The organism is Hominibacterium faecale, from assembly GCF_020734085.1.
Classification (GTDB): Bacteria; Bacillota; Clostridia; order Peptostreptococcales; family Anaerovoracaceae; genus Hominibacterium; species Hominibacterium faecale.
Map to the genome: position 1 here is coordinate 115,344 of NZ_JAJAGH010000006.1, position 57,671 is coordinate 173,014.

The 57,671-nt window shown below is 46.4% G+C and carries 58 protein-coding genes, 1 tRNA gene and 1 pseudogene (2 of these 60 cut by a window edge); 28 read left to right on the top strand and 32 right to left on the bottom strand.

The window, feature by feature from the left end; genetic code table 11:
* The 25 genes from LG211_RS08385 to LG211_RS08515 all read right to left on the bottom strand — a co-directional run.
* A protein-coding gene (locus LG211_RS08385; protein WP_002304391.1) for an LPD11 domain-containing protein crosses the window boundary here: on the bottom strand, positions 1 to 1,104 show its beginning. The gene continues 7,227 nt to the left of window position 1, outside the view; only the first 1,104 of its 8,331 coding nucleotides appear in the window; the start codon lies at positions 1,102 to 1,104; its stop codon lies off the left edge, out of view.
* 18 nt (positions 1,105 to 1,122) lie between these two features.
* Positions 1,123 to 1,329, bottom strand: a complete 207-nt coding sequence (locus LG211_RS08400; protein WP_002578948.1) for a transposon-transfer assisting family protein — start codon at positions 1,327 to 1,329, stop codon at positions 1,123 to 1,125.
* The gene (locus LG211_RS08405; protein ID WP_002304389.1) at positions 1,326 to 1,922 is read right to left on the bottom strand and encodes a YodL domain-containing protein; all 597 of its coding nucleotides are present in this window, start codon (positions 1,920 to 1,922) and stop codon (positions 1,326 to 1,328) included. The genes LG211_RS08400 and LG211_RS08405 overlap by 4 nt, the downstream gene beginning before the upstream one ends.
* Positions 1,923 to 1,935: 13 nt before the next feature.
* Positions 1,936 to 2,781, bottom strand: a complete 846-nt coding sequence (locus tag LG211_RS08410) for an LPD16 domain-containing protein (RefSeq protein WP_002304387.1) — start codon at positions 2,779 to 2,781, stop codon at positions 1,936 to 1,938.
* On the bottom strand, positions 2,778 to 4,853 hold the full coding sequence (locus LG211_RS08415; RefSeq protein ID WP_002578949.1) for a DNA topoisomerase 3: 2,076 nt from the start codon (positions 4,851 to 4,853) through the stop codon (positions 2,778 to 2,780). The genes LG211_RS08410 and LG211_RS08415 overlap by 4 nt, the downstream gene beginning before the upstream one ends.
* A gap of 177 nt (positions 4,854 to 5,030) precedes the next feature.
* Positions 5,031 to 6,227, bottom strand: a complete 1,197-nt coding sequence (locus LG211_RS08420; protein ID WP_021386785.1) for an ATP-binding protein — start codon at positions 6,225 to 6,227, stop codon at positions 5,031 to 5,033.
* Positions 6,228 to 6,414: 187 nt separating this feature from the next.
* Positions 6,415 to 7,098 carry a DUF4366 domain-containing protein gene (locus tag LG211_RS08425; RefSeq protein WP_002578950.1) on the bottom strand — a complete coding sequence of 228 codons (684 nt, stop codon included), beginning with the start codon at positions 7,096 to 7,098 and terminating at the stop codon, positions 6,415 to 6,417.
* Positions 7,088 to 7,345: a DUF4315 family protein gene (locus tag LG211_RS08430; RefSeq protein WP_002304378.1), complete on the bottom strand. Its 258-nt coding sequence runs from the start codon at positions 7,343 to 7,345 to the stop codon at positions 7,088 to 7,090. Before LG211_RS08430 ends, LG211_RS08425 begins: the two co-directional genes overlap by 11 nt.
* 14 nt (positions 7,346 to 7,359) lie before the next feature.
* Positions 7,360 to 9,096, bottom strand: a complete 1,737-nt coding sequence (locus LG211_RS08435; RefSeq protein ID WP_002304377.1) for a C40 family peptidase — start codon at positions 9,094 to 9,096, stop codon at positions 7,360 to 7,362.
* Between the two features lie 3 nt (positions 9,097 to 9,099).
* Positions 9,100 to 11,487: a VirB4-like conjugal transfer ATPase, CD1110 family gene (locus tag LG211_RS08440; RefSeq protein WP_002588967.1), complete on the bottom strand. Its 2,388-nt coding sequence runs from the start codon at positions 11,485 to 11,487 to the stop codon at positions 9,100 to 9,102.
* A complete protein-coding gene (locus tag LG211_RS08445; RefSeq protein WP_002304375.1) occupies positions 11,447 to 11,881 on the bottom strand; it encodes a PrgI family protein in 435 nt (144 codons plus the stop codon). Before LG211_RS08445 ends, LG211_RS08440 begins: the two co-directional genes overlap by 41 nt.
* 17 nt (positions 11,882 to 11,898) lie before the next feature.
* Entirely contained in the window at positions 11,899 to 12,765 is an 867-nt protein-coding gene (locus LG211_RS08450) for a VirB6/TrbL-like conjugal transfer protein, CD1112 family (RefSeq protein ID WP_002304374.1), read from the bottom strand.
* 25 nt (positions 12,766 to 12,790) lie between these two features.
* Positions 12,791 to 13,006 (bottom strand): Maff2 family mobile element protein, encoded by a 216-nt coding sequence (locus tag LG211_RS08455; protein WP_002576404.1) that lies wholly within the window; start codon positions 13,004 to 13,006, stop codon positions 12,791 to 12,793.
* An 83-nt stretch (positions 13,007 to 13,089) separates the two neighbouring features.
* Complete coding sequence (locus tag LG211_RS08460; protein ID WP_002304334.1) at positions 13,090 to 13,482, bottom strand: helix-turn-helix domain-containing protein; 393 nt, start codon at positions 13,480 to 13,482, stop codon at positions 13,090 to 13,092.
* 5 nt (positions 13,483 to 13,487) lie between these two features.
* On the bottom strand, positions 13,488 to 13,808 hold the full coding sequence (locus LG211_RS08465; RefSeq protein WP_002304332.1) for a hypothetical protein: 321 nt from the start codon (positions 13,806 to 13,808) through the stop codon (positions 13,488 to 13,490).
* A 12-nt stretch (positions 13,809 to 13,820) separates the two neighbouring features.
* Positions 13,821 to 15,572, bottom strand: a complete 1,752-nt coding sequence (locus LG211_RS08470; protein ID WP_002588968.1) for a VirD4-like conjugal transfer protein, CD1115 family — start codon at positions 15,570 to 15,572, stop codon at positions 13,821 to 13,823.
* Positions 15,572 to 16,054, bottom strand: coding sequence for a PcfB family protein (locus tag LG211_RS08475; RefSeq protein WP_002304320.1), 483 nt, complete (start codon positions 16,052 to 16,054; stop codon positions 15,572 to 15,574). Before LG211_RS08475 ends, LG211_RS08470 begins: the two co-directional genes overlap by 1 nt.
* A 36-nt stretch (positions 16,055 to 16,090) precedes the next feature.
* Positions 16,091 to 16,402, bottom strand: coding sequence for a DUF5720 family protein (locus LG211_RS08480; RefSeq protein ID WP_002304317.1), 312 nt, complete (start codon positions 16,400 to 16,402; stop codon positions 16,091 to 16,093).
* A 10-nt stretch (positions 16,403 to 16,412) separates the two neighbouring features.
* Positions 16,413 to 17,054 carry a DUF3846 domain-containing protein gene (locus tag LG211_RS08485; RefSeq protein WP_002588969.1) on the bottom strand — a complete coding sequence of 214 codons (642 nt, stop codon included), beginning with the start codon at positions 17,052 to 17,054 and terminating at the stop codon, positions 16,413 to 16,415.
* Between the two features lie 54 nt (positions 17,055 to 17,108).
* Positions 17,109 to 17,636 (bottom strand): hypothetical protein, encoded by a 528-nt coding sequence (locus LG211_RS08490; RefSeq protein ID WP_002304315.1) that lies wholly within the window; start codon positions 17,634 to 17,636, stop codon positions 17,109 to 17,111.
* 8 nt (positions 17,637 to 17,644) lie between these two features.
* Positions 17,645 to 18,571 carry a ParB/RepB/Spo0J family partition protein gene (locus LG211_RS08495; protein WP_002304314.1) on the bottom strand — a complete coding sequence of 309 codons (927 nt, stop codon included), beginning with the start codon at positions 18,569 to 18,571 and terminating at the stop codon, positions 17,645 to 17,647.
* The gene (locus tag LG211_RS08500; protein ID WP_002304313.1) at positions 18,528 to 19,355 is read right to left on the bottom strand and encodes a ParA family protein; all 828 of its coding nucleotides are present in this window, start codon (positions 19,353 to 19,355) and stop codon (positions 18,528 to 18,530) included. Before LG211_RS08500 ends, LG211_RS08495 begins: the two co-directional genes overlap by 44 nt.
* Before the next feature lie 6 nt (positions 19,356 to 19,361).
* Entirely contained in the window at positions 19,362 to 20,291 is a 930-nt protein-coding gene (locus LG211_RS08505) for a DUF6017 domain-containing protein (RefSeq protein ID WP_002304312.1), read from the bottom strand.
* Positions 20,288 to 20,491, bottom strand: a complete 204-nt coding sequence (locus LG211_RS08510) for a hypothetical protein (protein WP_223385014.1) — start codon at positions 20,489 to 20,491, stop codon at positions 20,288 to 20,290. Before LG211_RS08510 ends, LG211_RS08505 begins: the two co-directional genes overlap by 4 nt.
* Before the next feature lie 569 nt (positions 20,492 to 21,060).
* Positions 21,061 to 21,137: transfer RNA gene (locus LG211_RS08515), tRNA-Arg, on the bottom strand.
* 100 nt (positions 21,138 to 21,237) lie between these two features.
* Here LG211_RS08515 and LG211_RS08520 point away from each other — a divergent pair.
* The 4 genes from LG211_RS08520 to LG211_RS08535 all read left to right on the top strand — a co-directional run bounded on the left by LG211_RS08520 (position 21,238) and on the right by LG211_RS08535 (position 25,313).
* Positions 21,238 to 22,143: a DMT family transporter gene (locus LG211_RS08520; protein ID WP_253019714.1), complete on the top strand. Its 906-nt coding sequence runs from the start codon at positions 21,238 to 21,240 to the stop codon at positions 22,141 to 22,143.
* Between the two features lie 34 nt (positions 22,144 to 22,177).
* The gene (locus LG211_RS08525; RefSeq protein ID WP_269477343.1) at positions 22,178 to 22,756 is read left to right on the top strand and encodes a methyltransferase family protein; all 579 of its coding nucleotides are present in this window, start codon (positions 22,178 to 22,180) and stop codon (positions 22,754 to 22,756) included.
* A gap of 41 nt (positions 22,757 to 22,797) precedes the next feature.
* Positions 22,798 to 23,793, top strand: a complete 996-nt coding sequence (locus LG211_RS08530; protein ID WP_227755121.1) for a DUF4003 family protein — start codon at positions 22,798 to 22,800, stop codon at positions 23,791 to 23,793.
* Positions 23,794 to 24,104: 311 nt separating this feature from the next.
* Positions 24,105 to 25,313: an MFS transporter gene (locus LG211_RS08535; RefSeq protein ID WP_148395287.1), complete on the top strand. Its 1,209-nt coding sequence runs from the start codon at positions 24,105 to 24,107 to the stop codon at positions 25,311 to 25,313.
* Between the two features lie 83 nt (positions 25,314 to 25,396).
* Here LG211_RS08535 and ilvD read toward each other — a convergent pair.
* A pseudogene (ilvD, locus tag LG211_RS08540) lies at positions 25,397 to 27,013 on the bottom strand (dihydroxy-acid dehydratase); the annotation flags it as partial.
* 323 nt (positions 27,014 to 27,336) lie between these two features.
* Here ilvD and LG211_RS08545 point away from each other — a divergent pair.
* The 5 genes from LG211_RS08545 to LG211_RS08565 all read left to right on the top strand — a co-directional run bounded on the left by LG211_RS08545 (position 27,337) and on the right by LG211_RS08565 (position 32,869).
* Entirely contained in the window at positions 27,337 to 28,305 is a 969-nt protein-coding gene (locus LG211_RS08545; protein ID WP_269477344.1) for an ABC transporter ATP-binding protein, read from the top strand.
* Complete coding sequence (locus LG211_RS08550) at positions 28,277 to 29,143, top strand: ABC transporter permease subunit (protein WP_148395284.1); 867 nt, start codon at positions 28,277 to 28,279, stop codon at positions 29,141 to 29,143. The genes LG211_RS08545 and LG211_RS08550 overlap by 29 nt, the downstream gene beginning before the upstream one ends.
* A gap of 12 nt (positions 29,144 to 29,155) precedes the next feature.
* On the top strand, positions 29,156 to 30,622 hold the full coding sequence (locus LG211_RS08555; RefSeq protein WP_269477345.1) for a GldG family protein: 1,467 nt from the start codon (positions 29,156 to 29,158) through the stop codon (positions 30,620 to 30,622).
* Between the two features lie 16 nt (positions 30,623 to 30,638).
* Entirely contained in the window at positions 30,639 to 31,544 is a 906-nt protein-coding gene (locus LG211_RS08560; protein WP_269477346.1) for a DUF4340 domain-containing protein, read from the top strand.
* Positions 31,545 to 31,621: 77 nt separating this feature from the next.
* The gene (locus tag LG211_RS08565; protein ID WP_269477347.1) at positions 31,622 to 32,869 is read left to right on the top strand and encodes an ATP-binding protein; all 1,248 of its coding nucleotides are present in this window, start codon (positions 31,622 to 31,624) and stop codon (positions 32,867 to 32,869) included.
* Here LG211_RS08565 and LG211_RS08570 read toward each other — a convergent pair.
* Complete coding sequence (locus tag LG211_RS08570) at positions 32,866 to 33,414, bottom strand: flavodoxin family protein (protein WP_227755127.1); 549 nt, start codon at positions 33,412 to 33,414, stop codon at positions 32,866 to 32,868. The genes LG211_RS08565 and LG211_RS08570 overlap by 4 nt on opposite strands.
* Before the next feature lie 199 nt (positions 33,415 to 33,613).
* Between LG211_RS08570 and LG211_RS08575 the strand changes: the two genes are divergently transcribed.
* On the top strand, positions 33,614 to 35,035 hold the full coding sequence (locus tag LG211_RS08575) for an MATE family efflux transporter (protein WP_227755128.1): 1,422 nt from the start codon (positions 33,614 to 33,616) through the stop codon (positions 35,033 to 35,035).
* A gap of 1 nt (position 35,036) precedes the next feature.
* Here the strand turns inward: LG211_RS08575 and LG211_RS08580 are convergent, their stop codons facing one another.
* From LG211_RS08580 to LG211_RS08595, 4 genes are all read right to left on the bottom strand, one after another.
* On the bottom strand, positions 35,037 to 35,918 hold the full coding sequence (locus LG211_RS08580; RefSeq protein WP_148395279.1) for a hypothetical protein: 882 nt from the start codon (positions 35,916 to 35,918) through the stop codon (positions 35,037 to 35,039).
* Entirely contained in the window at positions 35,915 to 37,243 is a 1,329-nt protein-coding gene (locus LG211_RS20045; RefSeq protein ID WP_148395278.1) for a sensor histidine kinase, read from the bottom strand. Before LG211_RS20045 ends, LG211_RS08580 begins: the two co-directional genes overlap by 4 nt.
* Positions 37,244 to 37,282: 39 nt before the next feature.
* Complete coding sequence (locus LG211_RS08590) at positions 37,283 to 38,011, bottom strand: LytR/AlgR family response regulator transcription factor (RefSeq protein WP_148395277.1); 729 nt, start codon at positions 38,009 to 38,011, stop codon at positions 37,283 to 37,285.
* A gap of 228 nt (positions 38,012 to 38,239) precedes the next feature.
* Complete coding sequence (locus LG211_RS08595) at positions 38,240 to 39,631, bottom strand: zinc-binding metallopeptidase family protein (protein ID WP_269477348.1); 1,392 nt, start codon at positions 39,629 to 39,631, stop codon at positions 38,240 to 38,242.
* Between the two features lie 125 nt (positions 39,632 to 39,756).
* Between LG211_RS08595 and LG211_RS08600 the strand changes: the two genes are divergently transcribed.
* From LG211_RS08600 to rpmB, 5 genes are all read left to right on the top strand, one after another.
* Positions 39,757 to 40,305, top strand: coding sequence for a GNAT family N-acetyltransferase (locus LG211_RS08600; protein ID WP_148395275.1), 549 nt, complete (start codon positions 39,757 to 39,759; stop codon positions 40,303 to 40,305).
* 232 nt (positions 40,306 to 40,537) lie between these two features.
* Positions 40,538 to 42,886: an anaerobic ribonucleoside triphosphate reductase gene (locus tag LG211_RS08605; RefSeq protein ID WP_227755129.1), complete on the top strand. Its 2,349-nt coding sequence runs from the start codon at positions 40,538 to 40,540 to the stop codon at positions 42,884 to 42,886.
* Positions 42,883 to 43,407, top strand: coding sequence for an anaerobic ribonucleoside-triphosphate reductase activating protein (gene nrdG / locus LG211_RS08610; RefSeq protein ID WP_269477349.1), 525 nt, complete (start codon positions 42,883 to 42,885; stop codon positions 43,405 to 43,407). The genes LG211_RS08605 and nrdG overlap by 4 nt, the downstream gene beginning before the upstream one ends.
* Before the next feature lie 164 nt (positions 43,408 to 43,571).
* Positions 43,572 to 44,915 (top strand): butyryl-CoA:acetate CoA-transferase, encoded by a 1,344-nt coding sequence (locus LG211_RS08615; RefSeq protein ID WP_148395272.1) that lies wholly within the window; start codon positions 43,572 to 43,574, stop codon positions 44,913 to 44,915.
* Between the two features lie 115 nt (positions 44,916 to 45,030).
* Complete coding sequence (gene rpmB, locus LG211_RS08620; RefSeq protein WP_148395271.1) at positions 45,031 to 45,222, top strand: 50S ribosomal protein L28; 192 nt, start codon at positions 45,031 to 45,033, stop codon at positions 45,220 to 45,222.
* A gap of 121 nt (positions 45,223 to 45,343) precedes the next feature.
* Here the strand turns inward: rpmB and LG211_RS08625 are convergent, their stop codons facing one another.
* Positions 45,344 to 45,538: a hypothetical protein gene (locus tag LG211_RS08625; RefSeq protein WP_148395270.1), complete on the bottom strand. Its 195-nt coding sequence runs from the start codon at positions 45,536 to 45,538 to the stop codon at positions 45,344 to 45,346.
* Between the two features lie 94 nt (positions 45,539 to 45,632).
* On the opposite strand from LG211_RS08625, the gene LG211_RS08630 reads away from it, so the two are divergent.
* From LG211_RS08630 to LG211_RS08690, 13 genes are all read left to right on the top strand, one after another.
* Positions 45,633 to 46,019 carry an Asp23/Gls24 family envelope stress response protein gene (locus LG211_RS08630; RefSeq protein WP_227755130.1) on the top strand — a complete coding sequence of 129 codons (387 nt, stop codon included), beginning with the start codon at positions 45,633 to 45,635 and terminating at the stop codon, positions 46,017 to 46,019.
* Positions 46,020 to 48,062 (top strand): ATP-dependent DNA helicase RecG, encoded by a 2,043-nt coding sequence (gene recG, locus LG211_RS08635; protein WP_148395268.1) that lies wholly within the window; start codon positions 46,020 to 46,022, stop codon positions 48,060 to 48,062.
* 90 nt (positions 48,063 to 48,152) lie between these two features.
* Positions 48,153 to 48,353, top strand: a complete 201-nt coding sequence (locus tag LG211_RS08640) for an alpha/beta-type small acid-soluble spore protein (protein WP_148395267.1) — start codon at positions 48,153 to 48,155, stop codon at positions 48,351 to 48,353.
* Between the two features lie 195 nt (positions 48,354 to 48,548).
* Positions 48,549 to 48,749: an alpha/beta-type small acid-soluble spore protein gene (locus tag LG211_RS08645; RefSeq protein ID WP_148395266.1), complete on the top strand. Its 201-nt coding sequence runs from the start codon at positions 48,549 to 48,551 to the stop codon at positions 48,747 to 48,749.
* Positions 48,750 to 48,925: 176 nt separating this feature from the next.
* On the top strand, positions 48,926 to 49,702 hold the full coding sequence (locus LG211_RS08650) for a hypothetical protein (RefSeq protein ID WP_269477350.1): 777 nt from the start codon (positions 48,926 to 48,928) through the stop codon (positions 49,700 to 49,702).
* A gap of 82 nt (positions 49,703 to 49,784) precedes the next feature.
* Positions 49,785 to 50,327, top strand: a complete 543-nt coding sequence (gene rsmD / locus LG211_RS08655) for a 16S rRNA (guanine(966)-N(2))-methyltransferase RsmD (RefSeq protein WP_148395264.1) — start codon at positions 49,785 to 49,787, stop codon at positions 50,325 to 50,327.
* Positions 50,328 to 50,381: 54 nt separating this feature from the next.
* On the top strand, positions 50,382 to 50,867 hold the full coding sequence (coaD, locus tag LG211_RS08660) for a pantetheine-phosphate adenylyltransferase (RefSeq protein ID WP_227755133.1): 486 nt from the start codon (positions 50,382 to 50,384) through the stop codon (positions 50,865 to 50,867).
* Between the two features lie 12 nt (positions 50,868 to 50,879).
* The gene (locus LG211_RS08665; protein WP_148395262.1) at positions 50,880 to 51,455 is read left to right on the top strand and encodes a hypothetical protein; all 576 of its coding nucleotides are present in this window, start codon (positions 50,880 to 50,882) and stop codon (positions 51,453 to 51,455) included.
* 555 nt (positions 51,456 to 52,010) lie between these two features.
* Positions 52,011 to 52,676 carry a hypothetical protein gene (locus LG211_RS08670; protein WP_269477351.1) on the top strand — a complete coding sequence of 222 codons (666 nt, stop codon included), beginning with the start codon at positions 52,011 to 52,013 and terminating at the stop codon, positions 52,674 to 52,676.
* 7 nt (positions 52,677 to 52,683) lie between these two features.
* Positions 52,684 to 53,862, top strand: a complete 1,179-nt coding sequence (locus tag LG211_RS08675; protein ID WP_148395260.1) for a nucleotidyltransferase — start codon at positions 52,684 to 52,686, stop codon at positions 53,860 to 53,862.
* A 69-nt stretch (positions 53,863 to 53,931) separates the two neighbouring features.
* Positions 53,932 to 55,134 carry an acetate/propionate family kinase gene (locus tag LG211_RS08680; RefSeq protein ID WP_148395259.1) on the top strand — a complete coding sequence of 401 codons (1,203 nt, stop codon included), beginning with the start codon at positions 53,932 to 53,934 and terminating at the stop codon, positions 55,132 to 55,134.
* Positions 55,135 to 55,275: 141 nt separating this feature from the next.
* Positions 55,276 to 55,458: a 50S ribosomal protein L32 gene (gene rpmF, locus LG211_RS08685; RefSeq protein WP_148395258.1), complete on the top strand. Its 183-nt coding sequence runs from the start codon at positions 55,276 to 55,278 to the stop codon at positions 55,456 to 55,458.
* 368 nt (positions 55,459 to 55,826) lie between these two features.
* Positions 55,827 to 57,671, top strand: the 5' portion of a protein-coding gene (locus LG211_RS08690) for an N-acetylmuramoyl-L-alanine amidase (RefSeq protein WP_227755135.1). The gene runs 135 nt beyond the window's last position; 1,845 of the gene's 1,980 nt are visible here — the first part of the coding sequence; its start codon is at positions 55,827 to 55,829; its stop codon lies beyond the right edge, outside the window.

Here is a 57,671-nt window from a genome sequence, read left to right on the forward strand (position 1 = left end):
ATCACGACTTCCTCCGCCTGTGCTTTCAGGCTGTTCATGTGCTGCACCCACGCCATCTGCTGCGTTTCCTTGTCCGGTGCGGGGCTGTCCTTCAGGTACTGCTCCATCAGAAACTCCACTCTGGCTTTCGCTGTTTCCTCGATCTCCCACAGGTGCGGGAACAGGCTCTCCGTCAGAATCATGTCGTTCAGGAGCATCGGATTGTTCTGTTCCAAAAATGCTCGACGCATCCTGCCGTACTTGCCCAGAGGTTTCTCTCCCTCGTTCTCCAACTGAAGGTTCGGAATCTGATAATCTCCGGCCTGTCTGTAAGTCATCTCGCTCATAATCTGTACTCCTTTCGGTAGCTTTAATCTGCTCATGTTCTCCAATCGCTTTTTCGATTTCCTGAAACATCCTTGTGCTGATGGCATTCACCGCAGTACCAAGGGCATTTACCGTCTGTCTGGTGTTAAAATCAAACACCTTCTGGAAATCCTCATGCTCGAAGTAGTTGTCGGGACTTTCCACGAACCGGCAATACATCGTATAGGATACGCTGTTTGCCACCGCATTTTTGAAAGCTACTTCGATGTTGAGTTCATCATACTCCTCAAGGAAGCTGTTGGCAACGATGTCGAGGAACTGCTTTTTGTAATCGTCCCAATACTCAGCCGCCAGTGCGGATGCAATATCTTCAAGCTGTGCTTCCAGTACCCCGTCAGCGGCAACACCGAAGGTACGCTCCATCGCTTCCATGACATAGGAGCGGTTTTCAGGCGTCACCTCCCACGGTTTCAGTTCCGGGGAAGAACGGCGAACGCCGGTATCCGCCACATCAAACACATAGCGCAGATACGGTTTATCCCTGTTCATCACAAACAGAGCAATGCCGGTAGAGCCACGCTTTACATATCTGCGGTAATTTTCAGCGTTCCAGTCCTCATAGGGCTTGCAAAAGGTCGCATTGGGGCGCTGAGCATAAATCATCACCTGTTCCGGATAGGTGAACTCATAGTTGCGGGACATCGTTCTCAAAAACGAAGTCCAGTTATCTGTGTTCGAGGTGATTTTCCCAATCGTTTCTTTTGCTAATCCGGAATAAAATCGCTCTTTTGCGTTCATTGTATCCCTCCAATCCTATCAATCCGGATAAAGGTTCAGCTTCTCAAAGGCGGCATCGTCCATGGCTGAAACTTTACGGAGAACCGAGTCTGCCAAAGCAAAAAGCTCTGACTCGTCCTCCGAAAGCTGTTCCTTCATCAGTGTCAGTGCTTCACACAGCCCTGACCTTGTGCCAGGGCTGTAAAGCATCATCATGTTCCGCTCATCCTGTGTGAAATCCATCATTCAATCTCCCTTTCCGGGTGGCTCTTGGGCGGCTTATGGGAAACATCCGGCACGGGCTTTTCCTTTAACTGCTCCAACACCGAAGGACGTTCCTCTAATCCGGACGCTTTTCCGTTATTGATGATACCGTCAATCATCCCATAATCATCTTCCATTGCCATCTCTGCGTTTTTCAGGTAGTTTTCGGACTTCATAAAGTTTTCCAGCTTCTGAAACCCAACAGAATCTACATAGTGAAAGGATACCTCACCGACTACCTTTAAGGCTACGATGTCGCTGACCGACATACTGTGACCACGGAAATCATCCGGGTGGTCAATATTGAACTTTACATACAAATCTTCCAGCTGCCGATTCACATCCTCGGACATAGAAATGGAGCCATGATAGACCACCTCGTAACGGTCAATCTCAGGCTCCATTTCTTTCTTCTGAAGGTAGCTGTAATTTGCAAACATGAGCGGGATATTATCGTCTACATCTTCCCGCAGCTGAAGAATCGCATAGGAATCCGTGGGGCTTTCCAGAAAAGCAACCATTCTGTCATCCGGGGTGGTATTTCCGTGAACATCATCCCATTTTTCGTTTTTCATATCCGTGTCCTCCTTATCGTTCAGGCTCTTTGCGTTTGGGAGAGGGACTGGCAGGCGCAGCTTTTTCTGCGGCCTGTGCCAGTTTTTCCATGACCGACTCACGCTTCGGAGAGTCGAGCTTATCCAGCTGACTTTTCAGCACTTTGGCAACCTCAACCGCAGTTTCCTCACGGGCTTCTTCAATGGCTGTATTCAGGAACTCACGATACGGAGCCGTATTACCAGCGGCAAGATCTGCCTTGATTTCTTGGATATGCGCCTGCACATCATCGACCTGATCCATATATTCATAGGGGTCGAAGTTCTCTGCAAAACGGTCGAGCTTAAAAGCAAGCTCAGCGATAGGGTCATTGACCACCACCGCCTGTCTGCCGACTTCAAAAGCCTGCTCCATGACATCCTCATAGAACATTGCCCGCAGTTCCCGGCGCTCCAGCCCGAAGGATTCCAGAATATCCCGGCGGACTTCGAGCATGGACAGTTCAGGGTTATCAACCTGACCGCCATCAATCTCGTTGTAGTTTTCATCCAACAGGGTGTAGTCGTAACCATCTTCGCAGGTCTGCACCGCAAGGATTCTATCCTTTCCGACCTTCCATGCGGCTTCATCGCCCATAATCTCAGGCTCCGGCATATAGCTTGCGCCGTTGCGCTCCATAATTTCTGCAAACTGGCAGATATGAAACACATTGTATCCGATCTGCGTATGATACTCGTCAATGAAGGTGCAGGGCTTCACAACCATTTCATCCGGGTAGTGAATCTGCACACAGCTGCCATCGGGGATATGAAACAAATCCTTATAATGGCTGTCGATAAATCGGATTTCCTTACCATCCGGGTTGTACTCATTTGTCATTTGCGCTTTCCTCCATTTTCAAATTCCATACTGAACTTCGTTTTGCCATCATCTGATACCTCCATAAAGACGGTGGCATCAAAGGTGTTGCCCGTTCTTTCGGACTTGCAATTCTTGAGCTTTACCTTGCCGGAACCAAGCAATTTCTGCGCCGTGGCAGAAGTCATGCTCTTGCCGATGCTCGCAAAGTAGCGATTGTTTTTCCAGAGGGCAAATTTGCAAGCTCTGTTGGAACAGAAAAATGCCTTGGCTTTGTCCTCTACAGCACTGCCGCAGAGCGGGCATTTGCCGATAGAATTGGCTTCTTTCGACATCATAACCTCGGAATCACGGATTACTTCATAGTTCTGAATCAGACCGGCAATCACATCTTTGATCTCGTCCATAAAGTCCTCGCTGGCATATTCGCCTTTCTCAATGAGCAACAATTTTTCTTCCCAATCCGCCGTCATGGATGGGGACTGAATCTGTTCCGGCATGACTGTTACCAGAGCCGTACCCTTGTGGGTCGGAATCAGGTGTTTGGTTTTCTTATCACCCTTACGCTCCAGAAAACCGATGCGAACCAGCTTCTCAATGATACCGGCACGGGTCGCAGGCGTTCCCAAACCTTTGCGCTCCACCTCATCAGGCATTTCGTCCGCACCGGCAGTTTCCATAGCAGAAAGCAGAGTATCCTCGGTAAAGTGTTTAGGGGGAGATGTTTTCCCTTCCTTGATTTCCGTGCCGCTGACGGTCATTTCGTCACCAACGGAAACAGAAGGGAGTGTCTGCACGTTTTCGTCGGATTTTGTCGAATCATTTTTCTGAACCAGAGCTTTCCATCCATCCTGCACAACAGTTTTGCCTTTGGTGGAAAACACGGTACCGCCACAGTCCAGCTCAATAACTGTCTCTGCGTATCGGTGCGGATCGCCAACAGCTACGCACAACCGATTCGAGATCAGTTGCAAAATTGCAAGTTCACCCTTGGGAAGTTCGCTCAGATTGCATTTCTGCAATTCTCTGGTCGGAATGATGGCATGGTGATCTGTGACCTTTTTGTTATTCACAACCTGCTCTGCATGAACTGGTATGTTATCCACATCCTCCACGGGGAATGTGTGGAAAGCCAGCTTTACGAGGTCGGTCAGGCTATGTGCCATATCTTCCGTCAGAAACCTGCTGTCGGTACGGGGATAAGTGACCAGTTTCTTTTCATAGAGGTTCTGCGTGTAGTCCAAGGTCTGCTGTGCCGTGTAGCCAAGCACACGGTTGGCTTCTCTCTGTAAACTGGTCAGGTCATAGAGCGCAGGCGGCTTTTCTGTTTTCTCCTTACATTCAGCTTTCTGAACGATTGCCACCGAACAGCTTTGTTTGACAGCTTCGGCTGCTGCCTTGGTTTTGAAGCGTTCGCTTGCAGCCGTAAAACCATCCAATCCAATCTGAACTGTGTAGAACAGTTCAGGCTTGAATGCGGAAATGGCAGCTTCTCGCATAACAGCCATAGCAAGGGTAGGGGTCATAACACGACCAACATTCAGGGTCTGCCCGTAAAGGGTCGAAAAAAGTCGAGTAGCGTTAATACCAACAATCCAGTCGGCTCGTTCTCGACACAGTGCTGCTTCATACAAAGCATCATATTCCGTTCCAGACCTGAGATTTTCAAAGCCCTCCTTGATTGCTACATCTTCCATCGAGGAAATCCAAAGCCGCTCAAACGGCTTTCTGCACCCGGCTTTGTGGTACACCAACCGAAAGATCAGCTCGCCCTCACGACCGGCATCTGTTGCACACACAAGACTCGCAACATCTTCTCTGGCCATGAGCTTTTTCAGAATCCCAAACTGTTTTTTCGTACCGGCAGAAACCTCATACTGCCAGTCCATCGGGAAGATAGGAAGGTCTGCATAAGCCCATTTGCTGTACTTCGCATCATAGACTTCCGGCTGTGCCAGCTCCACCAAATGCCCTACACACCAGCTGACCACATATCCGTTTCCCTCTAAGTAGCCATCCTCACGCTTGGCAGCACCTAACACTTTGGCAATACTCTGTGCAACCGAAGGCTTTTCAGCCAAAACTAATTTCATTTGCATCTGCTCCTTTCACAAAAAAATAAGCAGCCACACACCGTAGTGCATGACTGCTATGTAAAAAGTTCGGAAAGGATTTTTGCAACCTGATACAATTTTCTGTTCTACAATCTCCGTCATAATAAAAATATCTCCATCATTTCAAAAGAGAATGACGGAGATATTTCACCTTGCTTATTCTTGTAGCAACCAATCGGCTATATCGTGAATTTCGATTCCTTCATAGCTATATTGGGGATGTTTGGTTCTGGCAATAATCATTTTCGGATAAGCGTCTCGAATCTGAAGCAGAGGAGAGCATTCTCTCTCAAATGTTTCCTGCCCGGAAATGTTGTCGCTGACCTGAATATAAATCTTTTCGCTACCTCTCTGAGCAACAAAGTCGATTTCCTTTTGATAGAGCTTGCCGACATAGACATCATATCCACGGCGAAGAAGCTCGATACAAACAACGTTTTCATATACTCTGCCATAGTCTATATTTCTGCTTCCCAGTATTGCATATCGAATACCGCTGTCACACAAATAGAACTTTTCAGAGCTTTCAAGGTATTTCTTACCTCGGATGTCATATCTCTTAATATCATAAAATACAAAAGCATTGCACAAATACTTAATGTACTTGCCGACGGTTACATGATTGGTTGGAGTCTCATTTGCTGTCAGTAGCTGACTGACCTTATTCGGAGAAGTCAGGTTGCTGATATTATCCATAAGGAACTCGCTCAGACGTTGTAAAACCAAAGTGTCCGGGAGAGTATATTTCTGTACCAAATCCCTTGTAACAATCGTTTCGTAGACCTCTTTGATATAGTTTGTTCTGTCTTTTTCGGTTCTATAAGCATAGGAACCTGCTAAACCGCCCTTGATAGCGTACTCATCAAAGAGCTTATCTTTGTCACTAATATCATCATAATACTGGCAATATTCCTGGAAGCTGAAAGGAAACACATGAATTTCAATATAGCGTCCGGTAAACAGAGTTGCCAGATCTGCACTCAACAGGAAAGCATTAGAGCCTGTTACATAGATGTCGTATTTTCCCTTAGAGTACAGGCTATTGATTGCCAACTCAAACTTGGGACACATCTGAACCTCGTCTACAAACAGGTAGTTCGTTTTTCCTTCCTGATAATGTTCTTCCACATAGGCGTGTAAGGCATGGTATTCCTTGATTTCTTCATACGCCAAATCCATGAAGTCGATGAAGATAATATTGATGTTTTCAAAATTGCTTTTCAGATACGCAATATACGCCTGCATCAATTTGGACTTACCAGATCGACGAATGCCCGTGATGATCTTGATGTCAGGAGTACCATTCAGTTCAATGATTCTATCGAGATATTTTGCTCTCGTGATTGTTTTCATATAGTCACCCGCTTTCAAAAATTGAAGTTTTTTCATTTCTCGAAACCGCTTCGCTGTACTTATTATACTGTCTGCTAATAGTATATGCAAGATGTCACTTTCAAAAACGCAAATTTTTTTATTTTTTGAAAGCGGAAACTATGTAAAGGCAACCCGAAGGCTGCCCCAGGCATCAAGCCTATCCTGTTTACACAGGTTCATTATCATCTTCATCGACGGAGCTATCTTCATCGTCGTCCTCAAACTCCGGATCGTACCCATAGTCCTCGTCATCGTCCACATAATCAGCATCTGGGTCAGGCTTTGCCGCTTCCTGTGCCTTCTTCTTTTCCTGGACTTTCTTAAATACGAAGAATCCACCACCACAGGCAAGCACAATCAGAGTAAGAATCGCCGGGAGCATATTTGTGGATTTCGGCTTTTCCTCCGGTGTCGGTTCTGTAATTTCAGGAACTGTTTCAACTACTTCCGGCTTTGTTTCCTCAACCGGCTTGGTGAACTCTGCAACTTCTTCCTCGTCCATCAGCTTGAGCAGGTCGGCTTCATCCACCTGATTCAGAAAATGCACGGTTTCCTCGCCCTTATCATCACGGTCAATGATGATATAGAAGTAGTTTCCGTTTTTGGTTACAGCGGTAATGAACTGCTTTCCGCTTTTCGTAGGCGAGCCAGCGTCATCAACCAAAGTCAGATTGCCGTCGGGAGTAAGCGGTAGCATCGGCTCCTCCGGCTCTGTTTCGGGAACTTTTTCTTCGACCGCAGGTTCTTCAGTCGCTACGCTTTCATCTACATAGGCAAATGCCGTTGTAGAAAACACGCCAAAACACATTGCACACGCCAGCAATGCGGCTCCAATTTTCTTAAATCTCATTCTGCGTTTCCTCCTCATTCATAGTATTGATCGTATCAGGCTTCGGAGCCATATCCGCAGCAAACATACGGAGCAGCTCGGAAAGCTGTTCGGGATTCAGGTTCGCAGCATGAACCATCTCATGGATTTCGGAATTTTCCTCCTCACGGTATCTGCGTTCCAGGTCTTTCACCTTAGCATCCCATTCTGCCCGTTTCTTACGGGCTTTTTCAAGGTCTGCACCTATTCTGTCTAACTTGGCACTCAATCGCCATCCCTCCTTTAGTTTCTGATTCTGCCGAAGCAGTAAAAATGCTGTTGCCAGTAATTCGATTCGATAGAAGCGTAGGAAATGGGGTTTCCGCAGTGGATCATCATACCATTGCCAACATAGATACCAACGTGTGATGCACCGGAGGTATCATAAGTGCCTTGGAAGAAAATCAAATCTCCCGGTTTGGCAGAGCTTTTCGGGATAATGTCGCATACGCCCATCAAACCGTTTGCGGTCAAACGACCAACACTCCAACCGTTTCCGCAGTGATTGATTACATAGGAAACAAATCCGGAGCAGTCAAAGGAGGTAGACGGGCTGCTGCCGCCCCACACATACGGGTATCCCAGATATTTTTCAGCTTCCCGAATCATATTGGCAAATCTTGTGTCTGTCAGCGCTTCGCCCGGAATATCATAATCGGTGTACTCGCCGCCAGGGGTGGCGTAAATGTCATTTCCGAAAATATCCGGTCTGTTGCCCCTTGTCTGAAGCAAAATTCTATATCGCTCCATATCATCTTCCGACAAGCCGGAATTTGAAATCACACTGTTCAAGCCCTTATTTCTGAGCTTCACATTCAGAATATAATATTCGTAATCTTCTTCCTCTGTTGTTGTCTCTCCCGTTTCGGGATCAGTAGAAGATGTTGTTCGTGTACGAATCTCTACTACTTCCGTCAGGGTCAGCTCATATTGTTGCTCAAATAGCCATTGCAGGGTAGCCTGCACCTCATCTCTGGTGTAATCCTCAAACTTCACCGTCAAATACGCCGCCAGCTCATAAGGATTGTGGTTGATTTCATCAAGGTCATACCGGTACTCGTCATATCCGCTATGAGTACGCTCGATATTATTGATTTTATTGCGGAGCGCAGCTTCCAAAGCCTTGTAATCATTGTCCGCACCAATAATATCTTCCTCTTTTGCAGTAAAAGAAGTTCCCAGAATGATCTGTGTGCCGCCTTGGAACATAGCCGAACAAGACGAGAACATCCCTGAGAGTATCATAAAAAGCAGTCCGGCAATCAAAACAAACAGAATCGTTTTAGAGTGTGTGGTGCAGAACTCCGTTACTCTTTCTGTGATGTTCTTGGCTCCCTGAGCTGCTTTGCCCGTTGCCTTGCCTGCACCCTTAGATGCAGAAGCCGTTGTCGAAGCGGTATTCTTACCGGCTTTGGCGGCAGCATATTCTTTCTTGATTGCCCTTTTCTGTTGCCAACGGGAAAAGGGATTGGAACCGGCATCGGGGTTGTCCTTTTTGAACTTCTCATACAGGGCATTTACATTTGCTTTATCTGACTTCTCAACCAGCTTTTCCGCCTTGTCGTAGGCTTTCAGCTTGTGACTGTAAACGGCATGATCGACGGTATAGACAGTGGATTCAACAGCCTTGGTCGTTTCCTGCACAGCCTGAACGCCGATATTATCATCCTCATATTCTGACACCGCCCGATGTGCTTTGGATGTGAGCGTGACTGCGGCACCACGGCTTGCCATGTGCTTTGCCACAGATGGGCGCTCGATTTCCGTAAACTCCGCTTTTTCAAAACGGAGCTTTGCTTTACGGGAACCGGCTGCATCTGTTTCCAGCTTTAGCTTCGGCTTTGCCTTTTTAGAAGCCAATTTGTCTGCCGCTTTTTCAGCCCTATCAACCGCCTTATCTGCACGGTCGGCAGCTTTCTTCACATGAGAATCTGCAAGGTCATCTTCGGTAAAACGGAGTCGTGTAGGTCTTTTCGCCATACATTACGCCTCCTTTTCCTGTGCCACCTCGTTTAACTTCGTGGTCATAATGCGATACAGTTCCAGATCTGTCGGGAATCGGTCAATGAACGGCAGAATCACATTGCCATAGAACAGAAGTCCTTCGCCCTCACCGGAGTTGGTTACATAGGACAGCTGATGCGGCGAAATGTTCAACCGCTGTGCCAGAATACTTCGGTCATCGCTTGCCTGATTCAGCATATAGATGAAATCAGAGTTTTCGAGGATGTTGGCAATCTCCGGGGAACGAAGCAGGTCTTTGACATTCTGAGTAATACCGGTCGGCAAGCCGCCCCATTTACGGAATCGCTTCCAGATTTCTACGGAATAGGTTGCCGTCTGTTCTTCCTTCAGAAGCAGATGGAACTCGTCAATATAATATCTGGTCGATTTACCGGCAGAACGGTTGGCAGTTACACGCCCCCAGACCTGATCCTGAACGATCAGCATACCGATTTTTTTCAGCTGATTGCCCAGCTCCTTAATGTCGAAGCACACCAGACGATTCTGAATATCCACATTGGTTCTGTTGTTAAACAGTTTCAGAGAACCCTTAACATAGATTTCCAAGGCGGTCGCTACATGGTGGGCTTCCTTTTCGTCCTGTTTCAGAAGGGCATCATACAAATCCTCAAGGATCGGCATATTCTCAGGGGCAGGATTGTCGAAATATCTCTGGTAAATCTGATGCACACAACGGTCGATAACCGTCTTTTCGATAGGCTGCAAGCCATCCTTACTGCCCATAATCAACTCACAGAGGGACAGGATAAAATCAGCTTTCAGTGCTACCGGGTTGTCATCCTCAGAGTAGTTCAGGTTGATGTCCATAGGGTTGATATAGTTGGTACTGGAGGAGCTGATTTTTACCACCTGACCATTGAACTTGTGAACCAGAGCCGCATATTCCGCTTCGGGGTCGCAGATGATAATATCGTCATCCGTAACCAGGAACGCATTGGTGATTTCACGCTTTGCGGAAAAGGATTTACCGGAACCGGGAGTACCCAGAATCAGTCCGTTGGGGTTCTTGAGCTTCTTTCTGTCCACCATGATAAGGTTGTTCGACAGAGCATTCAGCCCGTAATAGAGCGTTTCTCCACCATTCTGGAACAGCTCCTGCGTGGTGAAAGGCACAAAAATAGCCGTGGAACTGGTAGTCAGGCCACGACGAATCTCAATCAGGTTTTGTGCCAAAGGCAGGCTGCTCATCAGTCCGGATTCCTGCTGAAAATCCAAACGACGCAGATTGCAGTTATGCTTCTGGGCGATGCTCTGTGCCTGGAACACATTGTTCTCCAGTTCCTGCTCGGTGCGCCCGGTGTTCAGCACCAGAAATGTCACCATGAACATTCGCTCATTCTGGCTCTGCAATTCTTTCAGAAGTGACTTCGCATCTTTACCATAGGTAGCAAGGTCAGATGGGATAATGTCCATGTCATAGCCAGAACGCACAGCCTTTTTCTGTTCCTCGATTTTGGAACGGTCAAGCTCGGTGATGATTCTCTTGATGGTCTTAATCGCCGCAGTCTGGTCAACCGACTGGATGTGCATGGTCACGATCTGCGTGGATTCCATATCCAGAAAATCCGCCAGCATACGATCAGACAGGTCTGATGCCGTAATTGCCAGATAAGACATCGAACCGAAGATACTGCCCATCTGGAAGGTGCGGTTGGTCTTAAAGGCAAACGCCGTCGGAGCAATGAAGTCCTTTACGGACAGCCCGGATTCCACAAGATACTTCCAATCGAAGAAGAACTTATCATTATCACCCATGTGGAACATAGAGTGCATCAGATGCAGCCGCTCTTTGCCGTTCATGGTAGTGGCAATGACACCCAAACGCCGAAAGTTATTGAGCAGATCGTTTTCGATATGGTTGAGTCTCGGCTTTGCCTGCCGCATGGATTCGGCTTCAATGCCGAATGTCAGGTACTTGGTTTTGGTCAAGCCGTTGTTGCCCTGCGCCAACTGCTTTTTCAGCATCTGGCTATACTCGGCACGGACGGGATTGAAGCTGTCCTTCTTGAACGGGATACGGATACTCTTTTCAAAGCTTTCAGCATCGGTACTCAGGTTCATAAAGGAAAGCTCAAAGTGAATGGAGCTGTCAAAGAAATTCAGGAAACTGCACCACTCATCGAAGATGGCAGTCTTATCTTCCTGCTGTGCCAGCTGATAGTTGATGTCCTGAAACTGAATGGTCTTGGTGTAATAACTGTCAGTGACACGGCAGATGCCATCCGGGAACATTCTCTGAAAGGGAATGGACTGCTGTGCAGTCTGCGGAATACCGTTGTCCTTCTTTGCCCGTTCCACAACAGCTTTAATTTCTCGCTGCTGCTTCCGATTCAGATTTGCAGGCATTTTGATGTTTCTTGCCTGTGGCTTCTTTTTGAAAAACAATTCGTTCAACCTCCTTTTCCAGTTTGTACTGACGCATCAAAGCGTCATAATAGTTGTCCGTCTGATAAGGGCGAACCTTGGGACGAACGAATTTGGTCTGAATGAAGTGTTCTACAACCACTTCCAACGGCTGACTATCCTTTTCATACATTGCCAGAAAGAACAACGGTAACATGACGATCATCATGGACAGTGCTGCAAGGCTCACATTTCCGGTTGCTTTGACCAGAAAGAAAATCGGCACTCCGATGAGCGCCGCCGCACCAAAGCAAAGTAACTGCCGTTTCGTCAGATTGAAGAACACTTTTGTTTTTACCCTCGTCAGGTCACGAGGTACGGGAATATACGCTGCCAAACAATTTCCTCCTTCCCTTAGTGAGCGCTGAATACACCCTTCGCAAGCGAACCAGTCTTAAACAGGGTGAAGCACAAAAGGACGGTGTAGCCCATAACACCCCAGATAGAACCGATGATGTCATCACTGAATGCGATAGACTGAATCAGCACCGCATAAATGCCCACGCAGATCATAATCAGGAATCCCTGGAATCCGATTGCAAACAGCGAACGCAGATAATTCTGTCCGATATTGCTCTGTTCTCTGTTTCCAAAAGTGGAAAGCGGAATCGGGGCAAGGCTGACCATCAGATAAATTTCAATCATTCGACCGTAGACGATCACAAAGATGATGATTGCCAAAGCGGACATCGTGACCTGCACGATAAAGGATTGCAGGAACAAGCCGAGCAAAGGACCCAAATCCATTGCCATCAGCGTTTCTTCCATTGTTTCCAATGCCGAAGCATCTATGGCAGTATTTCCGGATATGATACCGGCGCTTGCGTTTATAACGTGCTGTGTCACATCAAACACAGCCATCGTGATATTGAATGTGTTTGTGATTAACATGACCGCAACAAAAGTCTTGAACACCCATTTGAAGAAGATCCAGGTTTCAAAATTTGCCAGATTGTTGTGGTCAATAATCATCTGAATTAGCTCATAACAGGCAATGAAGGTCAGAATCAAGCCTGCGATTGGGATAATCACTGACTCGGAGATGTTTCGTACCATGGCAAAGACACCCGGCGAAAAATTCGCCGGGGTCATGCCAACGGAGGTTGCTATCTCGCCAACCTGGTTGTTGACGGACTCAAACATCCCCGACAGATTTCCCATAATAGCTGAAACGAGCATTTCTTTCAGCCAGTCTGTGATCTGTTGGAGTATGCTGTCCAAAGGCGATTACCTCCTTGTTTTGTGATTAACCGAACAGTCCGGAGAGCAGAGGTACAAGGGTGGTGCCGATGAGGGCAACACCGCCGCCAGCCATGAGCTGCTTCATGCCCTGGGACTTTGCGCCGGGGTTATCGTTGCCGTAGCCCTCAAGCAGATTGATTGCACCCCAGATGCCAAGACCTGCGCCCAGAGCGATAACGAGAGTCTGAAGAACGGTTACTGCGCTATTGAAAAATGCCATAATATTTTCCTCCTAAAATTTGAAATTGTTTTGAGAATAGAAAAAGCCCTCCGTACTACCGGCATCAAAACCGGACGGAAGGCTTAGTTTACGAGAATCTTTTCAAGGAACTCCTCGACGGTTATCACGCCAAGTTTCTGTTCCATTCTGCTTCTTGCATATTCAGTTTCACAATCATATATATCACCACCACCTTTCATAAGAAACAGCCAATACATTGACTGCAACAAATCTTCACGAGAAGCACAGATTGTCGGTGAAAAAACGACAGGTGAAACCTTCAGAACCTCTGCGAGTTTCGCTGTGGTTTCTGCATTAGGGGTTCGAGCGTTTTTCTCATACTGAGCAATACGGACATCCGCTGTTTTCTCGGAATACCCCATCAGGAGTCCAAGCTCTTTCTGGGTAAGGCGGCGAAATCGTCTAACGAACTTCAATCGCTGCCCAATAGAGGTATCCGTGATCCACCAAGTCATTTTTTTTACACCTCGCTTTCTGCAAATTCTCGATATACAACCTCATTTTTTGCTCTGCGCTTGCCTACGGCTTCACTGGGAGCAAGGTCAGGGTAGGTTGCCTGCACTTTCTGTCTGCTTCTGCGGACAGTTTCAAACCCCGGAAAGCTGCGTCTATCCAGTTCCTTCAAAAACACAGGAACCGTCATGGCATGAATGTCGATGCCACGCAGACCGGAATAGTGTTCCAGTACCATCAGGTACAAATGATTGTCGGTATTTCTTGCCTTGTGGTCGTGTTCCAAGATGTTCTTAACCAGGGCAGATACCGTTTTCAGATTTTCCAAACAGAAACCTCCTTAATCCGCATCGACTACCACAAACTCATCACCTGCCTTGAGCTTCAACCTTCGACTCAGAAACTGCTCAATGTTGAACTCATTTCTCTTATCAAAGTCTGATGTGTACTTATAATTGGGGTGCTGCGTCAGATCGTACTTGTCAGAAAGAAACGGTCTGACACCACGCAACTGCAAAATACACTTGCTGCCATCCAGAACCGCAAGCTCATCTACGCTCGCAAGGTCTTTGCCTAACTTCTGATAATTCAAGCCGTAAGACGGGCTGTTACCTCTGGTGTTGGAGGTGTTGTAGGTGTCGATAGTTTCTTTTCCCAATGCCTGATTCAGTTCTTTGAGCGTGGTTGGCTCAGAACCACCCAGGAAAATTCGGGAATCCATGTTGCCGATGATGGTATCGGCATTGTCTTTATAAATGGCTTTCAGCTGTGATTGTGCCTGGAGAACAAGGCAAGCCGATATTTCACGGCTTCGGATTGTCGCTACCAGTTTTTCCAGATTGGGAATCTGACCGATGTTTGCCATCTCATCAATCAAGCAGCGCACATGAACCGGCAGTCTGCCGCCGTACACATCATCTGCTTTCTCGCACAACAAGTTGAACAGCTGTGTGTAAATCATGGAGATCAAAAAATTAAACGTCGCATCCGTATCTGACATAATCAGAAAGAGCGCCGTTTTCTTATCTCCGAGAGTATCCAACTGCAACTCGTCATAGGCAGTCACATCTCTGACCTCCTGAATATCAAAAGGAGCCAGACGAGCGCCGCAGGAAATCAAAATCGACTTAGCGGTCTTGCCGGCAGCCAGCTTGTATTTTTTATACTGACGGACTGCAAAGTGATTCGGCTTTTTCTTTTCCAGGGCTTCAAACATCAGATCCACCGGGTTCTGGAACTCCTCATCATCTTCCCGCACCTCCATTGCGTTCAGGAACTCAATCAGGGTGGAGAAATTCTGTTCCTCAACCGGAGCTTCATAGTGGATATATCCGATCAAGGCACAGTAGAGCAGCGTTTCCGCCTTCGTCCAGAACTCATCACCGGCTTTTCCATCACCCTTTGTGTTGGCAATCAGCGTTGTCACCAGTTTCAGAATGTCTTTTTCTGAATGGATATAGGCAAATGGGTTATAGTGCATCGACTTCTGAAAGTTGATGGTGTTGAAAATCTTGATGGTGTAGCCATGCTTCAAAAGGGCGTTGCCGCACTCAATCACGATGCTGCCTTTCGGGTCAGTGACCACATAGGAACTGTGCATCTGGAGAAGGTTTGGCTTCAACCAAAAGCGAGTTTTACCGGAACCCGAACCGCCGATAATCAGAACATTCTTATTTCGGGCATTGGCAGGATTCTTCGGGCGATTGCTCATCATCAGCCGCTCCGTTTTCGTCAGGATCACATTGTCCTCGAACTTTGGTGCAATAAACGGCTCAATATCTTTTGCCGTTCCCCAACGAGCAGAACCGTACTCAACATTGTGTCGGTACTTCTTTGCGTTTTTGCCTTTTAGATAGACAGCCAGCCGAAGTCCTGCGCCGCAGAGAATACCAATCAGCAAATCCAACGGGTGAAAGCTGGGAAACGGATTGTTCAGGGCTATCGGAAGGGCATGAAAAAAGCTGAGGATTTTCGCAGATGAATCTGCCCCCTCAGCCAATCTCCATGCTTCTCCTAAATTCGTAGCGAACAACCCTACCAGAAAATACGGTAAATTCAGAATCAGGAGCTTTTTCATTTTTCTCTTATCCATCACAGATCACGCTCCTGTTTCTTCTCTCGAACCTTCTTCGGAATCGCTGCGACAATTTCCTTGAACTTCTTCAGCTGCGCCAGAACGCTCGGCTTTTCATTCTTGGTTAATGCCCTTGCCTGATGTTCCTTGCAGATTGCATCCAAAGCATCTGCATCTTTAGAACGGACAAAAACAAGAAACCGGGGAGGATCAACGGACTTATCTTTTCTTACGGCAAAGTCCACGCCATACTTCTTGGCGAGCTTTTCAAAATCACGGATACTCTCTTTGTCGATCTCAACATTCGTAGCACCCTGATTCTGTCCCAAAAGCTGTTTCACGGATTGCTTTCCATGAACGGCAGGGTCTCGTGCCTTTTTCATCTTCACTTTTTCCCGGTGCTGCAAATACTTGCGGATACCGGCAATGATAGTGCGCCCCGTCAGCTTGGTTGTGCTGATCGCCAGGTTTACTGTTCTGTTTTCAACTTCTTCCTGCATGATTCATCACCTCCTGCAAGCAGTAGAGTGAACAGATTATCGTGCCATATCTCTGTGGTCGTAATACAGATTGCCCTTGGCAACTGCGGCATGGCTGATAATCTTGATATTGCCAGCTTTCTGGTTATCCAGAGCCTTCTGATAACCCACATCGCTCAAATACAGGCGATTTCTTTCGCCTTTCCAACCGACAGGCGATTCATCGGTCAGCACATCGAAAATAATCATGTGCTTGGTGGCGTCATCAAATCGTGCCAAGTCCATATAGGTATGTCCCTGGTACTCCTTGGCACCATCCTGAATCCGCTTTCGCTCCATCAGCTCTCCAATCGTCGAATTTCTTTGCATAAGAACCTCCTTACAGAACATCTCGGTCAGGGTTACTTTTGTGGGGAACCGAATCAGCTTTGACAGGTGCATCTTCTTTCTTCACCATGTCATCCGGCAGGGGAAGCGCCATAATGCTGCGCCCCATGCGTACAAAAGTCTCAGGCTGATGAAAGTGTTCCTCAAACTGCTTCATCAGTTCCGGGGACAGAGAACAAAAATCATCCTCGCCCAATCCCACAACCAGAAAATCACCGGCGATAATGTCATAAATATCGCCGTCATCATCACGCAGCGCACGGTTCAGTTCTTTGCCTACGAGTTTACCTTCGTCGTGCATCACCAGTGCAACCGGCTCATTGAACGGATAAGTTGCCTCAATATCGCCACCTACGGCTTTCTGCAAATCCTCCAGCTCACAGCCGATCTGCACAGCCTGCGGATACATGAACGGCTTTACCAGCAACACATTCATGGTATCTGCCTGTTCTTTCTGAACCTCCCGTTCCTCGGTCGTGCCGAACGCAACACCGGTAAAGTTTTCGGAGTCCAGAATGTACTCCGAATTGTAATAAGCGGCTCTAACCTGTTCCTCTGCCGCATCGTGAGATTCTGCTTGCACCGTAACCGTTTTCTCCAAGGTTTCGGTGATCTTCACATCGTATTCTTTCAAGTTTCGATACCTCCGTTTCTTTGGAAATAAGAAAAGCGACCATCCATGAACCTGTTACAGTTCATAAATAGTCGCATCCACATCGGCTAAAAGCTCGAACAAGCAAATATCGTCCAGTTCGCAAATCAGGGAACCCATGTCGAAGAAAATATCGTCCTCGCATTCCACCGTAGTAACCACGCTGCGGTGTTCGTTAAGACAAATGGCTTCTTCCTTGTCCATCGTGATCGTAGACATACAGGACACCACATAGAATGTCATATCTTCTGCTAACCACAGCTCCTTGCTCTGAATCGTGCGAACTTTTTCATCGCCGCTCATATCTTCTACATAGGACAGAAGCCGCACGGCTCTGCTGTTCAGAAGTACCTTTCCCTGATAGTCGATACCCTCACCAGCAGAGGACAATACTCGATACTCGCTAATCATCTCGGCATTTTTCTGAAACGACTTTGCCAGAAGCGCAGGAGAAATATCATCGAACTCCTCACTGTAGTTTACGAGCATATCTACCATATAATCAGGATCGCAAAGGTCGTAGAGTTCTTCCAAAGCGCCCTGAATGTTTTTGGGTGTAAACATTTTTTACCTTACCTTTCCATTGATTTTTCTCTTTTTTTCTGCCATTGCTCCAAAAGCTGAATGATTTTATCCTCCATCTGCTTGTTGGTATAGGACTTCGGGAAGTATTTTCGCAACGAATCCGTTTTGAAGGTTACTCTGTCCAGCTCTCCCTTCTTGATTTCATTCATAATCTCGCACATCGCATCCAGCGTACACTCGCCCTCCTGTGCGAGCTTTTTAATTCGCTGTGCTTGCGAAAGGGAAGGAGCTGCTTGAGCATAATCCATTGCAGAAAGAAAATCCTTCTGTTCTTCACTTGCCAGATAGGAAAGCTCCACCGCAGGATTGAATTTGATCTGACCCGTATCTACCATATCCAGCAGTTCCGGAATCAGTTCGGTCAGACGGATATAACGGTGTACCTGATTTCTGCTTTCTCCTGCCTCCTGACCGACTATATCCATTGCCTGCAACTTCATCCCAACTTGGGATGAAGTTAAATCGGTGCGTTGACCTTGATGTTTAATCGCATCCAGCTTCATCTTATAAGCAAATGCTCTTTCACTCGGCAGGATACTCTCCCTCTGCAAATTCGCATCAACCATCAAAATAATGGCTGCATCATCGTCCAGGTCACGAACAATCGCAGGCATGGTTTCCTTACCCGCAAGCTCCGATGCCCGGTGCCGCCTGTGACCAGAAACGATTTCATAACCACCGTCGGGGTCAGGACGGACAATCGCAGGAGTGAGAACTCCGAAATCTCGGACGCTCTCTGCCGTTTTCATCATTTCTTCATCATCAACCACACGGAAGGGGTGTCCCTCAAAGGGGTGTAGCTCAGAAAGCGGAATTTCCTGCACACGCTCCTGCTGGGCTTCAGCTCTGGATTGATCGGTGGAGAAAATATCATCGTACCCCTTCAAGCTGATGTTTGCGCCTTTTTTCTGCATTGTTTAACACCTCCTTCGTCAGAATTTTATAGGCTTCGGCAACTTTGCCTTTGGGATCATGCTTGAAGATACTGGTTCCCTCTGCGCTGATTTCCTCTGCACGGACAGAGCGGGGAATGTCGGTCTTGTAAACCTTCAGCTTTCCGCCGTAGCTCTCCCGAATCAGATTGCTGATGTCTTTGGAGTAGTTGGTGCGGCTGTCCACCATCGTCAGAAGAATCCCTTCAATCCTCAGTTTCGGGTTGATTTGCCTCTTGACCTTGTTGATGGTTCCAAGCAGCTGTTCCAGACCCTTTGCAGGAAGGTATGCTGCCTGAACCGGTATCAGCACATTGTCGGCAGCTGCCAACGCATTGACGGTCAGCATACCCAAAGACGGCATACAGTCAAGAAGAATGTAATCATAATTCTGTTTGACTGTATCCAGGTATTGCCGGAGAATGGTTTCCCGGCTCATGGCATTGACCAGTGCTACCTCCATACCTGAGAGTTCGATGTTGGACGGCACCAAATCAACGCCCTCCGGATGATGAAGAATCCCTTCATCGGGAGTAATAGGGTTTTCCATCATAATCTTTCCCATCAGATCGGAAAGTGTCGGAGACAGATCATCCGGGCAGGGATTGCCCAAACTGACCGTCAGGGAAGCCTGGGGATCGGTGTCTACCAGAAGCACCTTTTTTCCTTCAAGAGCCAAGCCAACGCCCAGATTCTCGGTGGTGGTGGTCTTTCCAGTGCCTCCTTTCTGATTGACCACCGCAATGATGGTTGCTTTTTTCGACATTTATCGTCACTCTCCTTCCTCTCGCTTCATTTTCAATTTCTTAAATCCTCCTTCCAAATATCCGTGTGACATATCGTGCCGAACAAGAGCATCGTAGTAGGTGTCTATTGTCGTCGGCGCATTGTATATCGTAGTCAGCATATACTGACGGATATTTCTAATCTTTGTGGTGTTCTCCTTGAAGCAGTCCATAACATATCGAATGTGTTCGGCATTCAGTTTCATAAACCGACTGCGGACAATTTCTGCCGGACGCTCCTCTGCACCAATGCGAATCAACGGTCGCTTCGTGCAAACTGTTTCAACGATCAACTCCAGAATGTTATCCAGCATTTCGGAATCGTAAGGGTAATCCTTCTTCAACAAATCCATACTGAGCTGATCCGAGAAATAATCAAAGTATTCTTGATACCGGTCATTCTCGTCCATCATTCCACCATTTCCGGAAGGAAAGATAGAATCAGTATCACTAAATTCAGTATTTTTAATATCAGTATTATTACATTGTGATTTCGGAAGTTCTTGAGTTGTGATTTCCATTGTTCCAGAATTGTGATTTTCACAATTCAAGAGTTGTGAATCCACAGCAGAGATAAAGTTCTTCACATAGATCAGGTTGGGCTTTCCCAAACCCTGGCGCTTACGTTCAATCAATCCTGCTTTCTTCTCAAGTTCACTGAGCAGCTTGATAGCCTTTTGTTCAGCACAGTTCAGAGCCATCTTCGCTTCGTCGATTGTAAAAATGATATACACTCTACCGTTTTTATCTATCCAACCATTCTTGGCAGACAGGCTCATGCGGTCAAGCAAAATGCCATACAGCATCTTGGCATCGGCAGAAATATTCCAGAACCTCTCGTTCGTGAACAACACCTTCGGAACTCGATAGAATGTGAATAGATCGGATTGCTGACCGTAAAAATAATCAAAACTCACACGGCTTCACCACCTTCTTTCTGCGGAAAACTTTCTGTTGTCAGCGGAATGCTGCGGAAAGTCGTATCCGTCTTTTCGTAAGGACATCGGGCAAAATAGTAGAAGCGGTATTCCTGTTCATACACATCCATATCAACGAAGCCCCACTTCACGCATAACCTTCTTCGTACACCAACCAATGCACGGGTGATCTCGCCCATAGGGACAGCCATCACATTCCGACTTGGGTTTCGGCGGCAAAGAGATTAAGTAGTAGCAATTATTTCTACCCAGACGGCAGCCCTTTCTGCCATTCGTCCAGAAGTAGCAGTAATGACAGTCGCTCGGCTTGTCTGCGGTATAAACAGGCTTGCTCAAATAAAACACCTCCAATCTCTTGTATTTGCCCATGGGTTTGGGCATAAAAAAAGAGCGCCTATCCATCCCCAATGCGGGGCAAATAGACGCTCTATGTACATAACGATATTTAATTTTATCTGCTATAACTGCATGGTATTCAAAACATCCGCCTTTTTTGATTAGCTGGATTTTTGGCACGATTTTGGGGCTGATTAGCAGGAAGGGCATTTTCATTAGCAAGAACAGCCCGTTTTCTGCTAAAAATTAGCTGGCGATTTTGTCTTATAACAACCGTTCGATTCTGGAGGGGTTGTCAAAAATCAAATTTTGGAGTAGAATTTTATCTCATACAGTGAAAGAGCTTTTTCGTAGCTTTTTATATAAGAAAAGCCGAAAACCCTTGAAAACAAAGGCTTTCGGCGTTGTTCACTGGCGTCCATAAGAGGATTTGAACCTCCGACCCCACGCTTAGGAGGCGTGTGCTCTATCCAGCTGAGCTATATGGACGTGTCTGATATATGATTATAGCCCGATCAAAGTCGAACTGCAATCCCTTATTTAGTTTTTTTTGAGGTGGCCGTTGTAACGCAACCTTAGGAGGCAAGCGATGACAGTTGATCCAGCGATGAAAGGCCATGGAGCAGCTTTGTTTACAATCCTTGTATGGGGAACGACCTTTATCTCGACAAAGATACTTTTAACGGATTTTACGCCCATCGAAATCTTGTTCTTCCGTTTTCTTCTGGGACTGGCCGCGTTGATCCTGGTGTATCCACGCAGACTTCGACTGACAGAACGGAAACAGGAAGTTACCTTTGCCCTTGCCGGACTATGCGGCGTCTGCCTGTATTATCTGCTGGAGAATATTGCGCTGACCTATACGATGGCCTCCAACGTAGGTGTCATATTGTCCGTGGCTCCCTTCTTCACAGGGATATTGACCCACCTCTTCATGAAAGGAGAGGAAAAGCTGAAAACCAGCTTTTTTATTGGCTTTGCGGCGGCGATGGCCGGAATCTGCCTCATCAGCTTTAATGGAAGCGCGCTTAAGCTCAATCCAATGGGAGATTTGCTGGCCGTGACCGCGGCGCTGGTGTGGGCGTTTTACTCCCTGCTGACCAAGAAAATCAGCAGCTACGGGTATCCCACCGTTCAGACCACCAGAAGAACCTTTATCTACGGACTGTTATTTATGGTGCCGGCCCTGTTGCTCTTTGATTTTCATGGAGAACTGTCCCGGCTTGCAAGCCCGGTATACCTGTTCAATATTCTCTTTCTGGGGCTGGGCGCTTCAGCAGTCTGTTTCGTAACCTGGAACTTTGCGGTCAAGACTGTGGGAGCTGTCAAAACCAGCATTTACATTTATATCTGTCCGGTTATCACGGTGGTTACCTCTGTGGTGGTGCTCCATGAAAAGATAACGGGATTAATGATACTGGGAATTCTTCTGACCCTGGCAGGACTGCTGATTTCAGAAGGGCGCATTGATATTAAGAAACATTCGGCGAGGTGAGAGCAAGACGCGGAGGAAAGGCGGATAAAAATCTATGATGGAACAATTACTGGCGGTTTTCGCATTGCTTTCCTTTTATGGAGTTTATTTTGGAAAGCTGTTTGCACAGAAAAAACAGGGCATTAAAACGAATCAGATCGCTAAAGGAAAAAAGGAAAAAAAACAATACCGAATAGAACGAATCATGGGGATTGCGACTTACGGCATTTTGTTCGTGCAGCTGCTTTCCATTGCCTTCGATTATAGCTGGCTGCCGCGGAACGCCAGGTTTACAGGATTTTTGTTGGCAATGCTGGGGGTTCTGCTCTTTGCCGTATCGGTTTGGTCGATGAAAGACAGCTGGAGAGCCGGCATTCCAGAAAAGGATAAAACCGAACTGATTACCGAAGGCGTTTATCAATACAGCCGCAACCCGGCTTTTTTAGGGTTCGACTTTATGTATACCGGAATTTTGCTAATGTTTTTTAATCCAGTGTTGCTGGTTTTTACCATATTTGCAGCGATTATGCTGCATTTGCAGATTTTACAGGAAGAACGATTTCTTGAGGGTGCCTTTGGCATCCCATATATGGAATACAAACAAAAAGTATTTCGTTATTTGGGAAGGCGATAGGTCTGGGAAATCGGATTATGAAACGAACAAAGGAGAAAACAATGAGAACGGAACTGAAAACATCCATCGACCAATTTGCCGAATACAGCAAAATCTACAAATCGGTTACCAAGTGGGACAGCACCATGATGGATAAGCTGTGCGCGCTCCAGTGCGTCTGCAGCGGCAGACAGGCGGATACGGAAAGGTACAAGGCATGCAGAACTTATATCAAGGAAAATGCAGGTTTTTTATCGACCATTAAAGGAGAAATGCTGCCTGTGGTCGCATGGCAGATGGCTGCCGAGGAGGAGCCGGAAGCCTTTTTCGCCAACATGCAGGAATGCTACCATACGCTTCGTGAAGCGGGATTTTCTGCGTGCAATCATTTAGTGGCGGCGGCTCTGCATATGGCGAGGACAACGGATGATTTTCCGGCTGCCGCGGCAAAAATGAAAATGCTGTATCGGGCGATGAAACAAATCCATCCCTTTGCTACTGGTCAAGACGATTATGTGACGGCGGCTATGCTGGCGGCTTCCGGGATTTCAGTGCCCGAATTCCAGCAGCGGATCAGCAGAATCGAAGAACTACTCCGCAATTGGATCGCCAGGGGAAACCAGCTTCAATCCATTGCCAATATTATCCTGCTTTTTAATGTGGATGATATTTCTTTGTGCGAACGGGCAATCAATATTCATCAGGCCTTTCGGGAAAAGGGATACAACTTCAAATCCCACGATATGACGGCTCTGCTGGCGCTGCTTTCCGTGTCCAGGCAGCCTGCCGATCTCCTGGCCGATGAGATCGTGGAAGCTTCTGATTATTTAAAGACGAAGAAGGGTTTCGGCTCTCTGTCTATGGAAAAATGTCAGCGGGCCATGATGGCTGCGGGCATCTATATTACAAATGAACTGGGAGACGGCGAAGAAAGCCGCATCAGCGGCACTGCACTTCAATCCATGGTGGTGGATTATCTGGTGGCCCTTCAGACTATGTGCATATGCTGCATCGTCACCGTAACGGCAGCGGCGTCCGCCAGCAGCGCCAGCTCCTAAAATTATGCTTGACAAATGGACATGACAATAGTATAGTTTTCTAAGCTAAAACAAAGGGAGGTGTATTGATGATTTATTCCATTCGTATTAAATAAGAAGCAATAAAAAATGAGAGACTCACGCCGGTGAGCTGATTTGCTGTACTTATTTTCGAATGGAACGATATCAATGCGATTCTTTTGCCCATAAATGTGCATCTATGGGTTCATATCGTCTATTCTTGTGCAGACAAAGTCCCGGTGGGAACTGTCTGCATTTTTTCTTGCCCAGCCGCTTTTTAAAAGCAATACAAGAAACAGACAGGAGGATATATGAACGAAATACAACCAATAAAATGGAAGAAGAAATTTTTTACGATCGCCATTGGACAGACTGTTTCACTGATTGGCAGCTCTGCTGTGCAGTTTGCCATGATCTGGTGGATGGCGATTGAAACGGACTCGCCGTTGATGATGTCATTGGCAGGCCTGGTGGCATTTTTGCCCCAGCTGATTTTGGGACCCTTTGCAGGTGTCTGGATTGACCGGCGCAAACGAAAAACAGTCGTAATTGCCGCCGATCTCTTTGTGGGACTGGTAGCTGCAGCATTTGCAATCGTATTTTTCATCGGCAGTCCGCCAATATGGTCGGTTTGCCTGGTGCTGGGTATCAGGGCGGTGGGCGGCGTTTTCCATACTCCGGCCATTCAGGCGCTGATCCCCATGCTGGTACCTTCGCAAGAGCTGATGAAGGCCAACGGCTGGAGCCAGTTCATGCAGTCGGGAGCATTCATGCTGGGGCCGGTATTCGGAGCATTTCTCTTCGGAGCATTTTCCATGCCGGTGATCCTGCTGACCGACCTTTTGGGGGCAGTGGTGGCATGTACAACTGTAGCCGTGATTAAAATCACCGAACCAAAATCAAACAGCTCGGAATATCCCAACTTCAAACGGGAATTTCAGGAAGGAATCGCGGTTTTTCGAGCAGACGCAAAACTGCTTCATCTGTTGATCAATGCAGCGATCAGTATGATCTTCTTTATGCCGCTTTCATCTCTTTATCCGCTTATGAGCAGCAGTTATTTCAAGGTAAATGCATTTCATGCGGGAATTGTGGAATTCCTCTATGCGGCGGGGATGATGGTATCGGCACTGGTCATTGGACAGTTCTTCCAAAAGACCAATCGGCTGCGGCTGGCGAGAATGGGGATTTTCTGGCTGGGAGCAGTAACCCTGCTTTGCGGCATTCTGCCGGCAAGCTACGGCTTCTTTTGGATTTTCGCGGGACTTTGCCTGATCATGGGCGCCTGTGGAAATGTCTATGGCCTTCCGGTCATGACCTATATGCAGGAAACTATAGACCCCAAATCTCTGGGGCGGGCCTTTTCTCTACTGGGAAGCGTCATGTCGCTGGCCATGCCCCTTGGGCTTCTCATCGCCGGGCCCTGCGCGGAAAAGCTGGGCGTCGCCTTTTGGTTTCTAGTCTCTGGGGTTGCGATCGTGGCAGTGACGGCAGTGATGGCACTCTATGACAGAAAATGAACAACAAGAAGCAAAGAAAAGACGGGGCACCGCATTCATACGGCATCCCCGTCTTTTGCTGTCAATCAAACCTGCGCCGTAAACTACCCAATAATCGCGCCTTCTGCAGCGGAAGAAACCATGCGGGCATAGCTGGACAGATATCCTTTCTTGAATTTGGGCTTTTTTGGAACCCAGGTCTTCAGGCGTTGCTTGATTTCCTCTTCACTGACCTTCAGTTCCAGCTTTCCACTGATACAGTCGATTTCAATGATATCTCCGTCCTGTACGATAGCCAGGGGTCCGCCGCTGGCGGCCTCCGGTGAAATATGTCCGACAAAACAGCCGTTGTTGGTTCCGGAAAAACGACCGTCGGTTATGAGAGCGGCGGTTTTAGCCAGCCCCATCCCATTGAGATATTTCATAGACTTATACATTTCCCGCATCCCCGGACCGCCTTTCGGGCCTTCGTAGCGGATTACGATAACCGTGCCTTCTTTAATGAAGCCGCTGAGGATTGCTCGATTGGCATCCTCTTCACAATCAAAGCATAGGGCCGTACCTGTGAATCTGCGGGCGGACGGATCGATGGCCCCTGGTTTTGTGACCGCGGTCATTGGCGCCAGATTTCCGCGCATAATCTGCAGGCCGCCTTGTTTTTCAAAGGGAGCATCCAAGGTCGTGATGCAGTCGGGATTTTTTTCATAGCGGTAAACATAAGCATTCAGATTTTCTGACAGCGGCCTGCCGGTTACGGTCATTGCTTGGCCATGGAGCAGAGGCAGGAGATTTTGCTGAATTCGCGGAACGCCGCCGGCAAGAAACAAATCGTTCATATCCGCATTACAGGCCGGATATACGCGGGCAATAACGGGTGTTTCCTTATTGTAGGCTTCAAAGGTTTCAAGGACATTCATGTCAAGCTCTGCTTCATAGGCGATGGCGGATAAATGCATGACTGCATTGGTTGATCCGCTGGTAGCCAGGCAAATCCGGACTGCATTTTCAACAGCATCGCGGGTAATGATGTTTCTCGCTGTGATCTCGTTTATCACCAGATTACAAATCGCCTCGCCCGTTTTCTGCGCCAGCCTCAGACGGTCGGGATGCACAGCCGGCGTCATAGCGCCGCCGGACAGGGCCATGCCAAGAGCCTCGCTCAGCGTACACATGGTATTGGCTGTTCCGTAAAAAGAACAGGAACCGCAGGAAGAACAATAGCCTTCTTCCAGTTTTTCAAAGGTTTCCCGGCTGATTTTTCCTGCGCGCAGAGCGCCCAGCCCCTCATCAATGGCAGTCATATCGGATTTGCGGCCGTGGAAGGTTACTTCGCCGCCCAGCATCGGTCCGCCAGGAAGATGGATGCAGGGAATATCCAGGCGAGCTGCCGCCATTAACATGCCCGGAACTATTTTGTCGCAGGAACCGAGGAGGACCAGCCCGGCCAAATTATGAGCCTGAGCCATTACTTCGATGCTGCCGGCGATCAGCTCCCGGGAGGGGAGAATGTAATGCATGCCTTCATGTCCTTGCCCCAACGCGTCGCAGCAGCCAATGGTTCCAAACTCAACAGCAGTCCCGCCGCCCCGATAGATTCCCTGCTTCACATAGTCAGAGACTTGCCGCAGGTTAAAGTGTCCTGGAACCAGCGTGCTCCAGGCATTGGCGATGCCGATAACCGGACGCTGCAAATCCTCGTCGCTGTACCCCATAGCCTTATAAACGCTGCGGTTAAGTGAAAATTATTCCCGATTGTTTAAGATGTTTTTTCGATCCATAAATAAAGTCATCTCCTTTTAACAGTTCATATCGTGATTCGCATAAAAAAGCCCTGATGCCGATCCTTTACAGGTTTAGACTGCAATGTCTGATGCAAAGACTGGTTTTGATGCGCAAGTACATCAAAATGGGACTTTTTCCACCGAGTGAATAAGGAGATCCATTCACAAAAACAACAACAAATCAACGGATCATCTTTATCAGGAGTTTACATAAAAGCGCTATCCTTAGGCAGATGCAATCTAAGGAAGGAGAATATGAAAACGTGATAGTAGTGAAAAACCTTGTAAAAAAGTATGGCAGCCACATAGCCGTAGACAACCTGAACTTTTCGATTGATAAGGGCAGGATTTACGGCTTTTTAGGTCCCAATGGAGCAGGTAAGAGTACAACCATGAATATTATGACCGGTTATCTGGCAGCCACAGAAGGGGAGGTGACGATCAACGGCTTTGATATACTCAAAAACCCGGAGGCATTCAAAAAATCCGTGGGATATCTGCCGGAGATGCCGCCTGTTTATATGGATATGACCGTGGGGGAATATCTGAACTTTGCAGCGGAATTAAAGGGCCTTTCCAAAGAAGAGCGCAAGATACAGACCGAGGTCATCATGGGCAGGATCAAACTGAACCAGACCGCGGACCGGCTGATTGCCAATTTATCCAAAGGCTATAGGCAGAGAGTAGGGCTGGCCCAGGCCATGTTGGGATTTCCGGAAACTATTATTTTGGATGAACCCATGGTAGGGCTGGATCCCCAGCAGATTATTGAGATTCGCCAGCTGATCCGCAGCCTGGCCAAAAATCATACGGTTATTCTCAGCTCCCACATTCTAGCGGAAGTCCAGGAGCTATGCGACTATATCCTTATCATCGCAAAGGGAAAGCTGGTGGCCCAGGATACGCCGGAAAATCTGGAACGACTGTTCTTAGGTACCGGCCTCATTAAGCTGGAAGCCAGGGGATCGGTGGAAAAAATTAAAGAGATTCTGTCCCGGGTACGGTTTGTCAAAGACTATACGCTTACGAAAAAAGACGAGCAGCTTTATCAGGCGGCTGTAACTGCACAAAAGGGAGCTGACATCCGGGAAGCCTTATTCTTTGCTTTTGCCGGGGAAGGTTACCCGCTCCTTTCCCTTTATGAGGAAAAAGGCACATTGGAAGATGTCTATCTCAAGCTGACTCAGGAAGGGGGCGGAGCAATTGAAAGCCGTATACAAAAAAGAGCTTAGTTCTTTTTTTCGTTCCATGACCGGATATGCACTGATCGCGTTCCTCGTCACTTTTACAGGGGTTTATTTTATGCTCTATAACCTCAACCAGGGCTATCCCTACTTTTCTTATACCTTATCGGCGATCATGCTGGTACTGCTGGTGTTGATTCCAGTGCTGACGATGCGCTCCTTTGCAGAGGAGAGAAAGAGCAGGACCGATCAGCTGCTGCTTACCTCACCTGTGAAAATCCGCCAGGTGGTAGCCGGCAAATATTTAGCTATGTGTACCGTATACCTGATTCCTAATCTGATTTTCTGCTTATTTCCATTGATTATCAAGGCGCAGGGAAATGCCTATCTGCTGGCGGACTATTGTTCCATTCTGCAATTTTTCCTGCTGGGATGCTCCTTTATTTCCATTGGCATGTTCTTCTCCAGCTTGACCGAAAGCCCGATCATCGCTGCGGTCAGCACCTTTGCGGCAACGCTCATCCTCTATATCTGGGAATACCTGACTGATTATTTGCCCGACGGAGCAGCGGCCAACTTTATCTTTGTGCTGGCCATCGGCCTCGGACTTGCGGCTGTCATCGTTCACGTGACGAAAAACCGCTTTCTCGGCTCTGCCATTGCATTTCTTATTGCTGCAGCAGCCATAATCACTTGCATTTTCAACTCATCACTCTTTGAGGGCTTGATTAAGAACCTGCTGGGCAGCCTGAACCTGGCCCAGGGTTTTAACAATGCGGCTTTTAATCAAATTTTTGATGTTACTGGCGTGATTTTGCAGCTAACTGTCATCTTTGTATTCGGGTTCCTGACGGTACAGAGCATTGAAAAAAGGCGTTGGAGTTAGGGGGTGCAGCAAATGAAACATATGAAGATCATAAAAAAATTAAAGCCAAAGAAACATCTTTTGAGCAAAGATGCTGTAAAAGCTTCGTTCTCTACCTTAACATCCAGACACGGAGCCTACAGTGTGGCTGCAATCATCCTGGTCCTGGTAATCGCCATCATCATCAATCTCATGGCAGGTCAGCTGCCTTCTTCCGTCCGCAATCTGGATATCAGCACCAACAGGATTTATGAAATATCCAAGACCAGCAAGACCTTTTTAAAGAACCTGAATCACGATATCAAGATCACCGTGATCGCCGAAGAGGATTCCATCGATGACCGGCTCAAAACCTTTTTGGAGAAATACAAGTCTTTATCCAAACATATTGAAATGACTACCATTGATCCGGTTCTTCATCCGTCGGTTCTCACCCAATATGATACTCAGGCACAGACGATTGTCGTGGAATGTGAAGATACGGGACTTTCAGAGGCCATCAGCTTTTCCGATATTTTGGTGCAAGATACGTCTTATTATTATACCGGCAGCAGCGACAGCTCTTTATTATCCTTTGATGGGGAAGGTCAGCTGACCGGGGCCATCAATCAGGTAACAGGCCGGGAAACCAAGAAAATCTATACTACTTCCGGCCATGGAGAAGCGGAGCTTTCCTCGGCGATCACAAATCTGATGAACAAATCCGGTATGACGACAGAAGCGCTCAATCTGTTGATGGACGATTCAATTCCAGAGGACTGCGACTTGCTTCTGCTCAACGGACCTTCGTCGGATTTGACGGAAGGGGAAAGCAGCAAGCTGGATCAATATATCAAAAAGGGCGGCAAAGTGATGGTGCTCATGGCAGAGCAGGGGCCGGAAACCGGGAATTTGATCAACCTTCTGGCTGACTATAAAATCATCATGGAGGAGGGATATATCGCAGATATGCAGCGGTGCTATCAGGGAAACTATTATTACATTTTCCCCAATGTGACCGGCAGCGGCGATATGATCAGCGGCCTCAGTACGGGAATGGTCCTTATGGCCAATAGCCGGGGCTTCGAATTGGGCGAGGATAGTGAAGAAATCTCTGTTTCCTCCTTCCTCCAGACTTCGGAAGACGGGTATGCCGTATCCGAGGATCGTGAAACACAAGGGACCTTTCAAATCGGAGCCGTGGCAGCCTATACTGCACAGGCAGAGAACGACGATGACCAAGTCGTTACTGGAAGCTTGACCGTATTTGGATCCAATTCGATCATCGATGAAACCATCACGCAAGCCTTTGCAAGCCTGGAAAATAAAACCTTATTTATGAATGCGATTACATCTGCCATTGGTGATGTGGATAATCTGTCCATCGACGCCAAGAGCATGCAGGTCCAGTACAATACAGTACAGTACGGAGGCTATATCAGCGTGGTTCTGATTTTCATCATTCCAATTATCGTGCTGATCATCGGTTTTGTATTGTGGATGAAGCGCAGGAAAGCATAGGAAAGAGGGGATCAATATGACAAAGAAAAAACAGATCACCGTTCTTTTCCTGGCAGCGGCGGTGCTGCTTGCATTGTACGCAGGCCTGAAAGCATACAACAGCTGGAGCTATAAAGCAGAAACGGAAAAAACATCCAAAGAGTTGACGGCAACCGATTTGAATACGGAGGATATTGAAAAAATTGATTATACGGATGGCAGCGATACCGTGACCTTTGAAAAGAAGGAAAATACCTGGTATTATTCGCAGGATGAATCGCTGCCTCTCAAACAGAGCCTGGCGCAGGAAGCCGTCAGCGCTTTCTGTACCATAACCGGAAACCGCAAGCTTTCCGGCGTGGATGCAATTGAAGATTACGGGCTGGCATCACCGGCCTTCAGCGTTGTACTTACTGATGGCAAAGGAAGGGAAACGAGCGTGGACATCGGCAGTAGTACAGGCACTGACTATTATCTGACTGCAGACGGGGGAACTACGGTTTTCACCGTCAGCAGTACGATTCTCGATTCGCTGATCTTTGACACTGCATCCATGATTCAGACGGAAACCTTTCCCGAGATCGACAGCAAGACGCTGAAATCTTTTACTGTGAAACAGAAAGGAAAGACGCTGGTCAGCTGCTCCGGCGACGATGAGGACCTGTCCGAATATGGAAGCGAGCTGTCAGGGCTTTCCCTGGATACCTGCGTCAACTATAAAACCAGCTCCGGGGAGTTGAGCAATTATGGACTCGACCAGAAGAAACGCAAAGAGATGACCGCTGTTTATGATGATTCCGGTAAGGAAAAGACACAAGTCTTTTACATGGGGTCGACTTTTCAGGAAAACGATACCCTTTACGCCTATATCCAGCTGAAGGGGTCAAAGATGGTTTATAAGGTCTTTGTTTCGGATACAGAAAAGCTTTTGGAGGAATTTTGACAAGCCAATCATTTCATAGTATGATATATACGACAAATCCAGTATCATATGCTGGATTTGTCGAAAGGAGTATGAATATGAAATATGTAAAGCGAAGTATTGAAGATATCGTTTTACAGTCTGAAAAGACCTTTAAAAGCATCTTGGTGGCAGGGGCAAGGCAGACGGGAAAATCCACCATGCTCAAAGAACTTTTCCCAGAAAAGAAATATGTGCCGATGGATGATCCTTTTGTTGAAGAGCAGGCCAAAGAGCAGCCTAATATGTTTATGATGCTGAACCCTCCTCCTGTCATTTATGACGAAGTGCAAAGAACTCCGGAGCTCTTCCGATATATCAAAATTAAATGTGACCAGAGCCAGGAGCGGGGGCTGTTTTGCTTATCCGGTTCACAGCCTTTAGAGCTGATGGAAGACGCGTCGGAGTCTTTATCCGGCCGGGTGAGCATCATAGAGCTTTCAGGCTTATCCATGAGAGAAATACAAGGGGATGCGTTTCACGAGCCTTTTGTCCCTACTATGGAATATGTGCAGGAGAGAAGTAAGACTGTAAAGCCCTTTGATCATATATGGGAAATCATACACAGGGGGAGTTATCCGGAACTTCAGGATCCGCAGGTGGAGTGGTCCGCTTTCTTTTCCAGCTATATAAAGACTTATCTGGAGAGAGACGTGCGCGAGCTATCCGCGGTGCAGAATCTGGATGATTTCAGAAAATTCATGATTGCCGTTGCTGCCAGAACCGGCCAGATGGTCAACTATGCCAATATAGCCGATGAAGTGGGAAAGGATCAGACTACGATCAAAAGATGGATGTCCGTATTAGAAGCTTCCGGCATTATATATCTTTTAGAACCCTTTACTTCATCCGTATTAAAACGGGCAATAAAAACACCTAAAGTGTATTTCAGAGATACCGGGCTGGCCGCCTATCTCACCAGATGGCTGACACCCGAAACCCTTGCCAATGGAGCCATGAGCGGAGCATTTTTTGAAACCTTTGTGATTTCGGAAATTCTCAAGTCTTATTCAAACAGAGGCATTGACTATCGATATTGTGTATCCTATTATCGGGGAAGGGATAAGAAGATAAAAGGAGATAGCCGGGCAGAAAGGGAAATCGACCTCATCATTGAAGCCAACGGCATCCTTTATCCCATTGAGATAAAAAAAGGCGCTTCGGTATCCGCAGATCAGACCAGCGCCTTTACAATTTTAGATCAGATTCCAGATAAGAAACGTGGGATGGGTGCGATTATCTGCTTGTGCCCTCAGCCGGGAGCATTGAGAGAAAATATCCTGCAGCTTCCAATCTGGTATATTTAAAACTTCCTGCCGATTTCTTCGATCTGGGATAGACTCCCAGTAGCCAGGATATCGCCTTTTTTGCAGACTCCGGTCACATAAAAACAGCCCCGGTCCTGCCAGCTCATATAGGAGATGGACTGGGAATAGGAATTGATGATGCCGTCAAAGATGGAGCTTTCCTCCATTTCGCCGCAGACCAGCAGCATGGACTCGCGGATAGGCAGCTGCTTTTCTCCAATAAGGAACGAATAAAATTTGTCGATGACTGCTTTTAAATATGTAGGGAAGGTAAACCAGTAAATGGGCGTGGAGAACACAATTGCATCCGCCTGTTCCATTGCCTGGGCGACTTGATTAAAATCATCATTCTGTACACAAGCCTTTCCGCCGCTGCTGTAGCAGCATTCGCATGCAGTACAGCCGTTTATCTTCAGCTGGGCGGTCTGGATTTTCGTGACCTGGTGGCCGGCGCTTTCCGCACCCCGTATAAATGCATCCGCCATCAAATCGCTGTTTCCCCCCTGGCGAGGGCTGCCTGTAAGGATCAGTATATGCTTGCTCATAACACTTGCCTCCATAATGGTTTTTTCTTATTATACAACGTTCTCGTCCGGGCAAAAAGGGGTTTGGGACAGATTCAAAAAATACCTCAAAAATACATAGGCATGAGGCGATTGAAAGACGCATCAGGGTTGCCCCGGCCTTTGTTTCGTGATAGACTATTCTGTCGAGGAATATAATCAAGGAACAGGAGTGACAAGCATGAAAGACAAAGAAAGAGTCAAAAAGGGAAAATCCTTGCAGAATATAAAATCAAAAGAAGAAACCGCGCTGGGAAGCCAGCCTGTGGGCCGGCTCCTCTTCAAACTGGCTCTGCCGGCGATTACGGCCCAGATCATCAATGTTTTATACAATATGGTAGACCGGATGTTCATCGGCCATATCCCAGAGGTCGGGGCAAAAGCTCTGACCGGAGTAGGGGTCACCATGCCGGTGATCATGGCCGTATCTGCATTTGCTGCTTTGGTAAGCATGGGCGGCGCGCCGAGGGCTTCAATTATGATGGGCCGCCAAAAGAAGGAAGAGGCTGAAACCATTCTCGGAAACTGCTTTGTGATGCTGGTCTGCGTTGCGCTGGCGCTGACAGCGGCGATTCTTATTTTCGGAAAGTCTATTTTGCTGCTGTTTGGAGCCAGCGAAAATACCATCGGTTATGCCCTGGAATATCTGAATATCTATGCCATAGGAACGATTTTCGTTCAGCTGGCTTTGGGCCTCAACGCCTTTATAACGACACAGGGCTATGCCACGACCAGCATGCTCACCGTTTTGATCGGAGCCGTTCTTAACTTAATTTTGGATCCAATTTTTATCTTTGCATTGAACATGGGGGTTAAGGGCGCGGCGCTTGCTACAATCCTTTCACAGGCGGTCTCCGCAGCTTGGGTGCTCCGATTCCTTACTTCAAAAAAACCATATCTTAAACTGCGGCTATGTCATATGAAGGTGAGCGCTAAAATCATCCTTCCTTGTATGGCTTTAGGGCTGTCACCTTTTATTATGCAGTTCACAGAAAGTGTCATTGCTGTCTGTTTCAATACTTCCTTGCTCAAGTACGGCGGGGATTTGGCGGTGGGGGCTATGACTATTCTCATAACCGTTATGCAGTTTGCCATGCTTCCTCTGCAAGGGCTGACCCAGGGAGCCCAGCCGATCATCAGCTATAATTACGGCGCATTGGATTTCCACCGTGTAAAAAGAACATTTCGGCTTCAGCTCATTTCATGCTTGACTTATTCCACGGCATTGTGGGCGGTCTGCATGTTTCTGCCCCAAGTGTTTATACATATGTTTACCAATGATACCCATCTGGTTGAAATCAGCGTTTGGGCTATCCGCATTTATATGGGATCCGCACTTCTCTTCGGCATACAGATCGCCTGCCAGCAGACGTTCATTGCGCTGGGGAATGCCAAATCTTCCATTTTTCTGGCAGTGCTGCGAAAGATCATTCTGCTGATTCCGCTGATCTTTATTTTGCCCCAGTTCTTGAATAATCAGGTGCTGGCCGTATTTCTGGCTGAACCAATCGCGGATTTTTGTGCGGTTTGTACCACCGGGACCTTGTTCTATCATTCCTTTAAAAAGCTGACACGGCAGGAGCCCGTCCCGCAGAAGGGTTAAGCTATTCTCTGTCTTGCAGAATCTGGCGGAGATAGGATCGAAAGGCTTCCATGTCGCCTATTTCCGCATAGCTGTCCAGGACCAGCAGGATATGACGCAGATCATGGCGTGCCGTACGGGCTTTTTCCATCTCCTGTAAGAGATCTGCATATTGTTTCTTTTGACGCTCCGTCTGAATTTCTTCTGTGCGGAGCTTTTTTTCTATTTCCGCCGATTCGATCGCCTCGTTAAGCATATGCAGGATCAAATAATAGGTAAGAAAAGTGGCGAAAATCCAAATGGACGGCAGAAGGGGCGTTGATATTTGGTCCGAATCGATCAATTCACCGTATATGAAATAGAGCGCCAGTTGGAAGTATAGGAAAAAGAGGCCGGGAATAAACCAAAGGTATTTCCAGAAATCCAGGTTTTCCGTTTTATTAATAATCGGTTTGAGCAGGCGGAGGACAAAGATGTAGAGAAGCGGAAATGTAACCAATGTTAAAATACCCTTTCCGATGATTAACGCTTCCAGCCGGGTGTGAGCAGGTTGCAAAAAGGAAAATATGCTGGTGGTTTTTACGATAATATAGAGGGTATCCGTGTAGCTTTTGATGATGAACAGCGTAAAAAGATTAATGATCTTTCTTCCTTTGAAAAACAGACAGCATACCAGTGCTGCCAGAGCCATAAAAGGGATCATCGAAATAGAAGAGGAGGAGGAGACGGAAGCTGCGGCAAGAAGGTGGCGGCTGCTGCAAAAAACAAAAATGATGTAAAATAAAACAAAGGGAATGTTGATGCGATTGGAAAACCGCAGCCGATCCTTCAAAGGCAGAAGAAACAGGATGAAAAAAGGTAGCAGCTCTTGCAGTTCACTGAGAATAATAAAAAACAGGCTCATCGTTCACGCTCCTCCTTGTAGTTATAAATCATTACCCGAACTGTAAATTTTTGTTCGTAATCGTAAAATCGCACAGTGCCTTGATACTTGTCGACGATATTCCGTACAGAAACTGTTCCTAGCCCGCTGCCGCTGTGGCGGGAAGAGACAAAACCGCTGCCGTTTTTGACGACTTCTCCGCTGAAGCTGTTTTGAATAAATAAAAGCAGCTTTGTTTGAGAACTTTCCAACCGGACCTTGACGAATTTTTCGCCGCCGGACTGGCCAAGGCAAGCTTGCAGCGCATTCTCCAGCAGGTTCCCCAACAGGATAGAAATGTCGATTTTTGATATAAAAATGTCTTTGGATACATTCGCGTACATAGTGAGGTCAATTTGATTCTCCTCATATAAATTACGATAATGGCGCAGAATCGTATCGACTTCATAATGTTCGCAGACCGGTGCTCCGGTCGCCTGAGCAAGCCGATTCAGGCGATTTTGAATATAGGCGCGAATGGCCGGGATATCGTTCGATTCGGCAAGCTTTTCCAATTGGGACAGGGGCAGGAATATTTCGGAACGAATTTTTTCCGTACGATGGGCGTCGTGGTCATAAAGGGCTTTTCGAATTTGACCCTGAGCTCGCGCAAGGCGAATCTCTTCCTTTAATCGGGCGTGTTTCAGCGTTTGACTGAGCATATACAAGATTAGATAATAGGTTATAAAGGTAATAAAAAACCAAATATAGGGCGAAACAGTAGCAGCTGTTCCTAAAAGGGACAGGCGGTCAAAGTATCCGTCTATAATCCCCAGACGGAAGATTAGATAAAAGGAAAATGGAATGAGCCAGAGACTGTTCCAAAACTTCATGGAAAAGGTCGGCTGGGCGATCGGGCAGAGGAGACGTCTAATAAATAGATAAACCAGCGGTCCGGTCAGGATTAGATGGAGCAGCTCCACCAGGTCAAAAGACCACCCGCTGAGGATGCTGATGAGCTGGGCGCTGAGCAGAAGAGTATCCAGATAATTTTTTATGACCAGCACGAAAAAGATGAGTGCACTTTTGCGCGCCGCGACCAAAAATATGCATATGCATCCGGTTCCCACCAAATGAAAGAGCGAAAATAAAAAGCGGAATTTGGAATAAAATTCAAGGAATTCAGGAGCATTTACAATTTCAATATTGATGAAAATTACCATAGCAACACAACTGATATATCCTATGGAAATGAAGATTGTTTTAGGTATGGCAAAACGGATCTGGTTTCGAAAGCTCAATAAAAAAAGAAGAAGCCAGGGCATATCCTCTTCCAGAATATTGATAATAATCGATAATGGGGACACGCGCAGCTCTCCTTTTTAAGTTCTAAAACGATTACAGGTTCAAATCTTGGATTCCTGCTCTAGACGATAGAATTCGTAGTCCGCGTATTTTTGTTTAATATCGGTTTTTCGATTACGGGTGATCGGCATAATATCACCGTTTTTCAAGATAAATTCATAACCCTTGAGACAGGCGACATGGTCCATGTTGACGATGCAATTCCGATAGCAGTTGAGGAACTGAGGATAAGGTTCCAACAGTTTGGAAAAATCGGAAAAGCTCATATAGCTCTTCACTACCCGTACAGGTGTATGGATTTGTATATAGTGATTATGATAATCGGTATATATGATATTGTTCAAACGAATTTTCACATAGGTTCGACTCTCTTTTACTACAATATAGCGACTTTTATGAGCCAATTCCTCCATACAGCGATCCATGGTCTTGTGGAAACGGTTATAATCGTAAGGTTTTACCAGATAATCGAAAGCCTGAACGGAATAGCCATTGACGGCATAATCAGTGCTGACCGTGGAAAAGATTATCAGATTATCATAGCCTTGATCCCGCAATTTGCGGGCTAAATCCAGACCATTGATGTCGTGCATGTAAATGTCCAAAAAAATAAGATCAAAGGACGAAGGCTGCTGTTCATCAATCAAGTGATTGCCGTTCTTATAGACCTTAATCTGGACGGGAATGAAATGCTCCTCACAATATTTTTTTATCAAACCTGACAATTTTTGCGCTTCGGATTCCAAATCATCTACAATTGCTATATTCAAAAAATAACCTCCTGGCTTGTATGATATATACATTCTATCATACAAGCCAGGAGGTGCAAAGAAACTATTTTTGCCGAATATGGTAAAAACGGGATTGATATAGTAAAATTGTCCGATTCGAAAGAAATCTGTCGAAAATAAGCGATTGGACGATCCTGCAGCAAAAGCCTGGAATAATAAAAAAGCCGGATGTGAATCTTTTTAATCCGCACCCGGCTCCATATTCGTTTACTTTTCAGAAGGTCCAAAGGTTTTCATATATTCCATTAAAGTATTCAGTTGTTTTTCTGCGCTCTTTTTATTCATTGACCAGACTGCCATATTCAAATCGGCTTTCTTTGCAAGAAACGCAGATCCATCCAGGTTTTCCAGTGTACCGCCTGGAGTTGTTTTGGGGCTGGTGGAAAGGGCACTGAAGAGCGGGGTCTTTTCTGAAGCGTACCATAGAGCTGTGGAACTGGCTTCTTTATATTTAATATCGCAAAGACCACAGGTGGTTTTAAATATTGTACGCATTTCATCGAGAATACTGTTCTCAAGACTTTTTGCATTGATCTGTAATTTAAACTGGCCCTTTTTCGTCGATACACGGCCGATGTTGGAAGCCGCTATTACATCTCCTTTATCAGATTTAAGATACGTGCCATTTATGATTGTATACATGAGACTGACAATATTATCCGTATCTTTTGTGGAAATTACCTGATCGGGCATTTTTGTTTCGATCATTGTATATTCAAAGGGTTCTTCCAGATCATCATAGTATTCTTCAACTTTTTCAAAGGAGCTTTCAAATCGCTTTGTAAAGCTTTCCACATCGTTCTCCTGCAGAACAATCACCGCTTCAGCCGTTTTGGGGTAGAGATCCGATGCTTCTCCCCCTTCAAAGGATGCTAATTCAAAGAGGACGCTGGAACTCTTGCAGGAAGCAAGAAGATCGCCGATGGTCTTGATGGCATTGGGGTAATCGCCCCGATACTTGTAGGGACTCTTGGAAGCCGTTCCTGTCAGCTGGATTTTGTAAGCCTTTGTGTACTGAGGCGAAGTCCGCTTAAGCGTTTGCGAGGCTATGATTTCGGAGGATGCGGCGATGCTGTTATATAAAGCCGGCTCTTCTTCATGATTGAGAACAATAAAATTATCCGTTTTTAAATACTTATCGCTCAGCGCATTGGCTCCCACCGGTTTTCCATCCTTTTCCAGGGTAAAAATCGCCTTCAGGCTTCCGTGACTGTCGGAACTGTATAGGAGTGCCATCACGGCAGCAGCAGTTTCAAGGTCACCGTTTTTTTCTTCTGCTTGACCCAGATTAATCGGGCACTGGACGGTAAAGGTCTGCGCATCTTCGAAACCTTCCGAAGCCGGTTTTGCAAGCACAATATATTGATCATTGCTGGTCTTGACATCAATGCCGTTTTCCTTTGCCCATTCGTTCAGATAATCGGATAGTTGCTGAAAATCGGTGGAATCTTTCATCTGAGAGGAGAGACTCTCATAATTGGTATTCAGACTTTCTTTCACAGATAGTTTCGCATTTTCTTTATCCGTGCTGCAGCCCGTAAAAAGAAGAAAAACGACAATAAATGTCGAAATCAGAAAGAAGGGAAAAAATCGTTTCATAATTTTGAAATTCTCCTTGTTTATTATTTGAAATCCTATATAATAATAGCATATAGTGAATTGTAAAGGTAGAGATTTCATAGAGATTTCACGAAATCTTAATAAATCTCTGTTAAGGAGACCATATGGAGACGAAAAACTTAATTATCAGGGAAACCGTATTTGAAGACTGCGAGTATTTTGCCAAGTGGGAAACGGATCCGGAAGTGACCCGCTTTCTCAGTTATGACGAGGACAGGACGTATAAAGATGTGGTGGAAGAGTGGATCGTCGACAAATTAGATGAAACCAAACTGCAGTTTACAGTTGTAAAAAAGGAAATTCGCCGTCCGATCGGACGGATCTACATTACCAGACTGGACCGGTACTGTGATTCGCTGGACATTACAAAACTTTACATTGCTGGCAGCGAGAATCGCCAGCAGGGCTATGGCAAAGAAATGATGCGGGAGCTCTTGGAATACTGCTTTGTGTTCCTGCATATGGAACGGGTAACGCTGGATTATTACAACGGCAATAAAGGCGCGGCGGCCTTATACGAAAAGATGGGATTCGCCAAAGAAGGAGTAGCCAGAAACGCTACCAAAAAAGACGGTAAATATTATGATTTACATCTCATGTCCATGCTGAGAGCCGAATTCTTTGAAAAAGTGCATGATAAATATAATCTTTAATTATGTAAACCAAGAGACCTCCTAATCCCGGGAGGTTTCTTTTTTTGCGCTTCTGCGAATTCTGTCGAAAAAAATACACGAACAAACATCATAATCATATTGACTTAATATCTAAACCATGTATAATTTTTAAAGGACGCTTCGAGTTGACCACAAGATATAGTATGGCACAGAAAGCGTTGAAATATACGAGTTTCAGTAGATTTTAGAGGTAATATGAAGGAGTATTGGCATGGAACCATCGATTAAACAGATTGTAAAACGTGACGGAAGAACTATGGATTTTGACGTGAATAAAATCGCCGAAGCGATCTATAAAGCAGCAACAGCTCTGGGGGGAAAGGACAAAGATACGGCCATGTACCTGGCTCGTCAGGTAGAATTATATCTGGCGGAAATTCGCCACAACGACACCCCTACAGTAGAGCAGATTCAGGATGCAGTTGAAAAAGTTTTGATTGAAAACGGACATGCCCGAACTGCAAAGGAATTTATCCTTTACCGGGCGGAACGGACCAGAGTACGGGATATGAATACCCGCCTGATGAAGATTTATGAAGATCTGACCTTTAAAGAAGCTGCAGATAACGATATCAAGCGTGAGAACGCCAATATCGACGGCGATACGGCCATGGGAACCATGCTCAAATATGGTTCTGAAGGCTCAAAACAGTTTTACGAAATGTTCGTTCTCAAGCCCCAGCATGCAAAAGCGCACCGGGAAGGGGACATTCATATCCATGACCTGGACTTTTTAACCTTGACCACAACCTGCTGCCAGATTGATATTGAAAAGTTGTTCAAAGGCGGTTTTTCTACCGGGCACGGTTTTCTGCGGGAACCCAACGATATTCAGAGCTATGCGGCGCTGGCCTGCATTGCCATTCAATCCAACCAGAACGACCAGCACGGAGGTCAAAGTATTCCCTATTTTGATTTTGGAATGGCCAACGGCGTGAAAAAGACATACCGCAAGCTGTATTGGAAAAACCTCGGGAAAATGATCGACATTCTCTTTGATGTGGAGGACGGGGCCGACAAGGCGGCGGCCATCGGAAGAGAAATTGAGGAAAAATATGGGATTTATCCCATTCTGGCCGATGACAACGGCTACCGGGAAAAAGAACGGGAATTGTTAAAAGCGTTCTGTGAGGAAAAAGAGATCGACGCGCTGCAGGACCGGGCGATTAAATATGCAAATAAGGAGATTCGAAGAGCAACTTATCAGGCCATGGAAGCTTTTGTACATAATCTGAACACCATGCATTCCCGCGCCGGCGCTCAGATTCCGTTCTCTTCTATTAATTACGGTACCGACACTTCACCGGAAGGGAGAATGGTGACCGAAAATATCATGCTGGCTACGGAAGCCGGCTTGGGTAATGGCGAGACGGCTATCTTCCCGATCCATATTTTTAAAATTAAAGAAGGGATTAATTATAATCCCGAGGACCCCAACTATGATCTCTTCAAGCTGGCCTGCCGGGTTTCGGCTAAGAGACTGTTCCCCAACTTTTCCTTCATCGATGCGCCCTATAATCTCCAGTATTATAAAGAAGGCGATCATAATACGGAGGTGGCCTACATGGGATGCAGGACTAGAGTTATGGCCAACCATTACGACCCGGACAGAGAAGTGGTTGGCGGAAGGGGAAATCTCAGCTTTACTTCCATTAATCTGCCGCGCATTGCCATCAAAGCCCATGGAGACATCGACTTTTTCTTTGAAGAGCTGGACCGCAAACTAGCGCTCTGCGCCGACCAGCTGATGGAGCGGTACAAAATACAAGCATCAAAAAAAGCAAAAAACTATCCCTTCCTCATGGGACAGGGAATTTGGCTGGATTCGGACAAGCTTGGGCCCAATGATTCCGTTGCCGAAGTGTTGAAGCATGGGACTCTGACCGTCGGATTTATCGGCCTTGCCGAATGCCTCAAGGCGCTGATCGGCAAGCATCACGGCGAGAGCAGAGAGGCTCAGAGCCTGGGACTTGAAATTGTGGGATTTATGAGAAAGCGTATGGATGAAGCCACTAAAGCGACCGGCTTCAATTACACACTAATTGCCACACCGGCCGAGGGCCTTTCCGGAAGATTTGTACGGATAGACCGTGAACGATTCGGAGAGATTGAAGGAGTTACGGACAGAGAATATTATACCAACTCGTTCCATATTCCGGTGTATTACAATATTTCTGCTTTTGACAAGATTAAGCTGGAGGCGCCGTATCATGCGCTGACCAATGCTGGACATATTACTTACGTAGAACTGGACGGCGATCCTTGTAAAAATCTGGATGCCTTTGAGCGCATCGTAAGGTGTATGAAGGAAAGCGGTGTTGGTTATGGATCGATCAATCACCCGGTGGATCGGGATCCGGTATGCGGCTATACTGGTATCATCGATAACGAATGTCCCCACTGTCATCGTACAGAAGAAGACGGCGACCAGGGATTTGAACGGATTCGCAGAATCACCGGATATCTAGTGGGAACCGTGGACCGCTTTAATAATGCCAAGGCAGCTGAAGAACAGGATCGTGTAAAGCACGATATGGAAGAAGGTTATGAGGCCTTATGAGCAAAGGAGTAAATACCATAAGATTGGCGGGGATCGTCCGTGAATCCATCGTGGACGGGCCCGGATTCCGATTTGCGGTGTTCTGCCAGGGCTGTCCCCACAATTGCCCGGAATGCCACAATCAAGCTACCCACGATTTTAACGGCGGAAAGGACGTGGCCGTTGAACGGCTCTTGGAAGAGATCGAGAAAAATCCGCTGCTGGCCGGTGTCACTTTTACCGGCGGCGAACCGTTCTGTCAGCCGGAAGGCTTTCACAGCCTGGCAAAAGGCGTTAAAGAACGAGGGTTAGATATTGTTACCTTTACCGGATACACCTACGAACATCTCATGAAAATCGCTGAGGAAAAGGAATCCATAGCCCTGCTTCTTGATGACACGGATCTTTTGATAGACGGTCCTTATATTAAGGCTGAAAAAGATTTAACACTTCCGTTTCGCGGCAGCCGCAATCAGCGCCTGATCGATATGAATGCCACTAGAAAGGAAGGAAAGGTTGTCCTTGCCGAGCAATACAACTGAAACAAAGCCCGCTTAACGCGGGTTTTTTGACTAAATTGTGTCTTTTTAAACTGGAAGGGCATATTCTTGGACATGCTTGTGCAGAAAATCTTCTCGACACAGATCGCAAAGTAGAGTATAATAACGGAAAATTGTTAAAAATCAGACAAATAGGAGGTGCCTTAATGGATTTTAAAAATCAGTATAAGGAAAAACTCACGACTGCTCAAGAAGCGGTTAAATGCGTCAAGTCAGGAGATTGGATTGATTATGGGTGGTGTACTGGTACAGCGGATTTATTGGATCGGGCATTAGCGCAGCGGTATAAAGAGTTAACCGATGTTAAGGTGAGAGGCGGAATTCTCTTTAAAAAACCGGCCATCATGCAAGTGCCGGACACATCAGAACATTTTATCTGGAACTCCTGGCATATGTCCGGGGTTGAACGCAAGATGATGAAAGAAGGGGCGACCTTTTATGCACCCATTCGTTATTCAGAGCTGCCCCGTTATTACAGAGAAAACACAGGGTCTGTTCAAGTGGCGATGTTCCAAGTGGCTCCTATGGACGCGCACGGATATTTCAATTTTGGTCCCAGTGCTTCTCATATGATGGCAATGTGTGAACAGGCGAAAATTATTATCGTTGAAGTTAATGAAAATCTGCCCCGCTGTTTGGGCGGCAAGGAAGAAGCTATTCACATTTCACAGGTAGATATGATCGTAGAAGGAGAAAATTCGCCGGTGAGTGAACTGGGCGGCGGCGGTCCGGCTACGGAAGTTGACCAGACCGTAGCCAAACTGATTGTGGAAGAAATACCGGATGGAGCATGTCTACAGCTGGGAATCGGCGGCATGCCCAATGCAGTTGGTTCCCTCATTGCAGATTCCGATCTGAAAAATTTGGGTGTACATACGGAGATGTATGTGGATGCGTTCGTAGATATCGCTGCCGCAGGAAAAATTAACGGTTCCTGCAAGAGTATCGATCGTTTTCGTCAAGTCTATGCATTTGCTGCAGGGACAAAGAAGCTGTACGACTACATTGACAACAATCCCCAATGTATGAGTGCACCGGTGGACTATACCAATGATGTACGGACCATTTCCCAGATTGATCGCTTTATGTCCATTAATAACGCAGTGGATGTGGACCTTTTCGGTCAGATCAACGCAGAATCGGCGGGAATCAAACATATCAGCGGTGCAGGTGGCCAGCTGGATTTTGTTCTGGGCGCATATCTTTCCCAGGGTGGAAAAAGCTTCATCTGCTGTTCGGCGGCATTTAAAGGGAAAGATGGACAGCTGCAATCCAGAATTCGTCCCACTCTGGCCCCAGGATCGATTGTCACGGATACCCGAGCCAATACCCATTTTTTGGTCACTGAATTCGGAAAGGTTAATTTAAAAGGCGCCAGCACTTGGCAGAGAGCGGAAAAAATTATCAGCGTCGCCCATCCTGATTTCAGAGAAGATTTAATTAGCGAAGCGGAAAAAATGGGAATATGGCGCAAATCCAATAAAAAATAAAGGAAAAAATCCTTGTACCAGAAGTTCCCTTGTGGTATAATGTCATTTGTTCGAGTCCTCTCGAATTAATTTGTAATCATGCGAAAGCTTAAGATACTTAAAGGAGGTGCGGTAGATGTCAAGAAAATGTGAAATTTGCGGTAAGGGTCAGGTTTCCGGAAACAACGTGTCCCACTCAAACAGACACACAAGAAGAAAATGGAACGCTAACATCCAGAACATTAGAATTGAAGAAGACGGAAGAGTTAGAAGAGCCAATGTTTGTACCAGATGTATCCGGTCAAACAAAGTAAACCGTGCCATTTAATGAAAAATTGGAAGCTGTAAACCAAGTGGTTAACAGCTTCTTTTTTTCATATGCTTGTCAACCAAGACGGACGGAACGCCCAGCGCCTAAAACTCTGACAGCATCCCATGCGGCATTGCCGTTATTTACAGTACAGCCGTATCCCGCAGATCAAAAGCAGAACGCCTAAAAGCAGGATCCATGCTTTGATGGGTAAAAAGAAAGCACAGATCGTAACAACGCCAAATACCAGCAGTATAAAACCCAGATCCCGAATATCCTGCCGGCAGGCCGGTGGTTTTCTGCGTTTATTTTTTTTGCATTTATTCCGATTCATAGCATCACCTTATTTAGTTTATGCAGGAAATCCATCTGTTGTGCAAAACGGTTTAAATATGCTAAAATAGATTAAACTATTAGGAGGAAGAATTTTGTTTACAGTAGAAACGGATTTGGGATCGATCACAGTCTCAAAAAGCGCAATCGGAAAAATTGTGATCGAAGCCGTTAAGCGGTTCGATGGCAAGGTGATCATTTCCAACCATAAGGGAAAAGTGCCGGGAATTGTGTCCTGGATCGGCGGCATGGACGACATCAACAATATGGAAATCAATTATGGAGAAAACGGCCTCGATTTGAGAATTTTCGTAGTTCTCCGCTTTGGCACCAGCATCACACAGGTAGCCAATCAACTGGTAGATGATATTCACGAAAAGACCAAAGAAACCATCGGCATTGAGCCTAACAGCGTGGCCGTTGTTGTGACCGGCATGATTTCTAAGAATATCGCCAGGAGACACATTGAGGTGACCAGATAGATGGAGCTGTTCCAAGAGGTAACGGCCCTGAAAGGGATCGGGCCGAAAAAAGCACAGGCATTGGAAAAACTGAAAATCCGTACCATTGGAGACTTACTGGCCTTTTTTCCACGAGATTACGAGGATCGGCGTTCTTTTTGTGTGATTAAAGATTTGAAACAAGACAAGCCTGCATTTATCAGGGCAACGGTGAAGTTGGTTGTCAAGGACCCGTTTCGAAAGGGAAGAAAGCAGATTCTGCGGCTGTTGGTCAGTGATGACAGCGGTCAGATGGAGGTCCTGTTTTTTAATGCCCGCTATCTGGCGGATACATTTAAAGTCGGCAAACAGTTTGATTTTTTTGGTAAGCCATCTGTAAATTATGGAAAAATGCAAATGATTCATCCTGATTTTTCTGTCAGTGAAAAGGCCCAGATGCAGGGAATCCTGCCGGTCTATCCGCTGACAGCCGGCATTAGTCAGAAGGAAATGCGGACCTGGCAGCGGATGGCCCTTGAGTCTGTCGATGGTATTGAAGAATATTTACCTGAAGATTTGGTCCGGCGAAATCGGTTATGTGATTTACGATACGCCGTGGCCAACGTCCATTTTCCCAAAGAACGCCAGCCGCTTCTGCAGGGAAAATATCGACTGATCTTTGATGAACTGTTAGCGCTGCAGACCGGGCTTTTGGCATCCAGGCAAAAAAGCACCCGCGGTCAAAAAGGCCTGATCTTTTCCAAAGATGCGGATGTAAAGCCGTATATTCATTCCTTAGCCTATGATCTGACTGAAGCGCAAAAGAGTGTTGTAGGAGAGATCCTAAAAGACTTGGAATCGGGAATGATCATGAACCGTTTGGTTCAAGGTGATGTCGGTTCCGGAAAGACCGTCGTCGCTGAAATTGCCCTTTATAAAGCGGTCAGAAGCGGTTTTCAGGGAGCAATGATGGCACCTACGGAACTTCTGGCAAAACAGCATTTTGCCGGATTGTCGAAAAACTTTGCGGCCCATGGGATCAAAGTAGGTATGCTAACCGGCAGTATGACGGCTCGGGAAAAGAGAGAAGTTCTGGAGGCGCTTTCGACCGGAGAGATTGAAATTCTGGTGGGAACCCATGCCATTATCCAGCCGGATGTTAGTTTTAAAAACCTGGGTCTTGTGATTACGGATGAGCAGCATCGCTTTGGCGTCAAGCAGCGGAATGCTCTCAGTGAAAAAGGAAACAATCCTCATGTGCTGGTTATGACAGCTACACCAATACCAAGAACACTTGCTGTAATTCTCTACGGCGATCTGGATGTTTCCGCCATCGACGAACTGCCGCCGGGAAGGCAGCGGATTATTACCAGAGCGGTGGATGAGACCAGGAGGCATACCTGCTATGACTTTGTGGAAAAAGAGCTGGAAAAGGGCCGTCAGGCCTATGTAGTGGCGCCTCTCATCGACGAATCGGAGGTCCTGGATGTGAAGTCCGCGGAGGAACTGTACCAGGAACTGAAAGAGCGATTTCCCGGACAGGAAGTGGCCCTTTTGCACGGCGCTATGAAGCAGCAGCAAAAAGATTTGATTATGACCCAATTTTATGAAAACAAAATTCAGCTGTTGGTATCCACTGTTGTCATTGAAGTGGGGATCAATGTTCCCAACGCGACGATGATGGTGATTGAGAATGCAGAGCGGTTCGGATTGGCCCAGCTTCACCAACTGCGGGGAAGAGTCGGACGGGGAAGCCATCAATCTTACTGCATGCTCATTACAAAGGAATCATCAGAGGTGGCCAAGCAGCGGGCTCAGATCATGGTAGACTCCCAAGACGGATTTTACATTGCGGAGCAGGATTTAGCGCTGCGAGGACCGGGTGAAATTTTCGGGACACGTCAACACGGCGTACCTGATCTTTTGATCGCCGATTTAGCAAAGCATGCAAAAATTTTAATTGAGGTAAAAAAAGAAGCGGATCTCATTATAGATGAAGATCCATATCTTTTAAGTGAAAAATATGTTGGATTGAAAAAGCGTATTATAAACTTGTTCGGCGATGATTTTTCGCTGAAATTGTAGGATACCAAAAGTAGGAATTAAATCTAATTATTACATGACATACTATCTGGCTCCTGGGTTAAATTAATAGCGTACAGGAGGTGAGATAACATGGCATTACAGGAAAAAATCTATGAAAACGCAAAACCTGGATTAAACAGCTTAAAAACTGAAGTTGCAAGCGAACTTGGTCTGTCCAACTACGAACAGACTGATAAAGGCAACCTGACTGCAAGACAGAACGGTTACGTTGGCGGCTACATGACTAAGAAGTTAGTTGAAATGGCTGAACAGCAGTTAGCTGGAAAATAACCGAAAACGGTTGAGCGGACCTCATTGAAGGTCATAATCAGGTAATGAGAGATATCCACTGGAAGCAGTTCCGGTGGATATTTTTCGTTTAAAAAAAGCTGGAAACGTTGGAAAATCAAGAGAAACGATCTAATTATTACATGACATACTATCTGGCGAGCGGGTTAAATTAATAGCGTACAGGAGGTGAGAAACATGTCATTACAGGAAAAAATTTATTCAGACGCAAAACCTGGATTGAACAGACTGAAGACAGAAATTGCAAACGAACTCGGTCTGTCCAACTATGACCAGATCGACAAGGGCAACCTGACTGCAAGACAGAACGGTTATGTCGGTGGTTACATGACTAAGAGATTAGTCGAAATGGCTGAACAGCAGTTAGCCGGAAAATAACCGAAAACAGGCGAGTTGACGCAAGGCGTTGACATCGGAAGATGAGAGATATCCACTGAAAGCAATTTCGGTGGATATTTTTCGATTGTGGGAATATTCCGCATGTTCTTGAAATTTTGCCAAAAGGCGGCTATACTGTCTTTAATGTGTATTGGATGTAAAAAAGGAGGAACATGATGAGTATTAAAGCGAGCAAAGAAAAAAATGTATTTTTTGTCATTCTGTTAGTGGTTACGGCAGCCAGCGTCCTGAACTGGGGCAGTTATGCGGTCCCGGCATTTTTGGAATACATCAGAGATGATTCCTTTGAGGATGAGCTTTACATGGCTGATCTGGGGGGATTTGCATTGGCTGCAGTTATTTTTGTTTTACTGGTGATTTGTTTTCGAACCAAACGGCGGAATTTGCTCCTGCCTGCGGCGGCCTTGTTTGTGATCGAAACGGTTTTCCTGGATGGATATGCGGCGCCTGTCTGCTGCGCGGTCCTATGTTTGATGGCATTCCTGCAGGAGCGCGATGAGAGGAGCGGTTTGGTTCCTGCGGCGGCCGTGCTGTTGTATGTGGTGATGCTGTTCTTTTGGGTTGTTAATCTGATTCGAGATGTAGTGGAAGCCCAAAGTGATGTGCTGTATGGTGAATCGTCGATGGGATGGTATTATCTTCCTGCAATTGTACTGTTTGCCACTGCGGCAATTATCATGGGAAAAAGCATTCGCAAAAAAAGAAGCGCAGGAATAAAAGTCGCTGCGGCTGCTTATCTGGCGGGAGAGATATCGCTGATGGTTATAATGGTTCCAATATACGGTTTAGATGAGGTAGTCACAGATTCCTTTGTTATGCTTGGTTTCGGATTATTGACCTGGATTTTCTGTTCTCCGTCCATTCTCATCAGTCTCTATTTGATTTTTCGCAAAAACGGAGACGCCCATGAGCTGAAAACCGATACGGATTAACGGGTTTTTCCGTCTTTCTGCATGGTTTGGTCTAGCCACATGAACGGTTATATGGTAAAATACTTCTTCGTGAGGTGTAAACATGAGAATCATAGCAGGAGACTATAAGGGGAGAAGGCTCACTTCGCCCTTGGATAATAAAATAAGACCGACCACTGATAAGGTGAAGGAAGCGATTTTCAGCATTTTGGACAGCCATGTGGGGATCTATGGAAGCAAGGTCTGCGACCTTTTCGCAGGTACTGGAAATCTGGGACTGGAAGCTTTGAGCAGGGGCGCGGAGCATTGCTGGTTCGGCGACAGTTCCAGGGACAGCCTCAAGCTTTTGCGTGAAAACATCGCTTATTGCAGAGCGGAAGACCGATCCACCGTTTTGGCGGGGGATTTTCGCAAGGTCCTGAGCAGAATCAATACCCCCTGCGACGTGATCCTGCTGGATCCGCCGTACGGAAAAGGTCTGCTGCCCGAATGCTTTGAACTGATCGGCGAACTGGGGCTATTGGCAGAGGACGGCGTGCTTGTAGCGGAGCACAGAAAAGAAGAAGTTCTGCCGGAACATATGGCAAATTTTTCAAAAATTAAGGAAAGAAAGTACGGAACCGTTGTAATATCAATCTATGGTTGATATCAGCGGCGTCTTTGTGATACAATACAATATATGACAACGGAGGATACATAGATGAAAAACAAGGCCCTTTATACCGGCTCTTTTGATCCGCTCACCAACGGGCATCTAGATATTATAACAAGAGCATCCAAGCTTTATGATAAACTGGTGATTGGAGTGATCGTCAATCCTTCGAAAAACTCGCTGTTCACTCTGGAAGAACGGCAGGAAATGATACGTAAAGTAACTGCGGACCTTCCCAATGTGGAGGTAGATCATTTCTCCGGCCTTCTGGCGGATTATGTCAATGAAAACAAGTTTGACGTAGTAGTAAGAGGGCTGCGTGCTACGACGGATTTTGAATATGAGATACAGATGGCGCAGATGAATGCCCGATTGTATGAAGGCAGTGTAGAAACAATTTTCCTGATGACCAGCCCCAGTTATTCGTTCCTCAGTTCCAGCATGATCAAAGAGGTGCATTCTCTGGGCGGGTGCGTAAAGGGTCTGATCCCGGAAATAATTTTGCAATATATGGATAAAAAAAATAAGGTTTAGGGGAGGATAAGAATGAAGGTATTAGAACTGCTAGAAGAAATCGAAGAAATTGTCGATACTGCCTCAGGATTTCCGCTGACGGGTAAGATCATGGTTGATGCGCAGGAGCTTTTAGAAATCGTAAGGGAGATTCGGCATGAACTGCCAGAGGAGATTCAGCAAGCGCAGTGGATTAAAAATGAGCGGGAACGGATCATTGCTGAAGCAAAGAACGAATATGAAGCGGTGATTGCCGATGCCAAAAGACAGGCGGAAGCCTTGGTAGAAAACGATGATATCACAGTTAAGGCCAAATTGCGGGCTGATGAATTGATGCGGGTAACGGAAGAAACCGCAAAACAGCTCAAAATGAGTACCTACGATTATGTAGACAGCATCCTCTTCAATTTCCAAGAAAAGATGGAGCAGCTCAATGCCCTTTATTTCGGCGATATGTTCGGCACTATTGAAAAGACGTTCAACGATATCAACTCGACCCTGTCCAATAACCGGGAAGAGATTAAGGAAATGGCTTACCGCACCCAGATGAACGAAGATGATACCATGCAGGAAGCAGAGCCTCGCCAGGAAGAACGAGACGGCGAATAATCTCAAAAAGGAGCGGCACCCGGCTGCAATTAAAATCCAATTACTTAGAATGGGAAACATGCCCGCCATGATGCGCATCGCAGCAGATGTGAGTCATGGCGGATTTTTCGTTTTTGCTGGGTGGCCCTGTACTCAACCGCTGAAAAAGGTATAAAATTCAAAAAATATTTTTGCTTTTTCCCGGAGCCTCTCATCTAGGGGTTTCGCTGCCAACTTTCTTCCCAAGTCGGATTCCCAGTCCGCCGCATCTTGCAAGAAAGCGGACATATATTTGATGCTGGAAGAATACCTTTAACCATGAATATTTTTATGAGCCGAAAACGAAACTATATGATTGCTGGACTTATGGCGGCGATTTGCTGTGCCTTTATGGTTATATTTCCTTCTATAGCCATCTATTCCGCACAGAAAGGAATCTACTTATGGGTTCAGAGTGTGCTTCCTGCGCTGCTTCCATTTTTTATTTGCGCGAATTTTTTAAATTACATGGGAGCAGTGAAAGTCATCCGCCCCAGTCTCTTTCCTTTTGCTATGAGCGTCCTTTCAGGATACCCGATGGGAGCTAAAATTATAGGAGATATGCGCAAGGACAATACAATTTCAAAGACCGAAGCAAAACGGCTGATCAGTTTTTGCAGCACTTCAGGACCCACGTTTATGGTCGGTGCAGTGGGCATTGGCATGCTGGGCTCAACAGCGGCAGGTGTGCTTATTGCTGTTTCCCATTACCTGGGAGCTGTTTTAAACGGTATAATTTATTCGTTCTTTTTTCGCAGTAACAAAGAACGGGCCAGTGCGACCCCGGTGAGAAGAAGGCAGCAGGGACTGCTGGAGCTTTTTACAGATGCAATTCTGTCTGCCTTCAAGTCCCTGGCGATTATTCTGGCATATATCGTCTTATTCATGTTCCTGACTGATTTGATGCACATGGGCGGACTATTCAGCTGGATCGGATATCCGCCGCTGAAAGCGCTGGCAAAAGGATTTTTTGAAATGACAGTGGGGTGCGGCGCTCTGTCGGAATGCATCAATTTATCCATGGGCCTTAAAGGTGTTCTCTGCACTGTGGTGCTTTCCTGGGGAGGCCTTTCCATTATTGGTCAATCCATGAGCATGCTTTCCGGAGCTGGAGTTAGTATGCCTTATTTTATACTTACCAAGCTGACACATGCGGTTTTAGCAGGAATAATTGCTTTGCTTCTCTGCGGGTGTATGTTATGATACATACATGAATGTGTTAGGAATTATAGCAGAATACAATCCTTTCCACAACGGCCATCTTTACCACTTGCAGCAATGCAGGCAAATGTCTGAGGCCGATTTTGTGGTTGTAGTAATGAGCGGAAATTTTACTCAGAGGGGCGAGCCTGCGATTATGGACAAGTGGACAAGAAGCAGGATCGCAATAAACTGCGGTGCAGATTTAGTATTGGAGCTGCCATTTGCCTATGGGGTGAACAGCGCCGAATATTTTGCCAGAGGCGGTATCGGCATTCTATCGGGGCTGGGCTGCGTAACCCATTTAGGCTTTGGCGCAGAAAAGGGGAGTCTTGCCCAATTGGAACAAGCGGCTTCCTGTTTAGCAAAAGAATCGGACAGGTTCCGCGCATTGATGAAACAAAATCTGGATGAAGGACATTCCTATGCCCGCTCAAGGGAGGCTGCCGTGGCGGAAACCATGGGCACGCGGCTGGCACAGCTCACCCTGACGCCCAATAATATTTTGGCGCTGGAATACTTAAAACAGTTAAAATTATGTAATAGCTCCATAAAATGTATTATGGTAAACCGAAAGGGGAGCGGCTATTTTGATACCGAGCTAAAAGGTGATATTGCAAGCGCTACAGCCATTCGCAGCCACCTGTCCCAGGAACAGATTGAGCTCTGCGTTCCAAAGGAAACCTTCCAGGCATTGCGGAAAGCGCCGCCCGTGAAGGGCTATTTTGACCTGGTCCGCTCAGCAGTACTCAACCGGTCCTGTGAAGAATTATCGCGAATTTTTTCGGTAGGAGAAGGCCTGGAAAACCGGATCAAAGGGCAAATCCGCAGAGCAGAGGATTTGGAAAGCTTGATCGGGCAAATCGGATCCAAACGTTATCCTAAAACCAGGATCAGCAGAATACTCTGTCAGAACCTGATGGGGCTTACTTACTTTGAGGAACAATTTTACGCCAGAGTTTTGGCAGCGGGACCCGGAGGAACAAAACTGCTGCGGCAACTGAAAAAGACGGCCCAAATTCCATTGATCACCAACCTGAACAAAATCCAGCCTCTGCCAGATCTTTTAGAGAAAGATATCCTGGCTTCCGACATATACAATCTCTTGACAGGAGCCAATTTATATAAAAACTGCGACTATGTGCGACATCCGTATATAGAAAGTTCAAATAGCATACAATTTGCTTGAAAATCCCAGACAATGGGATTATAATATAAAATGTTGTTTTTATTAAATCACAAGATGGAGGAAAATTGAATGAAAGTATTAGTTATCAACTGCGGTAGTTCTTCACTGAAATACCAGGTACTTGATATGACGAACGAAATATTGCAAGCAAAAGGACTCGTAGAAAGAATCGGTATGGAAGGTTCTGTCATCACCCATGAAAAGATCGGCATGGATAAATTTAAATTGGTTACTCCGATGGAAAACCATAGAGACGCAATCGGCCACGTGTTGGATGCGATTATCGATGAAGATCATGGCGTGGTAAAAGATATGTCTGAAATCGGAGCGGTCGGCCACCGTGTCGTACACGCTGGAGAAAAATACGCAGAATCGGTTGTAATTGATGACTCTGTTCTCGCAGCTTTGGAAGAATGCGTAGACTTAGCACCGCTGCACAACCCGCCTAATTTGCTGGGAATCGCTGCTTGCCGCGAACTAATGCCGGATACTCCGATGGTTGCCGTATTTGATACCGCGTTCCATCAGACAATGCCTCCAGAATCCTATATTTATGCGATCCCATATGAATATTATGAAAAATACGGAATCAGAAGATACGGTTTCCACGGAACGAGCCATAAGTATGTAGCAGAAAGAGCTTCCGATATCCTCAATGTAAACATCAATGACCTTAAGATTATCACTTGCCACCTGGGCAACGGAGCTTCCGTATCCGCCATCAAGCGCGGTGTCTGCATGGACACTTCCATGGGCTTTACGCCGCTGGAAGGACTGGTAATGGGCACAAGATGCGGAGACATCGACCCGGCCATCGTTACTTACATTCGAGAAAAAGAAGGCTTGGCCCAGGGTGAAGCCAATGAAATCCTCAACAAGAAATCCGGCGTGCTGGGAATTTCCGGTGTATCCAGCGATTTCAGAGACCTGGAAGCTGCGGCAGCGGAAGGAAATGAAAGAGCTCTGCTGGCCATCAAAGTATTCGCGCACAAAGTAAGATCCTATATCGGCGCATACATTGCAGAAATGAACGGCGTGGATGCCATCGTATTTACAGCCGGCGTCGGTGAAAACGACATTTCTATGAGAGATATCATCTGCAACGACATGGGCAACCTGGGCATTAAGCTGGACCTGGTAAAGAACAAAGTAAGAGGCAAGGAAATGATCATTTCCAGAGACGATTCCAAAGTTAAGATCATTCTGATCCCGACCAACGAAGAGCTGATGATTGCCAGAGATACCTACAGACTTTGCAAAGTAAACATTTAATCGAGCTGGTACAGGATAAAATCCCATGCTGGAATTTCCGCTCTTTGCAAATATTTGGTTGACAATTTGTCCAACTGACTATATAATTGAGAAGTTGTAAAACGATTTTACACACAAATGAGCAAAAAGGAGGTGTAGAAAATGGCAGTACCTAAGAGGAAAACTTCGAAAGCAAGAAGAGATAAGAGAAGATCACCAAATATGAAGATGACAGCACCTGGACTTTCAATTTGTCCGCAGTGTCACGAGCCTAAGCTTCCACATAGAGTTTGCCCAAATTGCAATTACTACAACGGCAAGGAAGTCGTAGCTTCCGAAGCTTAATTGAAAATATTGGTAATGACGAGAGGATAGTATACTATCCTCTTTTTCTTTGCCGAAAAAGACCCAGGAGCCCCTGCCGGAACACCCGGAACCTGCCGCTGGCGAGGCGCTTTGCTTTATATTGCCGGGGAAATACTGTCCATTGACATGATCGCTGCGCCCAAAATCTACGGCGGAAAAACAGGGGCGATACTACATCTAGTTAGTTTACATAACATATTACGGGAAAAGGTGGATTTTGACTGATTTTGCGGCAAGACAGAGGCTTTCTTTCTATGAAAAGCTTGAAATTCTAAGCGTTTCATTATATAATAAATTTGTTATTATATAGAAATATAGGAAATATTATTTATCAAGAGGTAAACATAATGAAGATTAGGAACAGAGTATTAAGCACGTTTATAGCTGCATCTATGGCACTGTCTGTCTTTGCTTTCGCCCCGGGTGTTTTTGCTGAAGAAGGCGAAACCCAGCCTGCTCAGCCAACGCAGCAGACCCAGCCGACTCAGGAAACCGATCCGGTCGCAGCTACGGTCACAACCTTTGCCATTACAGCAAAAGCGCAGCCAGCTGAAGGCGGTACGGTGACGGTCGATCCTCAGACTGCGGAAAGCGGAAAGGACGTTACTTACACAGTAAAGCCGGCGGAAGGTTATAAGACCATCGGCATTGCCATCGGCGGACAAAGCGTCACTGTCGCAGATCCATACGGAGTGACGACCGGGACCTTCAAACCGGAAGCAGATACGGAAGTTACGGCCGATTTTGCCGAACTGGCACAATACTCAATCACCACTTCTGTGAATTCCACATCAAAAGGAACGATCACGGCAGGGAAAACAGTGACAGAAAACGATTCCATGACCATCACGTCCTCGCCCAAGAGCGGATACTATCTTTCTGATCTGCAGGTCGATGGAAAATCGGTGGGTGCCAAATCTACATATACCCTTGAACATATTAAAGAGGCCCATACCGTAAAAGCGATCTTTTCTGAGAAAGTAAAGATCATGCTGGATGCGGGCCATTATGGAAAATACAACAGAAGCCCGGTCTATACCAGCTACTATGAATCCAACATGAGCTGGGCGCTGCACAATTATCTGAAGGCCGCACTGGAGGACTACGGCGGTTTTACAGTAGGCGTAACCCGCGCCAGCCAGGCAAAAGATATGAACGTTTATGATCGTGGAACGGCGGCCAAAGGATACGACTTATTCCTGTCGCTTCATTCCAATTCCAGTTCTTCAAAGACTACCGACTATCCGCTGATCATTACCCAAAAGGGAAATACAGGGGACAAGCTGGCGAAAAATCTGGGCAAGACGATCGAAGATACGATGAATACAAAGCAGGGATATAAAGTCTGGCAGAAGCTCAACAGCGATGGCAAGACCGAGTATTACGGCGTTCTCAGAGGATCCAAGTCTGTAGGAACAAAAGGCATGATCCTGGAACATTCTTTCCATACGAATCTGACCGCTACAAAGTGGCTGTCCAGCAATACAAACTTGAAAAAGATGGCTGAAGCAGAAGCGAAGGTGATCGCGGATTATTATGGAATTACAGAGGGAAGCGGTTCTTCAGCAGGAAATTCCGATCCAAATCCGGCACCGGCGCCAGCTCCGGACACAAGCTCCGGCTCTTCTTCCTCGAAAGTTGTAAGCAGCAGCCAGAAAGTCAAGGTGACGGTCAGCAGCCTGAACATGAGAAAGAGTTACAGCAGCAGTTCCAAATCCATGGGTAAAGCCAAAAAGAATACCGTATACCAACTGAAGGCCAAGACCAAAGACGGGCTTTGGGGACAGTTAAAGACCAACGGCTACTGGATTTATCTGAAAGGTTATACAAAAGTTGTAACCAGCTCTTCCAGCAGCAGTTCCTCGTCAAAGAAACCTGCTGCCAAAACAGTAAAATCGTCCCAGAAAGTCAAGGTGACGGTCAGCAGCTTGAACATGAGAAAGAGCTACAGCAGCAGTTCTAAAAAAATGGGAACCGCTAAGAAAAATAAAGTATACCAGTTGAAGGCTAAGACTAAGGACGGCAAATGGGGACAGATCAAGAGCAACGGCTATTGGATTTGCTTGAAAGGGTATACAAAAGTCGTTAAAAGCAGCTCATCCTCTTCCAAATCCAAGACAAAAGTGGTAAAATCGTCCCAGAAGGTGAAAGTAACTGTAAGCAGCTTGAACATGAGAAAAAGCTACAGCAGC

Excerpts from the sequence above, each read along its gene's own strand:
- LG211_RS08400 (WP_002578948.1), bottom strand. The coding sequence starts at position 1,329 with ATGATGGATTTCACACAGGATGAGCGGAACATGATGATGCTTTACAGC.
- LG211_RS08405 (WP_002304389.1), bottom strand. The coding sequence starts at position 1,922 with ATGAAAAACGAAAAATGGGATGATGTTCACGGAAATACCACCCCGGAT.
- LG211_RS08410 (WP_002304387.1), bottom strand. The coding sequence starts at position 2,781 with ATGACAAATGAGTACAACCCGGATGGTAAGGAAATCCGATTTATCGAC.
- LG211_RS08415 (WP_002578949.1), bottom strand. The coding sequence starts at position 4,853 with ATGAAATTAGTTTTGGCTGAAAAGCCTTCGGTTGCACAGAGTATTGCC.
- LG211_RS08420 (WP_021386785.1), bottom strand. The coding sequence starts at position 6,227 with ATGAAAACAATCACGAGAGCAAAATATCTCGATAGAATCATTGAACTG.
- LG211_RS08425 (WP_002578950.1), bottom strand. The coding sequence starts at position 7,098 with ATGAGATTTAAGAAAATTGGAGCCGCATTGCTGGCGTGTGCAATGTGT.
- LG211_RS08435 (WP_002304377.1), bottom strand. The coding sequence starts at position 9,096 with ATGGCGAAAAGACCTACACGACTCCGTTTTACCGAAGATGACCTTGCA.
- LG211_RS08440 (WP_002588967.1), bottom strand. The coding sequence starts at position 11,487 with ATGCCTGCAAATCTGAATCGGAAGCAGCAGCGAGAAATTAAAGCTGTT.
- LG211_RS08455 (WP_002576404.1), bottom strand. The coding sequence starts at position 13,006 with ATGGCATTTTTCAATAGCGCAGTAACCGTTCTTCAGACTCTCGTTATC.
- LG211_RS08460 (WP_002304334.1), bottom strand. The coding sequence starts at position 13,482 with ATGACTTGGTGGATCACGGATACCTCTATTGGGCAGCGATTGAAGTTC.
- LG211_RS08470 (WP_002588968.1), bottom strand. The coding sequence starts at position 15,572 with ATGGATAAGAGAAAAATGAAAAAGCTCCTGATTCTGAATTTACCGTAT.
- LG211_RS08475 (WP_002304320.1), bottom strand. The coding sequence starts at position 16,054 with ATGCAGGAAGAAGTTGAAAACAGAACAGTAAACCTGGCGATCAGCACA.
- LG211_RS08480 (WP_002304317.1), bottom strand. The coding sequence starts at position 16,402 with ATGCAAAGAAATTCGACGATTGGAGAGCTGATGGAGCGAAAGCGGATT.
- LG211_RS08490 (WP_002304315.1), bottom strand. The coding sequence starts at position 17,636 with ATGTTTACACCCAAAAACATTCAGGGCGCTTTGGAAGAACTCTACGAC.
- LG211_RS08495 (WP_002304314.1), bottom strand. The coding sequence starts at position 18,571 with ATGCAGAAAAAAGGCGCAAACATCAGCTTGAAGGGGTACGATGATATT.
- LG211_RS08500 (WP_002304313.1), bottom strand. The coding sequence starts at position 19,355 with ATGTCGAAAAAAGCAACCATCATTGCGGTGGTCAATCAGAAAGGAGGC.
- LG211_RS08510 (WP_223385014.1), bottom strand. The coding sequence starts at position 20,491 with ATGGGCGAGATCACCCGTGCATTGGTTGGTGTACGAAGAAGGTTATGC.
- LG211_RS08520 (WP_253019714.1), top strand. The coding sequence starts at position 21,238 with ATGACAGTTGATCCAGCGATGAAAGGCCATGGAGCAGCTTTGTTTACA.
- LG211_RS08525 (WP_269477343.1), top strand. The coding sequence starts at position 22,178 with ATGATGGAACAATTACTGGCGGTTTTCGCATTGCTTTCCTTTTATGGA.
- LG211_RS08530 (WP_227755121.1), top strand. The coding sequence starts at position 22,798 with ATGAGAACGGAACTGAAAACATCCATCGACCAATTTGCCGAATACAGC.
- LG211_RS08535 (WP_148395287.1), top strand. The coding sequence starts at position 24,105 with ATGAACGAAATACAACCAATAAAATGGAAGAAGAAATTTTTTACGATC.
- LG211_RS08555 (WP_269477345.1), top strand. The coding sequence starts at position 29,156 with ATGAAACATATGAAGATCATAAAAAAATTAAAGCCAAAGAAACATCTT.
- LG211_RS08560 (WP_269477346.1), top strand. The coding sequence starts at position 30,639 with ATGACAAAGAAAAAACAGATCACCGTTCTTTTCCTGGCAGCGGCGGTG.
- LG211_RS08565 (WP_269477347.1), top strand. The coding sequence starts at position 31,622 with ATGAAATATGTAAAGCGAAGTATTGAAGATATCGTTTTACAGTCTGAA.
- LG211_RS08570 (WP_227755127.1), bottom strand. The coding sequence starts at position 33,414 with ATGAGCAAGCATATACTGATCCTTACAGGCAGCCCTCGCCAGGGGGGA.
- LG211_RS08575 (WP_227755128.1), top strand. The coding sequence starts at position 33,614 with ATGAAAGACAAAGAAAGAGTCAAAAAGGGAAAATCCTTGCAGAATATA.
- LG211_RS08580 (WP_148395279.1), bottom strand. The coding sequence starts at position 35,918 with ATGAGCCTGTTTTTTATTATTCTCAGTGAACTGCAAGAGCTGCTACCT.
- LG211_RS08595 (WP_269477348.1), bottom strand. The coding sequence starts at position 39,631 with ATGAAACGATTTTTTCCCTTCTTTCTGATTTCGACATTTATTGTCGTT.
- LG211_RS08600 (WP_148395275.1), top strand. The coding sequence starts at position 39,757 with ATGGAGACGAAAAACTTAATTATCAGGGAAACCGTATTTGAAGACTGC.
- LG211_RS08605 (WP_227755129.1), top strand. The coding sequence starts at position 40,538 with ATGGAACCATCGATTAAACAGATTGTAAAACGTGACGGAAGAACTATG.
- nrdG (WP_269477349.1), top strand. The coding sequence starts at position 42,883 with ATGAGCAAAGGAGTAAATACCATAAGATTGGCGGGGATCGTCCGTGAA.
- LG211_RS08615 (WP_148395272.1), top strand. The coding sequence starts at position 43,572 with ATGGATTTTAAAAATCAGTATAAGGAAAAACTCACGACTGCTCAAGAA.
- rpmB (WP_148395271.1), top strand. The coding sequence starts at position 45,031 with ATGTCAAGAAAATGTGAAATTTGCGGTAAGGGTCAGGTTTCCGGAAAC.
- LG211_RS08625 (WP_148395270.1), bottom strand. The coding sequence starts at position 45,538 with ATGAATCGGAATAAATGCAAAAAAAATAAACGCAGAAAACCACCGGCC.
- recG (WP_148395268.1), top strand. The coding sequence starts at position 46,020 with ATGGAGCTGTTCCAAGAGGTAACGGCCCTGAAAGGGATCGGGCCGAAA.
- LG211_RS08640 (WP_148395267.1), top strand. The coding sequence starts at position 48,153 with ATGGCATTACAGGAAAAAATCTATGAAAACGCAAAACCTGGATTAAAC.
- LG211_RS08645 (WP_148395266.1), top strand. The coding sequence starts at position 48,549 with ATGTCATTACAGGAAAAAATTTATTCAGACGCAAAACCTGGATTGAAC.
- LG211_RS08650 (WP_269477350.1), top strand. The coding sequence starts at position 48,926 with ATGAGTATTAAAGCGAGCAAAGAAAAAAATGTATTTTTTGTCATTCTG.
- rsmD (WP_148395264.1), top strand. The coding sequence starts at position 49,785 with ATGAGAATCATAGCAGGAGACTATAAGGGGAGAAGGCTCACTTCGCCC.
- coaD (WP_227755133.1), top strand. The coding sequence starts at position 50,382 with ATGAAAAACAAGGCCCTTTATACCGGCTCTTTTGATCCGCTCACCAAC.
- LG211_RS08665 (WP_148395262.1), top strand. The coding sequence starts at position 50,880 with ATGAAGGTATTAGAACTGCTAGAAGAAATCGAAGAAATTGTCGATACT.
- LG211_RS08670 (WP_269477351.1), top strand. The coding sequence starts at position 52,011 with ATGGGAGCTAAAATTATAGGAGATATGCGCAAGGACAATACAATTTCA.
- LG211_RS08675 (WP_148395260.1), top strand. The coding sequence starts at position 52,684 with ATGAATGTGTTAGGAATTATAGCAGAATACAATCCTTTCCACAACGGC.
- LG211_RS08680 (WP_148395259.1), top strand. The coding sequence starts at position 53,932 with ATGAAAGTATTAGTTATCAACTGCGGTAGTTCTTCACTGAAATACCAG.
- rpmF (WP_148395258.1), top strand. The coding sequence starts at position 55,276 with ATGGCAGTACCTAAGAGGAAAACTTCGAAAGCAAGAAGAGATAAGAGA.